Annotated in this window: 53 protein-coding genes and 1 pseudogene (2 of these 54 running past the window's edge); 23 read left to right on the forward strand and 31 right to left on the reverse strand. The window is 53.4% G+C overall.

Features of this window, described 5'->3' with window-relative positions; translation table 11 throughout:
* From hofC to nadC, 4 genes are all read right to left on the reverse strand, one after another.
* Positions 1-458, reverse strand: the beginning of a protein-coding gene (hofC, locus tag ACH0WD_RS10665) for a protein transport protein HofC (RefSeq protein ID WP_000114089.1). 745 nt of this gene lie to the left of the window's left edge; only the first 458 of its 1,203 coding nucleotides appear in the window; it begins with the start codon at positions 456-458; its stop codon lies off the left edge, out of view.
* Positions 448-1,833 (reverse strand): type II secretion system protein GspE, encoded by a 1,386-nt coding sequence (gene gspE, locus ACH0WD_RS10670; protein ID WP_000650612.1) that lies wholly within the window; start codon positions 1,831-1,833, stop codon positions 448-450. The genes hofC and gspE overlap by 11 nt, the downstream gene beginning before the upstream one ends.
* Before the next feature lie 9 nt (positions 1,834-1,842).
* Positions 1,843-2,280, reverse strand: coding sequence for a prepilin peptidase-dependent pilin (gene ppdD, locus ACH0WD_RS10675; protein ID WP_000414981.1), 438 nt, complete (start codon positions 2,278-2,280; stop codon positions 1,843-1,845).
* A gap of 221 nt (positions 2,281-2,501) precedes the next feature.
* On the reverse strand, positions 2,502-3,395 hold the full coding sequence (gene nadC, locus ACH0WD_RS10680) for a carboxylating nicotinate-nucleotide diphosphorylase (RefSeq protein WP_001135131.1): 894 nt from the start codon (positions 3,393-3,395) through the stop codon (positions 2,502-2,504).
* Positions 3,396-3,482: 87 nt separating this feature from the next.
* Here nadC and ampD point away from each other — a divergent pair, with 87 nt between their 5' ends.
* Positions 3,483-4,046, forward strand: coding sequence for a 1,6-anhydro-N-acetylmuramyl-L-alanine amidase AmpD (gene ampD, locus ACH0WD_RS10685; protein ID WP_000936326.1), 564 nt, complete (start codon positions 3,483-3,485; stop codon positions 4,044-4,046).
* A complete protein-coding gene (gene ampE / locus ACH0WD_RS10690; protein WP_000172044.1) occupies positions 4,043-4,897 on the forward strand; it encodes a beta-lactamase regulator AmpE in 855 nt (284 codons plus the stop codon). Before ampD ends, ampE begins: the two co-directional genes overlap by 4 nt.
* Before the next feature lie 91 nt (positions 4,898-4,988).
* On the opposite strand, the gene ACH0WD_RS10695 is transcribed toward ampE, so the two are convergent.
* From ACH0WD_RS10695 to aroP, 3 genes are all read right to left on the reverse strand, one after another.
* Positions 4,989-5,939: a family 43 glycosylhydrolase gene (locus ACH0WD_RS10695; protein WP_000024783.1), complete on the reverse strand. Its 951-nt coding sequence runs from the start codon at positions 5,937-5,939 to the stop codon at positions 4,989-4,991.
* Positions 5,939-7,345: a glycoside-pentoside-hexuronide (GPH):cation symporter gene (locus ACH0WD_RS10700; RefSeq protein WP_000357539.1), complete on the reverse strand. Its 1,407-nt coding sequence runs from the start codon at positions 7,343-7,345 to the stop codon at positions 5,939-5,941. Before ACH0WD_RS10700 ends, ACH0WD_RS10695 begins: the two co-directional genes overlap by 1 nt.
* A 163-nt stretch (positions 7,346-7,508) precedes the next feature.
* Positions 7,509-8,882, reverse strand: a complete 1,374-nt coding sequence (gene aroP, locus ACH0WD_RS10705; protein ID WP_000969487.1) for an aromatic amino acid transporter AroP — start codon at positions 8,880-8,882, stop codon at positions 7,509-7,511.
* 562 nt (positions 8,883-9,444) lie between these two features.
* Here aroP and pdhR point away from each other — a divergent pair.
* The 5 genes from pdhR (at position 9,445) to ACH0WD_RS10730 (ending at position 17,134) form a co-directional block, all read left to right on the forward strand.
* The gene (pdhR, locus tag ACH0WD_RS10710) at positions 9,445-10,209 is read left to right on the forward strand and encodes a pyruvate dehydrogenase complex transcriptional repressor PdhR (protein ID WP_000331771.1); all 765 of its coding nucleotides are present in this window, start codon (positions 9,445-9,447) and stop codon (positions 10,207-10,209) included.
* A gap of 159 nt (positions 10,210-10,368) precedes the next feature.
* Positions 10,369-13,032: a pyruvate dehydrogenase (acetyl-transferring), homodimeric type gene (gene aceE, locus ACH0WD_RS10715; protein WP_000003840.1), complete on the forward strand. Its 2,664-nt coding sequence runs from the start codon at positions 10,369-10,371 to the stop codon at positions 13,030-13,032.
* A 14-nt stretch (positions 13,033-13,046) separates the two neighbouring features.
* Positions 13,047-14,936, forward strand: coding sequence for a pyruvate dehydrogenase complex dihydrolipoyllysine-residue acetyltransferase (gene aceF / locus ACH0WD_RS10720; protein WP_000963591.1), 1,890 nt, complete (start codon positions 13,047-13,049; stop codon positions 14,934-14,936).
* Between the two features lie 200 nt (positions 14,937-15,136).
* Positions 15,137-16,561: a dihydrolipoyl dehydrogenase gene (lpdA, locus tag ACH0WD_RS10725; protein WP_001519338.1), complete on the forward strand. Its 1,425-nt coding sequence runs from the start codon at positions 15,137-15,139 to the stop codon at positions 16,559-16,561.
* A 288-nt stretch (positions 16,562-16,849) separates the two neighbouring features.
* Entirely contained in the window at positions 16,850-17,134 is a 285-nt protein-coding gene (locus ACH0WD_RS10730; protein ID WP_000765363.1) for an outer membrane protein, read from the forward strand.
* A 37-nt stretch (positions 17,135-17,171) separates the two neighbouring features.
* On the opposite strand, the gene ACH0WD_RS10735 is transcribed toward ACH0WD_RS10730, so the two are convergent.
* Together ACH0WD_RS10735 and ACH0WD_RS10740 are read right to left on the reverse strand one after the other, a co-directional pair.
* Positions 17,172-17,963, reverse strand: a complete 792-nt coding sequence (locus tag ACH0WD_RS10735; protein ID WP_000757452.1) for a DUF2950 family protein — start codon at positions 17,961-17,963, stop codon at positions 17,172-17,174.
* A 12-nt stretch (positions 17,964-17,975) separates the two neighbouring features.
* Positions 17,976-19,598 carry a DUF3300 domain-containing protein gene (locus tag ACH0WD_RS10740; protein WP_000174510.1) on the reverse strand — a complete coding sequence of 541 codons (1,623 nt, stop codon included), beginning with the start codon at positions 19,596-19,598 and terminating at the stop codon, positions 17,976-17,978.
* Positions 19,599-19,986: 388 nt separating this feature from the next.
* Between ACH0WD_RS10740 and acnB the strand changes: the two genes are divergently transcribed.
* Positions 19,987-22,584: a bifunctional aconitate hydratase 2/2-methylisocitrate dehydratase gene (acnB, locus tag ACH0WD_RS10745; RefSeq protein ID WP_000888947.1), complete on the forward strand. Its 2,598-nt coding sequence runs from the start codon at positions 19,987-19,989 to the stop codon at positions 22,582-22,584.
* Between the two features lie 31 nt (positions 22,585-22,615).
* Here acnB and ACH0WD_RS10750 read toward each other — a convergent pair whose 3' ends face one another.
* On the reverse strand, positions 22,616-23,587 hold the full coding sequence (locus ACH0WD_RS10750; protein WP_000220795.1) for a DUF4424 family protein: 972 nt from the start codon (positions 23,585-23,587) through the stop codon (positions 22,616-22,618).
* Positions 23,588-23,725: 138 nt separating this feature from the next.
* On the opposite strand from ACH0WD_RS10750, the gene ACH0WD_RS10755 reads away from it, so the two are divergent.
* Both ACH0WD_RS10755 and ACH0WD_RS10760 read left to right on the forward strand, forming a co-directional pair.
* Complete coding sequence (locus ACH0WD_RS10755; protein WP_223149434.1) at positions 23,726-24,748, forward strand: DUF4431 domain-containing protein; 1,023 nt, start codon at positions 23,726-23,728, stop codon at positions 24,746-24,748.
* The gene (locus tag ACH0WD_RS10760) at positions 24,749-25,090 is read left to right on the forward strand and encodes a hypothetical protein (protein ID WP_001230267.1); all 342 of its coding nucleotides are present in this window, start codon (positions 24,749-24,751) and stop codon (positions 25,088-25,090) included. It abuts the gene before it with no gap.
* A gap of 14 nt (positions 25,091-25,104) precedes the next feature.
* Here ACH0WD_RS10760 and ACH0WD_RS10765 read toward each other — a convergent pair whose 3' ends face one another.
* Entirely contained in the window at positions 25,105-26,037 is a 933-nt protein-coding gene (locus tag ACH0WD_RS10765; RefSeq protein ID WP_000716800.1) for a DUF4424 family protein, read from the reverse strand.
* 74 nt (positions 26,038-26,111) lie between these two features.
* On the opposite strand from ACH0WD_RS10765, the gene ACH0WD_RS10770 reads away from it, so the two are divergent.
* Positions 26,112-27,245: a DUF4431 domain-containing protein gene (locus tag ACH0WD_RS10770; RefSeq protein ID WP_001268541.1), complete on the forward strand. Its 1,134-nt coding sequence runs from the start codon at positions 26,112-26,114 to the stop codon at positions 27,243-27,245.
* Between the two features lie 88 nt (positions 27,246-27,333).
* A pseudogene (locus ACH0WD_RS10775) lies at positions 27,334-27,426 on the forward strand (hypothetical protein); the annotation flags it as partial.
* Positions 27,427-27,465: 39 nt separating this feature from the next.
* Here the strand turns inward: ACH0WD_RS10775 and ACH0WD_RS10780 are convergent.
* Positions 27,466-27,930 (reverse strand): membrane protein, encoded by a 465-nt coding sequence (locus ACH0WD_RS10780; RefSeq protein ID WP_000110435.1) that lies wholly within the window; start codon positions 27,928-27,930, stop codon positions 27,466-27,468.
* A gap of 409 nt (positions 27,931-28,339) precedes the next feature.
* Positions 28,340-28,663 carry a low molecular weight protein tyrosine phosphatase family protein gene (locus ACH0WD_RS10785; protein WP_001101536.1) on the reverse strand — a complete coding sequence of 108 codons (324 nt, stop codon included), beginning with the start codon at positions 28,661-28,663 and terminating at the stop codon, positions 28,340-28,342.
* 270 nt (positions 28,664-28,933) lie between these two features.
* On the opposite strand from ACH0WD_RS10785, the gene yacL reads away from it, so the two are divergent.
* The 5 genes from yacL (at position 28,934) to ACH0WD_RS10810 (ending at position 33,502) form a co-directional block, all read left to right on the forward strand.
* A complete protein-coding gene (yacL, locus tag ACH0WD_RS10790; RefSeq protein WP_000384308.1) occupies positions 28,934-29,296 on the forward strand; it encodes a protein YacL in 363 nt (120 codons plus the stop codon).
* Positions 29,297-29,530: 234 nt separating this feature from the next.
* Entirely contained in the window at positions 29,531-30,484 is a 954-nt protein-coding gene (locus ACH0WD_RS10795; protein ID WP_001022089.1) for a 2-keto-3-deoxygluconate permease 1, read from the forward strand.
* Positions 30,481-31,752 carry a D-threonate kinase gene (locus ACH0WD_RS10800; RefSeq protein WP_000783300.1) on the forward strand — a complete coding sequence of 424 codons (1,272 nt, stop codon included), beginning with the start codon at positions 30,481-30,483 and terminating at the stop codon, positions 31,750-31,752. Before ACH0WD_RS10795 ends, ACH0WD_RS10800 begins: the two co-directional genes overlap by 4 nt.
* The gene (locus ACH0WD_RS10805; protein WP_000448751.1) at positions 31,742-32,725 is read left to right on the forward strand and encodes a D-threonate 4-phosphate dehydrogenase; all 984 of its coding nucleotides are present in this window, start codon (positions 31,742-31,744) and stop codon (positions 32,723-32,725) included. The genes ACH0WD_RS10800 and ACH0WD_RS10805 overlap by 11 nt, the downstream gene beginning before the upstream one ends.
* Before the next feature lie 9 nt (positions 32,726-32,734).
* On the forward strand, positions 32,735-33,502 hold the full coding sequence (locus tag ACH0WD_RS10810) for a DeoR/GlpR family DNA-binding transcription regulator (RefSeq protein ID WP_000678254.1): 768 nt from the start codon (positions 32,735-32,737) through the stop codon (positions 33,500-33,502).
* 29 nt (positions 33,503-33,531) lie between these two features.
* Here the strand turns inward: ACH0WD_RS10810 and speD are convergent, their stop codons facing one another.
* The 3 genes from speD to ACH0WD_RS10825 form a co-directional block, all read right to left on the reverse strand.
* Positions 33,532-34,326: an adenosylmethionine decarboxylase gene (speD, locus tag ACH0WD_RS10815; protein ID WP_000734276.1), complete on the reverse strand. Its 795-nt coding sequence runs from the start codon at positions 34,324-34,326 to the stop codon at positions 33,532-33,534.
* Between the two features lie 20 nt (positions 34,327-34,346).
* The gene (gene speE, locus ACH0WD_RS10820; RefSeq protein WP_000829968.1) at positions 34,347-35,207 is read right to left on the reverse strand and encodes a polyamine aminopropyltransferase; all 861 of its coding nucleotides are present in this window, start codon (positions 35,205-35,207) and stop codon (positions 34,347-34,349) included.
* Positions 35,208-35,313: 106 nt separating this feature from the next.
* Positions 35,314-35,661 carry a YacC family pilotin-like protein gene (locus ACH0WD_RS10825; RefSeq protein ID WP_000846613.1) on the reverse strand — a complete coding sequence of 116 codons (348 nt, stop codon included), beginning with the start codon at positions 35,659-35,661 and terminating at the stop codon, positions 35,314-35,316.
* Between the two features lie 201 nt (positions 35,662-35,862).
* On the opposite strand from ACH0WD_RS10825, the gene cueO reads away from it, so the two are divergent.
* Positions 35,863-37,473 carry a multicopper oxidase CueO gene (cueO, locus tag ACH0WD_RS10830; protein ID WP_000946058.1) on the forward strand — a complete coding sequence of 537 codons (1,611 nt, stop codon included), beginning with the start codon at positions 35,863-35,865 and terminating at the stop codon, positions 37,471-37,473.
* Positions 37,474-37,550: 77 nt separating this feature from the next.
* Here cueO and ACH0WD_RS10835 read toward each other — a convergent pair whose 3' ends face one another.
* Complete coding sequence (locus ACH0WD_RS10835; protein ID WP_000829736.1) at positions 37,551-39,941, reverse strand: glucose/quinate/shikimate family membrane-bound PQQ-dependent dehydrogenase; 2,391 nt, start codon at positions 39,939-39,941, stop codon at positions 37,551-37,553.
* Positions 39,942-40,146: 205 nt separating this feature from the next.
* Here ACH0WD_RS10835 and hpt point away from each other — a divergent pair, with 205 nt between their 5' ends.
* The gene (hpt, locus tag ACH0WD_RS10840) at positions 40,147-40,683 is read left to right on the forward strand and encodes a hypoxanthine phosphoribosyltransferase (RefSeq protein WP_000683342.1); all 537 of its coding nucleotides are present in this window, start codon (positions 40,147-40,149) and stop codon (positions 40,681-40,683) included.
* Positions 40,684-40,740: 57 nt separating this feature from the next.
* Here the strand turns inward: hpt and can are convergent, their stop codons facing one another.
* Positions 40,741-41,403: a carbonate dehydratase gene (gene can, locus ACH0WD_RS10845; RefSeq protein WP_000651591.1), complete on the reverse strand. Its 663-nt coding sequence runs from the start codon at positions 41,401-41,403 to the stop codon at positions 40,741-40,743.
* A 108-nt stretch (positions 41,404-41,511) separates the two neighbouring features.
* Here can and ACH0WD_RS10850 point away from each other — a divergent pair, with 108 nt between their 5' ends.
* Both ACH0WD_RS10850 and ACH0WD_RS10855 read left to right on the forward strand, forming a co-directional pair.
* A complete protein-coding gene (locus ACH0WD_RS10850) occupies positions 41,512-42,438 on the forward strand; it encodes an ABC transporter ATP-binding protein (RefSeq protein ID WP_000150628.1) in 927 nt (308 codons plus the stop codon).
* Positions 42,435-43,205 carry an ABC transporter permease gene (locus tag ACH0WD_RS10855; protein ID WP_000983418.1) on the forward strand — a complete coding sequence of 257 codons (771 nt, stop codon included), beginning with the start codon at positions 42,435-42,437 and terminating at the stop codon, positions 43,203-43,205. Before ACH0WD_RS10850 ends, ACH0WD_RS10855 begins: the two co-directional genes overlap by 4 nt.
* 108 nt (positions 43,206-43,313) lie before the next feature.
* On the opposite strand, the gene ACH0WD_RS10860 is transcribed toward ACH0WD_RS10855, so the two are convergent.
* From ACH0WD_RS10860 to ACH0WD_RS10875, 4 genes are read right to left on the reverse strand one after another with little or no spacing between them, the layout of a single operon-like run.
* Positions 43,314-44,390, reverse strand: a complete 1,077-nt coding sequence (locus ACH0WD_RS10860; protein WP_000794031.1) for a fimbrial protein — start codon at positions 44,388-44,390, stop codon at positions 43,314-43,316.
* A gap of 8 nt (positions 44,391-44,398) precedes the next feature.
* On the reverse strand, positions 44,399-46,945 hold the full coding sequence (locus tag ACH0WD_RS10865; protein WP_001231769.1) for a fimbrial outer membrane usher protein: 2,547 nt from the start codon (positions 46,943-46,945) through the stop codon (positions 44,399-44,401).
* A 26-nt stretch (positions 46,946-46,971) separates the two neighbouring features.
* Entirely contained in the window at positions 46,972-47,655 is a 684-nt protein-coding gene (gene stiB, locus ACH0WD_RS10870) for a fimbrial biogenesis chaperone StiB (protein WP_001086402.1), read from the reverse strand.
* Positions 47,656-47,702: 47 nt separating this feature from the next.
* The gene (locus ACH0WD_RS10875) at positions 47,703-48,236 is read right to left on the reverse strand and encodes a fimbrial protein (protein WP_000779122.1); all 534 of its coding nucleotides are present in this window, start codon (positions 48,234-48,236) and stop codon (positions 47,703-47,705) included.
* A 369-nt stretch (positions 48,237-48,605) separates the two neighbouring features.
* Here ACH0WD_RS10875 and ACH0WD_RS10880 point away from each other — a divergent pair, with 369 nt between their 5' ends.
* Positions 48,606-49,046, forward strand: a complete 441-nt coding sequence (locus ACH0WD_RS10880; protein ID WP_000901958.1) for a PTS sugar transporter subunit IIA — start codon at positions 48,606-48,608, stop codon at positions 49,044-49,046.
* 61 nt (positions 49,047-49,107) lie between these two features.
* Positions 49,108-50,337 (forward strand): polysaccharide deacetylase family protein, encoded by a 1,230-nt coding sequence (locus ACH0WD_RS10885; protein WP_000245316.1) that lies wholly within the window; start codon positions 49,108-49,110, stop codon positions 50,335-50,337.
* 6 nt (positions 50,338-50,343) lie between these two features.
* Here the strand turns inward: ACH0WD_RS10885 and panD are convergent, their stop codons facing one another.
* The 9 genes from panD to thpR all read right to left on the reverse strand — a co-directional run.
* Positions 50,344-50,724 carry an aspartate 1-decarboxylase gene (panD, locus tag ACH0WD_RS10890; RefSeq protein WP_000621526.1) on the reverse strand — a complete coding sequence of 127 codons (381 nt, stop codon included), beginning with the start codon at positions 50,722-50,724 and terminating at the stop codon, positions 50,344-50,346.
* A 94-nt stretch (positions 50,725-50,818) separates the two neighbouring features.
* Positions 50,819-51,673 (reverse strand): pantoate--beta-alanine ligase, encoded by an 855-nt coding sequence (gene panC / locus ACH0WD_RS10895; RefSeq protein ID WP_000905349.1) that lies wholly within the window; start codon positions 51,671-51,673, stop codon positions 50,819-50,821.
* Positions 51,674-51,798: 125 nt separating this feature from the next.
* A complete protein-coding gene (gene panB / locus ACH0WD_RS10900; RefSeq protein WP_000805486.1) occupies positions 51,799-52,590 on the reverse strand; it encodes a 3-methyl-2-oxobutanoate hydroxymethyltransferase in 792 nt (263 codons plus the stop codon).
* Positions 52,591-52,710: 120 nt separating this feature from the next.
* Positions 52,711-53,190 (reverse strand): 2-amino-4-hydroxy-6-hydroxymethyldihydropteridine diphosphokinase, encoded by a 480-nt coding sequence (folK, locus tag ACH0WD_RS10905; protein ID WP_000150778.1) that lies wholly within the window; start codon positions 53,188-53,190, stop codon positions 52,711-52,713.
* Positions 53,187-54,584 (reverse strand): polynucleotide adenylyltransferase PcnB, encoded by a 1,398-nt coding sequence (pcnB, locus tag ACH0WD_RS10910; protein ID WP_125540466.1) that lies wholly within the window; start codon positions 54,582-54,584, stop codon positions 53,187-53,189. Before pcnB ends, folK begins: the two co-directional genes overlap by 4 nt.
* Positions 54,585-54,745: 161 nt before the next feature.
* Positions 54,746-55,642, reverse strand: a complete 897-nt coding sequence (gene gluQRS / locus ACH0WD_RS10915; RefSeq protein WP_001682576.1) for a tRNA glutamyl-Q(34) synthetase GluQRS — start codon at positions 55,640-55,642, stop codon at positions 54,746-54,748.
* A gap of 68 nt (positions 55,643-55,710) precedes the next feature.
* Positions 55,711-56,166 carry an RNA polymerase-binding protein DksA gene (dksA, locus tag ACH0WD_RS10920; protein ID WP_001155232.1) on the reverse strand — a complete coding sequence of 152 codons (456 nt, stop codon included), beginning with the start codon at positions 56,164-56,166 and terminating at the stop codon, positions 55,711-55,713.
* A gap of 176 nt (positions 56,167-56,342) precedes the next feature.
* Positions 56,343-57,047 carry a DNA/RNA nuclease SfsA gene (sfsA, locus tag ACH0WD_RS10925; RefSeq protein WP_000899410.1) on the reverse strand — a complete coding sequence of 235 codons (705 nt, stop codon included), beginning with the start codon at positions 57,045-57,047 and terminating at the stop codon, positions 56,343-56,345.
* Positions 57,048-57,063: 16 nt separating this feature from the next.
* On the reverse strand, positions 57,064-57,438 hold the 3' portion of the coding sequence (gene thpR, locus ACH0WD_RS10930; protein ID WP_001294178.1) for an RNA 2',3'-cyclic phosphodiesterase. It continues 156 nt past the right edge of the window; the window shows 375 of its 531 coding nt (coding positions 157-531); the start codon falls outside the window, past its right edge; its stop codon occupies positions 57,064-57,066.

A 57,438-nucleotide genomic window follows, 5' to 3' on the forward strand; every position in this document is an offset into this window, starting at 1 on the left:
CGTTGCGCTTTTTGCTGACGGGCCAGTTCAAAGCAGCATTCGGCCAGTTTGCCGGTCAGTTCTCCGGTGCGGATCATCGTCTGGTAGAGCGGCGGAAATACCTGCGGCCAGGAGACTAATGCGCTGGAAAAAGGGACGCCCTGTTCAAGCTCGTGAGCCAGCGTGCGCAACAGCGCTTGCCATTGTCGGTGTGGATGCTGTTTCGCAAGGAGTTCCAGCCCTTCAGAAAGCGTCAGCCCGGCATGAATGAGCGTGGCCAACTGATGAATAATTTCAGCGCTTTGCTCTTCTTTCCACAGTGCGGCGTTAACGCCCATGCGCTTGATGCGAAGCGGCATAATGCGCTGATGTTGCAGGGTGATGATCAGCGCCAGACGATTGTCCGCCCATACAACGTCTTGTTCCAGTTGACCTTTATCGTTAACTCCTTGCCAGCGCCAGAGCTGTTTAACGCTCATGGGGCATTCCCAGAACGCGCAGTATCTCTTCAAAGGACGTCATGCCTTGCTCAACGGCGTGACAGCCATTTTCAAAAAGCGTCCCTGTACCGGTCTGTTGGAGGTGGGCTTCCAGTGCTTGCGCCGATGCGCCGCTCGCAATTAACTGACGTAATGCCGGGGTAACGGTTAACACTTCGAATAACGCGGTTCGGCCATAAAAGCCGTGGTAGCAATGCTGACAGCCGCTTGCCTGCCAGCGCGGTAGCGCGCTGGGCCAAAGATTGGGCGATAGCACCACGGGATCGCTCAGACGCTGTTTGCAGTGCGGGCAAAGCTTCCTTACCAGGCGTTGCGCTACCACCAGCGTAAGCGCCGATGAGATCATCCAGCGTGCTACGCCCATTTGCTGCAAACGTATCAGGGTTTCGCTGGTGGAGTTCGTATGGAGCGTTGAAAGTACCAGATGGCCCGTTTGTGCCGCCTTAATGGCGATTTCTGCGGTGTCGCCGTCACGAATTTCACCTACCATGATGATGTCAGGGTCCTGGCGTAAAAGCGCGCGCAGCACATTTTGAAAGGTGAGCCCGGCGCGGGGATGGATCTGCGTCTGGTTAATCCCATCCAGTGGAATTTCTATCGGATCCTCAACGCTACAGAGGTTGATATCCGGCGTATTCCGGGTTTGTAGAGCGCTGTATAGCGTGACCGTTTTTCCGCTACCGGTGGGGCCAGTCACCAGTACCAGCCCCTGAGGTTGCTGTAGGGCTTGTCTAAAAGCGGTAAGTTGTGCCCCGTACATGCCCAGCGTGTCCAGATCCAGCGTTTGTTCAACCTGATGCAACAACCGTAAGACGACTTTTTCGCCTTCTTTACAGGGAAGCGTGGCGATACGAAAAGAGATGCTGTCGCCCGTCAGGTCAACGGTAAATTGCCCGTCCTGCGGCAGCCGATGTTCAGCGATGTCCAAATTTCCCAGGACTTTCAATCTGGCCGTCAGCGCAAGCCCCGTCTCTTTGGCGATGTCCTGCAGAATATGAAGAACGCCGTCGATGCGGAGTCTTATTCGGTAGCGGCTGGCGCCTGGTTCGAGATGGATATCAGAGGAGCGTTTCGCCATCGCCGAGCGTAATGTCTGATTGAGAAGCTGGGCCGCGGTTTCTCCACCTTTCGCGGCGTTTGTCGAGGGAGCCTGATCCGGCTTATGCCGATGATTTTCCATTTGCTGGCGAGTCCAGCACACAATATCAATCTGTTTTTGCGTGGCGAAATGCAGAGCGTCCAGTAACGCATGAGAGGGCGCGTCGACCACCGCAACAGTGATACTGTTGCTGGCGCTATTGATCAGTACAGCCTGATGACGTTGACACAAGGTGTTGAGCTGAGCGTCTTTCATCTTGTCTCCTTAGTTGGCGTCAAAACGGAAGACATCTTCACAAGCCTGTTGTAACGCGCTGTCGCTTTGAATATTGCAGTTACGCGCCCAGCCGGTAATGCCGTTAGCATTGTCCCAGGCGGGCGTCATGATGACGCTAAGCCCGCTCAGACTCTCCTGGCCGGTAAGCGTGATGACGCCTTTTTCCACGCTCATGCCCGAAACATAACGGGTGATGACGGGCGAGGGGATACCGTTGACGCCCGCATCGCATGTGTTCGTCCCACCATGTTCCAGAGCGCAGAGTTCGACGGCAGTACGGTAGGGGACAAACGTTTGCAACATATCCGTCAGCGCCGCTTTACGCAGATAGTTCTGGTAAGCCGGAATGCCAATGGCGCTTAAAATGGCGATGATGCCAATAACGACCATCAGTTCGATAAGCGTGAAACCGCGTTGTTTTTCCATTGTTCGCTCCTTGAGTTAGCTGGCGCTACTGTGGCAAACGAGGAAAGAGCGGGCGAGCGGCAAAAGGTAAAACGGGAAGGCGGATTCTGAAGATTTTCGCTGCGTTACATGACACGGCAACGTTATTGCGAGGCGCTACGAATATTTTACCGAATCACGACGCGGATCTACGGACAGGTGATTTATAGACCCGACGGCGCAGCGCCATCGGGTGGAGAGGATCAGCGAAAACGCATGGAGAGATCGAGCGCGCGTACGTGCTTGGTCAGCGCGCCAACGGAGATGAAATCCACCCCGGTTTCAGCAAATTCGCGTAAGGTTTCCGCGGTGACGTTGCCGGATACTTCCAGCCGCGCCTGGCCGTTGACGCGTTTCACCGCCTCGCGCATCTGGTCGGTGTTGAAATTATCCAGCATGATAATATCCGCGCCTGCTTTCAGCGCATCGTCCAGTTCATCCAGATTTTCGACCTCGACTTCTACCGGCACGTCCGGATGTAGCCAGAACGCTTTTTCCACCGCCTGACGAACCGAACCGGAGGCGATAATATGGTTTTCTTTAATCAGGAACGCGTCAGTGAGGCCCAGACGATGATTGGCGCCGCCGCCGCATAAAACCGCATATTTGAGCGCGGTGCGCAGACCCGGCAGCGTTTTACGCGTGTCGAGCAACTGGGTTTGGGTGCCAGCCAGCAGTCCAACGTAGCGGCGTACTTCACTGGCGACGCCGGAAAGGGTCTGGACAAAGTTTAGCGCCGTGCGCTCGCCGGTCAGCAATACGCGAGCCGGGCCGTTCAGTTCAAACACTGTTTGGTTGGCATGAATGGCGTCGCCGTCATCGACATGCCAGGTGAGGCGCACATCATCGCCCGCCAGTTGGATGAAGACCTCTTCAACCCAGCGCTTGCCGCAGAAAACGCCGTCTTCACGAGTGATCACCGTGGCATGGGCTTGCGTATCTGCCGGCAAAAGTTGCGCGGTGATATCGTTGCCAGCATCGACTTCTCCACCTAAATCTTCACGCAGCGCCTTAGCAACGGCGGCAGGGATATCGAGATTAATGCGTTCCAGTAGCGCGTCACGTCGGTCGTCTGGGTTATAACGGCGAGGCGGCATGATAAAACTCCAAATTGCTAACGAATCATAAGGTAGAAACATGCTACTCTGAAGCAGCTATAAGCACCACTCAAAAGGAGACTCTGCATGTTGCCAGATAAGGGTTGGTTGGTAGAGGCGCGACGCGTCCCTTCTCCGCATTATGATTGCCGTCCGGATGACGAAAAACCGTCCTTGCTGGTGGTGCATAATATTAGCCTGCCCCCCGGCGAGTTTGGCGGTCCGTGGATCGATGCATTATTCACCGGAACGATAGATCCAGACGCCCATCCTTTTTTTGCAGAAATCGCTCATCTTCGTGTTTCGGCCCATTGTCTGATTCGTCGCGACGGTGAAATCGTCCAGTATGTGCCTTTTGATAAGCGTGCGTGGCATGCGGGCGTATCAAACTATCAGGGGCGGGAACGTTGTAATGATTTCTCCATTGGTATTGAGCTGGAGGGGACGGATACGCTGGCTTATACCGATGCGCAGTATCAGCAGCTAGCCGCCGTGACGCGCACGCTTATCGCTTGCTATCCGGCGATCGCCGACAATATGACCGGACACTGCAACATTGCGCCTGACCGCAAAACGGACCCTGGCCCTGCCTTTGACTGGCCGCGCTTTCGCGCTTTGGTAGCCCTCTCGTCGCACAAGGAGATGACATGACGCTGTTTACGACATTACTGGTGCTGATTGTCGAGCGCCTGTTTAAGCTGGGCGAGCACTGGCAGCTCGATCATCGGCTGGAGGCGCTATTCCGTCGGATTACGCATTTTTCGATGTTGCGCACGATGGGAATGACGGCGATCGCGATGGTGGTGACTTTTCTACTGCTCCAGGCGCTAAAAGGGCTGCTATTTAACGTGCCGACGCTGGTGGTGTGGATTCTCCTGGGCGTGCTGTGTATCGGCGCGGGCAAAGTGCGAGTACATTATCACGCCTGGCTGAAAGCGGCGTCCCGTAACGAGCCGCATCCTTGCGAGGCGATGGCCAGCGAGCTTACGCTAATCCACGGCGTGCCGCCGGATTGTAATGAGCGTGAATTTTTGCGTGAGCTGCAAAATGCGTTGTTATGGATAAATTTCCGTTTTTACCTCGCACCGCTATTTTGGTTTATCGTTGGCGGTCCATGGGGGCCGGTAACGCTGGTGGGCTATGCGTTTTTACGGGCCTGGCAGACCTGGCTGGCGCGCTATCAGACGCCGCACCAACGTTTGCAATCCGGCATTGACGCTATTCTTCATGTGCTGGACTGGATTCCGGTACGTCTGGCGGGCGTAGTGTATGCATTACTGGGGCATGGCGAGAAAGCGTTGCCGGCCTGGTTTGCCTCGCTGGCGGATCTGCATACTTCGCAGTATCAGGTGCTCACACGTCTGGCGCAGTTCTCACTGGCGCGCGAACCGCATACTGACAAAGTAGAAACCCCCAAAGCGGCGGTGTCGATGGCGAAGAAGGCCTCGTTTGTGGTGGTGGTGATTATTGCGTTGCTCACCATTTATGGGGCATTAGTGTAGCGTTGTGCCGATGGCGCTAACGCTTATGCTGCCTACAATGGAAAAATCTGTAGGCCCGGTAAGCGTTAGCGCCACCGGGCAGTGCAACGGCTTAGATCGTATCGGCTGGCGGCACGCCAAAATCAGGCATCCCGTTTTCGTCCCAGCGCACCCGTTTCAGACGCGTATGGCGGTTGGGATCGTACAACGGATCGCCTTCAATTTCGGTGTAATTTCTCGCGTGGTACACCAGTACATCTTCACCTTCCGGCGTTTGCGTAAAGCTGTTGTGTCCCGGCCCATACTGGCGATTTTCATAGCTGGTGGTAAAGACCGGGCGCGGTGATTTATGCCAGTTGGCCGGATCGCGCGGATCGTCGTTTACGTTAATCCACAGTAATCCCATACAGTAGTTTTCATCGGTGGCGCTGGCCGAATAGCTGATAAACAGCTTGTCGCCATGCACCACGACGGCCGGACCTTCGTTAACCCAAAAACCCCGACACTCCCAGTCGTACTCTGGCTTACTGAGTCTTACCGGCTCGCCTTTAAGAGTCCACGGGTTTTCCAGTTCAGCCAGATAAATATTTGAGTTACCGGCAATATCCGGCGCTTTTTGCGCCCACAGATACCACTGCTTTCCCTGATGATAAAAAGTGGTGGCATCGAGGGCGAAGGTATCAAACGGTGTTTTAATCTGACCTTTCTCCGTCCACTTGCCGGTGAGTGGGTCGGCATCGGCGCACTCCAGGGCAAACATGCGGTGCTGGAACATTCCCAGCTTATCAAGCGCTTGAGTATGGGTAGCGGCAAAATAGATGTACCACTTGCCGTTGATGCGGTGCATTTCCGGTGCCCAGATGAGCTGGCTCATCGGGCCGCTTTCCGGTTTGCGCCAGACGACAACGGGGTCGGCGGCGCGCAACCCTTCCAGCGAATTAGCCCGGCGTATTTCCAGCCTGTCATATTCCGGTACGGAGGCAATAAAGTAGTAATCGCTGCCGTCGCGTAAAATAAACGGATCGGCACGTTGTTCAATAAACGGGTTTGGCCAGTTTGCCATCAGGCTTTCCTTACGCTTTCAGCGGCTTTGAGCTCCTGCAACTCACTCAATTCGCGGTAATTAGTGCGACGTTTTTCCAAATCGTCCTGGATTTTTTTCATCAGTTCACGGTCAACTTTCAGCAGACGTACCACGCCTGCGGTAATCAGATAGCCAACGCCGGGGATAACGGTAAACAACAGCATAATACCGTTCATCGCCGAGGCGCTTTGCGCTTTGGCGCTGGCGTCATAACCGTACCAGGAGAGCAAAAAGCCGACCATCGCCCCGGCAATCGCCAGACCTAGTTTCAGGAAGAACAGATTACCGGAGAAGCTAATACCGGTAATGCGTTTGCCGGTTTTCCATTCGCCGTAATCATCGACGTCCGCCATCAGCGACCAGTGCAACGGGGAAGGGATCTGATGCAGAATATTGAGCAGGAAGTAGAGCGCCACTATCATTACGGTAGCTTTCGGATCAAAGAAATAGAACGCGCAGGAGAAAATCGCCAGCGCGATATTGGTCCAGAAAAATACCTTCAATTTACACCAGCGATCGGTTAAGACTTTTGCCAGCATACTGCCGATCATCATACCGACCACGCCAAGGCTAATAAAAAGCGTAGCGAAATGGGTGCTTTGTCCCATCACCCAGGTGACGTAATACATGGTCGCCGCCATACGGATAAACCCCGGGCAGACGTTACATAAGGTCAATAGCAGAATGCGTACCCATTGATCGTTTTTCCACACGTCTTTGAAATCATTCTTCATATCATCGTGCGTCGGAACGGCAGGGCGAACGCGTTCGCGGACGCTGGCAAAGCAGAACAGAAACATACCCATGCCGATAATCGCCAGCACGGTCATCGCCAACTGATAGCCTTTGGCTTTGTCGCCGCCGCCAAACCAGTCCACCATCGGCAATAGCGTTAACGATAGCAACAGCGTCGCGATGCCGACTAACACGAAGCGATAAGCCTGACAGGCCACGCGCTCTTTTGGATCATTGGTGATCACGCCGCCCAGTGAGCAATAGGGAATATTGATGGCGGTGTAGGTCACAGAAAGCAGAAAATAGGTGACGAAAGCATAGACAACTTTGCTGTTATAGCCCCAGTCCGGCGTCGTGAACATCAGCACGCTGAACAGCGCGTAGGGAAATGCAATCCACAGTAGCCAGGGGCGGAAACGACCATACTTACTTTGGGTACGATCGGCAAGCGCGCCCATCACCGGATCGGTAACAGCATCGATAACACGTACTGAAAGGAGTAAAACACCGACTAACGCCGGGGCAAGACCAAAAATATCCGTATAAAAATAATTAACAAACAGCATGATAGCGCCAAAAATAATGTTACATCCGGCGTCGCCCATGCCATACCCGATTTTCTCTCTTACCGAAAGTCTGCCCTTATCCATTGAGACTTCTCCCCATCAGATGATGGCGGTAATTATTCGCCTGCGAGCTTTTTTTTGCGTAGCAGGATCACGCCGCTGATATGGATAAAATGGTTATACGTGGGAAACTGTGAGGCAGATAACACCCTCCCCGGACGGGGAGGGCGGAAAAGTAACGTCACGATCAGTGGGCTTTCACCGTTTTTGCCGTTTTTTCTTTACACAGGTAGCCGACGCCCAGGATGAGCAGCCATACCGGAATCAGCCACACGGAGATCGCCATACCTGGCGTCATCAGCATAATGATCAATACCGCCGCCATAAACAGCAGGCAGAGAACGTTGCCGAACGGATAAAACAGGGCCGGGAAGCGGGTTTTCACGCCCTGCTGCTGTTTCGCGCGACGGAACATCATATGGGCAAGGCTAATCATCGCCCAGTTAATGACCAGCGCGGAGACCACCAGCGCCATCAGCAGTCCGAATGCGGACTCTGGGGCCAGGTAGTTGAGCAGCACGCACAACGCCGTCACGACGGCGGAAACCAAAATGGAGCTCACCGGCACGCCGCGTTTGTCGACGTTCAGCAGCGCTTTCGGCGCATTTCCCTGCTGGGCCAGACCGAACAGCATACGGCTGTTGCAGTAAACGCAGCTGTTATAAACCGATAGCGCGGCGGTGAGAACCACGATATTCAGCGCATTGGCGACAAACGTATCGCCCAGCTCATGGAAGATAAGGACAAATGGGCTGGTATCGGCGGTGACGCGAGTCCATGGCAGCAGCGAAAGCAGAACCGCCAGCGAGCCGATATAAAAAATCAGGATGCGATAGATAACCTGATTAGTGGCTTTGGGGATGCTCTGTTCCGGGTTATCGGCTTCAGCGGCGGTGATCCCTACCAGCTCCAGTCCGCCGAACGAAAACATAATAATGGCCATCATCATCACCAGCCCGGTCCAGCCATGCGGCAGAAAGCCGCCCTGTTCCCACAGGTTGCGCACGGTGGCCTGCGGACCAGCGGTATCGCTGAAGAGTAACCACGCGCCGAACAGAATCATAGCGATGACGGCGATCACTTTAATAATGGCGAACCAAAACTCCATCTCACCGAACACTTTAACGTTGGTCAGGTTGATGGCGTTGATAATCACAAAGAAGGCTGCCGCAGAAGCCCAGGTGGGGATCTCCGGATACCAGAACTGGATATATTTACCCACTGCGGTCAGTTCCGCCATGGCAACTAATACGTACAGCACCCAGTAGTTCCAGCCGGAAGCGAATCCGGCAAAGCCGCCCCAGTATTTATAGGCGAAGTGGCTAAAAGAGCCGGCGACCGGTTCTTCAACCACCATCTCCCCCAGCTGGCGCATAATCAGAAAGGCAATAAAGCCTGCAATCGCATAGCCCAGGATAATTCCTGGCCCCGCCGACTGAATAACGGAGGCGCTTCCCAGGAACAAGCCTGTCCCTATCGCGCCGCCCAATGCGATAAGCTGAATATGGCGGTTTTTCAGGCCGCGCTTGAGCTGCTCGCCGTGCTGCTGACTGTCCATTATAAAACCTCGTGTATCGGGCGCGGTTTATTCATAACGCGCTTATTTTGAACGATGCAGTAGTGCGTGTGTAAGTTTGCAATTCCGCTTTTTGTATTGATTTATTTACAATCTCGTTTTTTAAAATGTCACTTCAACTCTTTCGTCTTGATCAGAATAATGGTATGTGGCCGCGAATGCACCTGCTTTGTGCAGGGGTGATGACGAGTTGCGTAAAAAGAAAGCACTTGTAAATACCTCCTTTTATTTTCCCTTACAGATGTTAATTTGTTTTTATTCATTATTTATGCATAAAAATGCATTTAATCTGCTGTTGAATCGGTTCAGATGAGATTTTTTATCGTTTCAAATACGTTAAATCTACCTCCTGGTGGGTAAATTTAACATTTGTGCACAGTTACAGTTTTGAAACATGATTTCTGTAAAATTGTTAAAATGTGCCTCCTTTACTGATTTCAATCAAAACCTGTATGGACAGAAGGTGAATACTTTGTTACTTTAGCGTCACAGACATGAAATTGGTAAGACCAATTGACTCCGGGCAAATGGCTTAAGACAGGAAATCATGGCCTACAGCAAAATCCGCCAACCAAAACTCTCCGATGTGATCGAGCAGCAGCTGGAGTTTTTAATCCTTGAGGGAACATTGCGTCCCGGAGAAAAACTCCCACCGGAACGTGAACTGGCAAAACAGTTCGACGTCTCCCGTCCCTCCTTGCGCGAGGCGATTCAACGTCTCGAAGCGAAGGGATTGTTGCTTCGTCGCCAGGGCGGCGGAACCTTCGTGCAGAGCAGCCTGTGGCAGAGCTTTAGCGACCCGCTGGTGGAACTGCTCTCCGATCACCCTGAATCCCAGTTTGACCTGCTCGAAACGCGCCATGCGCTGGAAGGCATTGCGGCTTATTACGCGGCGCTGCGCAGCACCGACGAAGATAAAGACCGTATTCGCGAGCTGCACCATGCCATTGAGCTGGCGCAAGAGTCCGGCGATCTGGATGCCGAGTCCGAAGCCGTGCTCCAGTATCAAATCGCCGTCACCGAAGCGGCGCACAACGTGGTATTGCTTCATCTGCTAAGGTGTATGGAGCCGATGCTGGCGCAAAACGTGCGGCAGAACTTCGAATTGCTGTATGCGCGTCGGGAGATGCTGCCGCTGGTGAGTACGCATCGCACCCGTATATTTGAAGCCATTATGGCCGGAAAACCAGAAGAAGCGCGTGAAGCGTCACACCGCCATCTGGCGTTTATCGAAGAGATTATGTTGGACAGAAGCCGTGAGGAGAGCCGTCGTGAACGCGCTTTACGCCGTCTGGAGCAGCGCAAGAATTAGTTTTTTCTGGCAGAACGTTAACCAGAAGATGTTGTGAATAACGCGCAAAAATGTGCGCGGCAACTAAACGCAGAACCTGTCTTATTAAGCTTTCTGACGAAAGTTTAATGGGACAGGTTCCAGATAACTCAACGTATTAGATAGATAAGGAATACCCCCATGTCAGAACGTTTCCCAAATGACGTGGATCCGATCGAAACTCGCGACTGGCTACAGGCGATCGAATCGGTCATCCGTGAAGAAGGTGTTGAGCGCGCTCAGTATCTGATTGACCAACTGCTTTCTGAAGCTCGTAAAGGCGGCGTGAAAGTCGCGGCAGGCGCAGGGGCCAGTAATTACATCAACACTATTGCCGTTGAAGACGAACCGGAATACCCGGGCAATCTGGAGCTGGAACGTCGCATTCGTTCTGCTATCCGCTGGAACGCCATCATGACCGTGCTGCGCGCGTCTAAAAAAGACCTTGAGTTGGGCGGCCACATGGCGTCCTTCCAGTCTTCCGCCACGATCTATGATGTCTGTTTCAACCATTTCTTCCGTGCGCGCAACGAACAGGATGGCGGCGACCTGGTTTACTTCCAGGGCCACATCTCTCCGGGCATCTACGCTCGCGCGTTCCTGGAAGGTCGTCTGACCCAGGAACAGATGGATAACTTCCGTCAGGAAGTTCACGGCAATGGCCTCTCTTCCTATCCGCACCCGAAACTGATGCCGGAATTCTGGCAGTTCCCGACCGTCTCTATGGGTCTGGGCCCAATCGGTGCTATCTACCAGGCGAAATTCCTGAAATATCTGGAACACCGCGGCCTGAAAGATACCTCTAAACAAACCGTTTACGCCTTCCTCGGCGACGGCGAGATGGATGAGCCGGAATCCAAAGGCGCGATCACCATCGCCACCCGTGAAAAACTGGACAACCTGGTCTTTGTTATCAACTGTAACCTGCAGCGTCTTGACGGCCCGGTCACCGGTAACGGCAAGATTGTTAACGAACTGGAAGGCATCTTTGCAGGTGCTGGCTGGAACGTTATCAAAGTCATGTGGGGCGGTCGTTGGGATGAACTGCTGCGTAAAGACACCAGCGGTAAGCTTATCCAGCTGATGAACGAAACCGTTGACGGCGACTACCAGACCTTCAAATCCAAAGACGGCGCTTACGTACGTGAGCACTTCTTCGGTAAATACCCGGAAACCGCCGCGCTGGTGGCTGACTGGACCGATGAGCAGATTTGGGCACTGAACCGCGGTGGTCACGATCCGAAGAAAGTCTACGCGGCACTGAAAAAAGCGCAGGAAACCAAAGGCAAAGCGACCGTAATCCTGGCCCATACCATTAAAGGTTACGGCATGGGTGACACCGCGGAAGGTAAAAACATCGCTCACCAGGTTAAGAAAATGAACATGGACGGCGTGCGTTACGTCCGCGATCGTTTCAACGTGCCGGTTGCCGATGCTGATCTCGAAAAACTGCCGTACATTACCTTCCCGGAAGGTTCTGAAGAACACAAATACCTGCATGAACGCCGTCAGGCGCTGCACGGCTACCTGCCAAGCCGTCAGCCGAACTTCACCGAGAAGTTAGAGCTGCCTCAACTTTCAGATTTCGGCGCGCTGCTGGAAGAGCAAAGCAAAGAGATTTCCACCACTATCGCTTTCGTGCGTGCTCTGAACGTGATGCTGAAGAACAAGTCGATCAAAGATCGCCTGGTGCCGATCATCGCCGACGAAGCGCGTACTTTCGGTATGGAAGGTCTGTTCCGTCAGATTGGTATCTACAGCCCGAACGGCCAGCAGTACACCCCGCAGGACCGTGAGCAGGTTGCTTACTACAAAGAAGACGAGAAAGGCCAGATTCTGCAGGAAGGTATCAACGAGCTGGGCGCAGGCGCATCCTGGCTGGCTGCGGCGACCTCTTACAGCACCAACGATCTGCCGATGATCCCGTTCTATATCTACTACTCCATGTTCGGGTTCCAGCGTATCGGCGACCTGTGCTGGCAGGCTGGCGACCAGCAGGCTCGCGGCTTCCTGATTGGCGGGACTTCCGGTCGTACTACGCTGAACGGCGAAGGTCTGCAGCACGAAGATGGTCACAGCCACATTCAGTCGCTGACTATCCCGAACTGTATCTCTTACGACCCGGCTTACGCCTATGAAGTGGCTGTCATCATGCATGATGGTCTGGAGCGTATGTACGGTGAGAAACAAGAGAACGTTTACTACTACATCACCACCCTGAACGAAAACTACCACATGCCGGCCATGCCAGCAGGTGCCGAGGAAGGTATCCGTAAAGGTATCTACAAACTCGAAACCCTCGAAGGTAGCAAAGGTAAAGTTCAGCTGCTGGGCTCCGGTTCTATCCTGCGTCATGTGCGTGAAGCGGCACAGATCCTGGCGAAAGACTACGGCGTAGGTTCTGACGTGTACAGCGTAACCTCCTTCACCGAACTGGCGCGTGATGGTCAGGATTGTGAGCGTTGGAACATGCTGCACCCGCTGGAAACCCCGCGCGTACCGTACATCGCTCAGGTGATGAACGACGCTCCGGCAGTAGCATCTACTGACTATATGAAACTGTTCGCCGAGCAGGTTCGTACTTACGTACCGGCTGACGACTATCGCGTACTGGGTACGGATGGCTTCGGTCGTTCCGACAGCCGTGAGAACCTGCGTCACCACTTCGAAGTTGATGCTTCTTATGTGGTTGTTGCAGCGCTGGGCGAACTGGCTAAACGTGGCGAAATCGACAAGAAAGTGGTAGCGGATGCGATTACCAAATTCAACATCGATGCAGATAAAGTTAACCCGCGTCTGGCGTAAGAGGTAAAAGAATAATGGCTATCGAAATCAAAGTACCGGACATCGGGACAGATGAAGTTGAAATCACCGAGATTCTGGTCAAAGTGGGCGACAAAGTGGAAGCTGAACAGTCGCTGATCACCGTAGAAGGCGACAAAGCCTCTATGGAAGTCCCATCTCCGCAGGCTGGCGTCGTGAAAGAGATTAAAGTCTCTGTCGGCGACAAAACCGAGACCGGTGCACTTATCATGATTTTCGATTCCGCCGACGGTGCAGCTGACGCTGCACCTGCTAAGGCAGAAGAGAAGAAAGAAGCGGCTCCGGCAGCAGCACCTGCTGCGGCAGCGGCGAAAGACGTTCACGTACCGGATATCGGCAGTGACGAAGTTGAAGTGACTGAAGTGATGGTGAAAGTGGGCGACACCGTTGAAGCTGAACAGTCGCTGATCACCGTCGAAGGCGACAAGGCCTCTATGGAAGTACCGGCGCCGTTCGCGGGCACCGTGAAAGAGATCAAAGTGAACACCGGTGATAAAGTGTCTACCGGCTCTCTGATTATGGTCTTCGAAGTGGCGGGCGCAGCGCCTGCCGCAGCACCAGCAAAAGCGGAAGCCGCTCCGGCTGCGGCTGCTCCAGCAGCAGCGACGGGCGTGAAAGACGTTAACGTACCGGATATCGGCGGCGACGAAGTTGAAGTCACCGAAGTGATGGTCAAAGTCGGCGATAAAGTTGCCGCTGAACAGTCGCTGATCACCGTCGAAGGCGACAAGGCCTCTATGGAAGTGCCTGCGCCGTTCGCGGGCACCGTGAAAGAAATCAAAATCAGCACCGGCGATAAAGTGAAAACCGGTTCTCTGATTATGGTCTTCGAAGTAGAAGGCGCAGCGCCTGCGGCCGCTCCGGCTAAACAGGAAGCGGCGGCACCGGCTCCGGCGGCGAAAGCTGAGAAGCCTGCTGCCCCTGCAGCCAAAGCCGAAGGCAAGTCTGAGTTCGCTGAAAACGACGCGTACGTTCACGCTACCCCGCTGATTCGCCGTCTGGCGCGCGAGTTTGGCGTCAACCTGGCGAAAGTGAAAGGCACCGGTCGTAAAGGCCGTATTCTGCGCGAAGACGTTCAGGCTTACGTGAAAGACGCTATCAAACGTGCAGAAGCGGCTCCGGCAGCAACTGGCGGCGGTATCCCGGGTATGCTGCCGTGGCCGAAAGTGGACTTCAGCAAGTTTGGTGAAGTTGAAGAAGTCGAACTGGGCCGTATCCAGAAAATCTCTGGCGCGAACCTGAGCCGTAACTGGGTGATGATCCCGCACGTTACGCACTTCGACAAAACCGATATCACCGATCTGGAAGCGTTCCGTAAACAGCAGAACGCCGAAGCTGAGAAGCGCAAACTGGACGTGAAATACACGCCAGTGGTCTTCATCATGAAAGCGGTTGCCGCTGCTCTGGAACAGATGCCGCGCTTCAACAGCTCTCTGTCCGAAGACGGTCAGCGTCTGACCCTGAAAAAATACATCAACATCGGCGTGGCGGTTGATACTCCGAATGGCCTGGTGGTTCCGGTCTTTAAAGACGTGAATAAGAAGAGCGTGACCGAGCTGTCTCGTGAACTGACCACCATCTCCAAAAAAGCGCGTGATGGTAAGCTGACCGCTGGCGAAATGCAGGGTGGTTGCTTCACTATCTCCAGCATCGGCGGTCTGGGAACTACCCACTTCGCGCCGATTGTTAACGCGCCGGAAGTGGCTATCCTCGGCGTTTCTAAGTCGGCGATGGAACCGGTGTGGAATGGGAAAGAGTTTGTGCCGCGTCTGATGATGCCTATCTCTCTTTCCTTCGACCACCGTGTGATCGATGGTGCTGATGGTGCGCGTTTCATTACCATTATCAACAATATGTTGTCTGACATTCGCCGTCTGGTGATGTAATGAAAAAGCCGGCCCGACGGCCGGCTTTTTTTTGATAATCTCATGGAGTTTGTGAGGTTATTAGCGAAAGCGATAATTCGTGATCCGTTTGTTGTTTCAAAATTGTTAACAATTTTGTAAGATACGGGCGGATAGAACGACCCGGTGGATGATGGGCGATCAAGTACCCCGGACCGCCGGATACAAATAAAGAGGTCATGATGAGTACTGAAATCAAAACTCAGGTCGTGGTACTTGGGGCGGGCCCGGCAGGCTATTCTGCCGCTTTCCGTTGCGCTGATTTAGGTCTGGAAACCGTAATTGTAGAACGCTACAACACCCTTGGCGGTGTTTGTCTGAACGTCGGCTGTATCCCTTCTAAAGCGCTGCTGCACGTAGCAAAAGTTATCGAAGAAGCCAAAGCGCTGGCTGAACACGGTATCGTCTTCGGCGAGCCGAAAACCGATATCGACAAGATTCGTACCTGGAAAGAAAAAGTGATCACGCAGCTGACCGGCGGTCTGGCGGGTATGGCCAAAGGCCGTAAGGTGAAAGTGGTCAACGGTCTGGGTAAATTCACCGGGGCGAACACCCTGGAAGTTGAAGGCGAAAACGGCAAAACCGTGATCAACTTCGACAACGCGATCATCGCGGCAGGTTCTCGTCCGATCCAATTACCGTTTATTCCGCATGAAGACCCGCGCGTATGGGATTCTACCGACGCTCTGGAACTGAAAGAAGTACCGAAGCGTATGCTGGTCATGGGTGGCGGTATCATCGGTCTGGAAATGGGTACCGTATACCACGCGCTGGGTTCAGAGATTGACGTGGTTGAAATGTTCGACCAGGTTATCCCGGCGGCTGATAAAGACATCGTTAAAGTCTTCACCAAGCGCATCAGCAAGAAATTCAACCTGATGCTGGAAACCAAAGTGACTGCCGTTGAAGCGAAAGAAGACGGTATCTACGTTTCGATGGAAGGCAAAAAAGCCCCGGCTGAAGCGCAGCGTTATGATGCGGTTCTGGTGGCGATTGGTCGTGTGCCGAACGGTAAAAACCTCGACGCGGGCAAAGCTGGCGTGGAAGTTGACGACCGTGGCTTTATCCGCGTCGACAAACAGCTGCGCACCAACGTGCCGCACATCTTCGCTATCGGCGATATCGTCGGTCAGCCGATGCTGGCGCATAAAGGCGTTCACGAAGGCCACGTTGCCGCTGAAGTTATCGCCGGGAAGAAACACTACTTCGATCCGAAAGTTATCCCGTCTATCGCGTACACCGAGCCAGAAGTGGCATGGGTTGGCCTGACCGAGAAAGAAGCGAAAGAAAAAGGCATCAGCTATGAAACCGCCACCTTCCCGTGGGCAGCTTCTGGCCGTGCTATCGCTTCTGACTGCGCAGACGGTATGACCAAACTGATTTTCGACAAAGAATCTCACCGCGTGATCGGCGGGGCGATTGTCGGCACCAACGGCGGCGAGCTGCTGGGTGAAATCGGTCTGGCGATCGAAATGGGCTGTGATGCGGAAGACATCGCGCTGACCATTCATGCGCACCCTACGTTGCACGAGTCCGTCGGTCTGGCTGCTGAAGTGTTCGAAGGTAGTATTACCGACCTGCCGAACCCGAAAGCGAAGAAGAAATAATCTTCTGTAGGTGGCAATGCGCCACCCGATACAAAAAAGCGGCTTTACAGCCGCTTTTTTTATGCATGGCAAATCAGATGTGTCAAATGATGGCGAAGGATAACGAAACCGCAAAATTTATCTTTTCCGCAGCAGTACGTTTTTCAAAGCTTATGCCGTCGGTAGTGCCTTTGTCTGTCATTTTCGACCAACTAATTGTTTCATAAGAAATACCTCTCCTTACTTTGTCATCACCCTGAAATTAGTAACGCCATAAAATAATAGCGAGCTAATCATGAGGTTTGATATATGAAACTTTTTCTGACAACAGCAGCGCTAACTGCGACGTTGATTTCCGGCATGGCATTTGCCAGCGATCCCGTCATCCCCTGGGCGACTAACAGCGGCGGTACGGAAAGCACGCATATTGCGGCAATGGGCGAGGATTTGAATGCGCAGCATCAGCAGATCACCCACACGCATGAAGGCGTATGGGCGGCCAATTCCGGCAGCATTCAGGCTGATGAAGCCGCGCTGACCAGCAACAAGCCGCCGGTACAAGGCCACCCGGAATTAATGCCGCATCAGGGCTAATGATTATGGCCTGGCGATAACGCCAGGCGCTTACGGGTTATTCGGCGACCTGCCACTGCGCGTCTGGCGCAAAACGCGTGATAGCCTGAACTTTACTCTCCGTCTCCTTGCCTAAATCCGCCTGATAAATACGATCGTCCTGGTTGACCATAAAACTCATCACCCCGGTTTCGCCGTAATGCATCGGCCAGGCCAGAAGTGCCGCGCCGTGACCGTCGTTATCGCTGATAATACGGAAATGGTAGCCGTGGTAACCCTCGTCTGGCGCTGCGGGGCTAAAGTTTGGGCCTAAGGGACTGGGGACGTCGCCTGCTTTGGTTGGCCAGTACAGGCCATCTTTTTGGCCTTCGCTACTGATTATCCTGTGCGCCCAGCGATGGTTTTGTAAGTAATAATCCTGCTGCGCATCAACGTAAGCATGCATGGCCTGTAAGGTAGAAAGTTCATTTCGCCCAATAGTACGGGTGAGGATCTCATTCCCGGCTGCCGCCATATCAAAGCGCCAGCCGCCAGTCTCTTTCACCATGGGCACCGGGAGCTGCCAGTCTTCTCGTCCGACATTCAGGTGCGCCGTATTGTCTTTTTGTACAATGCGATGGCCTTCGCGCCAGTCACGATTGAAGCGGGCCACGGCCTCGGGATCGGCACCTTCCGGCGGCAGAAATTGCCGCCAGTCATCGCCCAGTAGCGCGGTAAGCTGCGTTTCGTTTTTTCCGGCTACCGCCGCGGCGAAGGCGCTGGCGGCCGCTTCCGGGGAGGGGAACCGTTCCTGCGCGTAGCCCAGCAAGGGTAACGACAGTAACAGAGCGCTTAACATAACCTTTTTCATTATCTGCTCCGGTTAACGGCGATGAAATTCATGATGTTCAGAAAAATGTTCCCGCGCGGCGGCGCGTTGCTCGGTGTTTAAGTGACTGCCACGACGGCTTTCCAGGCCGCGTAGCTGTTGCGATTGCCATGACGGCGATCGACTGTCGTTCCCGCTAAACACATTGGCGTGCATATTCTGGCGAAATGCCTGACGCTGCTGCGGCGTAGAGGATTCAATACGCTGGCGGGCGGTGTCTCTCTGCTGTTGTGAAACAGGGTGCTGCTGGGCTTTAGCCTTCAGCTCGGAACGATGCTGCTGCGTGGTGGATTTATTCAGTGTCTGCTGCGCCGCCTCGCGACGACTGCTGTTTTGTGTTCCGTCATAGCCACGGTAATTATTACGCTGGGCAATTTGATTTAACTGCTGCGATGCCGCTTTGCGCTGTCTATCGCGGGATGTCTCGCCTGACAGGTTAGCGGGTGATGTATGGCTGCGCTGTTGGAATTGCGTCATGGCCGCCTGGCGCTGACTGTCGCGAGACACTGGCGCTTGCTGCGTTGTGCTTAACCCGCCGCTAACATTGGTGGGATGGAACCGTTGCGCAACGGTATTATTCGGATAGGGGACGCCATTGCGCCAGGCGGGATTATGCTGCCAGCCCATCGTTTGGCCCGGCAGATTTTGCCCGGATATCCGGTTGAAATTATTGACATTGATGTTGATATTATCGCCATTATGTTGATAACCGTTACCACCATGATGGTAATCATCATCATGATGGTCGTCGTCATGGTGGTGATGATCGTCGTCATCCCAGTCTATGCTGCTGAACAACGCATAGGTGGTGGCGACGCCCAGACTATAACCAAAACCTTTAACAAAACTATCGGCAAACTGCTGCCCCGGAGGGGGCGGTAAATACACCGGCGGATAAGCGGTATTGGGCCAGGCGCCATACACCGTCGCGGGGTTATAGTTCGGCACGTACACCACCTGCGGATTCGCGGGTTCAATTTTTATAACGGTCGACGGTGTCGCTGGCGTACTGGCGGATGTGGTGGTTGTCGTCGTGACGGCGGTAGAAGCGCTGGACTTCGGCACGCTGGTGACGGTTTGCTGTGGCGTGGATTTTAGCGAACCGGTTTGTTGAGCGAGCAGACGCAGCCTTTGCACCGCATCCATCACATCCTGTGGCTGGGCTAAGAACGCATCGCCCAGGTTTTGCACCCATTGCGGATTCTCGCCCATAAGCGCCATCAACTGGGGAAAGGCGATCAGCGATTTGACGCTGGGGTCCCACGGTTGGCTGGCCACCGCCTGAATAGCGGCATCGCCCTGCAGCGTAGGGTTATCGCGCGACCACTGGACGGCCTGAACTACGTTCGCCGGGTAGGTGGAGGCCATGAGCACCTGCGAAAGCAGGGCATCGGGATAAAGCGCGACAGGCGCGACCCATTGATCAATTTGCGCAGTGGTAAAGGTCGTTTTCGCGACAGGCGCGGGCACAGCGGTCTGCGTTGGCTCAGGGGCGGGAGCTGCCGCCTGCGCGGGCGCTTCGGGAGCGCGGCTTTTAACATACAGTACGCCCGAAGCGGCAAATAACCCGGCACTGCACACAAGGGCAATGAGATGGGGTTTAAAGGGCAACGTCATTTTATCTCTCCCGATTCCAGAGAATCGCTATGGTCATTATGCCTGCCGCCGACGGGGTGCAGTTTGGCGTGAGTATAAAGGGACGATAGTTTAATTTTTAGCTAATGTTGGGATCGGTAACGTTACGTGACGATCAAAGCACGAAATGAGGTAAGCATTTATGGCTGCAGCTCCCGTCTCAGTAGAGCATTAGACCATCCTTAACGATTCAGCCACTTTTTTATGTTGCTTTTTTGTAAACAGATTAACACTTAAAGAAAATCCTGTTATTGTGCCTTATGCGGTACCGGGCATTTACCCTACTAACTACTGTCTCACAGGAGCGTGAAGAGAATCGCCCATCAACAAAAGCGCCGCATTATGACAATGAGAGCGAGGAGATATCGTCGTGCTAGAAGAATACCGTAAGCACGTAGCTGAGCGTGCTGCCCAGGGGATTGTGCCAAAACCTTTAGACGCAACCCAAATGGCTGCGCTTGTCGAGCTGCTGAAGACCCCGCCTGTGGGCGAAGAAGAATTCCTGTTAGACCTGTTGATCAACCGCGTTCCTCCTGGCGTAGATGAAGCCGCTTATGTTAAAGCCGGTTTTCTCGCTGCTGTCGCGAAAGGCGACACCACCTCCCCGCTGGTCTCCCCAGAAAAAGCCATTGAACTGCTGGGCACCATGCAGGGTGGTTACAACATTCATCCGCTGATTGACGCGCTGGACGATGCGAAACTGGCGCCGATTGCGGCCAAAGCGCTGTCTCACACCCTGCTGATGTTCGATAACTTCTACGACGTAGAAGAGAAAGCCAAAGCGGGCAATGAATATGCCAAACAGGTGATGCAATCCTGGGCCGACGCCGAATGGTTCCTGAGCCGTCCGCCGCTGGCGGAAAAAATCACCGTCACCGTTTTCAAAGTGACCGGCGAAACGAATACCGACGATCTTTCTCCGGCGCCGGATGCGTGGTCGAGACCGGATATCCCGTTACATGCGCTGGCGATGCTGAAAAACGCCCGCGAAGGCATCGACCCGGATCAGCCGGGCAGCGTTGGCCCGATCAAGCAGATCGAAGCCCTGCAGAAAAAAGGATTCCCGCTGGCCTACGTGGGTGACGTGGTGGGCACCGGTTCTTCCCGTAAATCCGCGACCAACTCCGTGCTGTGGTTCATGGGCGATGACATCCCGAACGTGCCGAACAAGCGCGGCGGCGGCCTGTGCCTCGGTGGCAAAATTGCGCCTATCTTCTTTAACACTATGGAAGATGCGGGCGCGCTGCCTGTGGAAGTGGACGTATCCAGGCTGAATATGGGCGACGTGATTGATGTCTACCCGTACAAAGGCGAAGTGCGTAACCACGAAACCGGCGAGCTACTGGCAACCTTCGAACTGAAAACCGACGTGCTGATTGACGAAGTGCGTGCCGGTGGTCGTATTCCGCTGATTATCGGCCGTGGCCTGACCACCAAAGCGCGTGAAGCGCTGGGACTGCCGCACTCAGACGTTTTCCGTCAGGCAAAAGACGTGGCGGAAAGCAGCCGTGGCTTCTCGCTGGCGCAGAAAATGGTCGGTCGCGCCTGCGGCGTGAAAGGTATCCGTCCGGGCGCGTACTGCGAACCGAAAATGACCTCCGTCGGTTCTCAGGATACTACTGGCCCGATGACCCGCGATGAGCTGAAAGACCTGGCCTGTCTGGGATTCTCCGCCGATCTGGTCATGCAGTCTTTCTGCCACACTGCCGCGTATCCGAAGCCGGTTGACGTCACCACGCACCACACGCTGCCAGACTTCATTATGAACCGTGGCGGTGTCTCCCTGCGTCCGGGCGACGGCGTGATCCACTCCTGGCTGAACCGTATGCTGCTGCCGGATACCGTGGGGACCGGCGGTGACTCCCATACCCGTTTCCCGATTGGTATCTCTTTCCCGGCGGGCTCTGGCCTGGTGGCGTTTGCCGCCGCGACCGGCGTGATGCCGCTGGATATGCCGGAATCCGTGCTGGTGCGCTTCAAAGGCAAAATGCAGCCGGGCATCACCCTGCGCGATCTGGTCCATGCCATCCCGCTGTACGCCATCAAACAGGGCCTGCTGACCGTTGAGAAGAAAGGCAAGAAAAACATCTTCTCTGGCCGCATCCTGGAAATCGAAGGTCTGCCGGATCTGAAAGTGGAGCAGGCGTTTGAGCTGACCGATGCTTCTGCCGAGCGTTCCGCTGCGGGTTGTACCATCAAGTTGAACAAAGAGCCGATCGTTGAATACCTGACCTCCAACATCGTCCTGCTGAAGTGGATGATCGCCGAAGGCTACGGCGACCGTCGTACGCTGGAACGTCGTATCCAGGGTATGGAAAAATGGCTGGCGGACCCGCAGCTGCTGGAAGCCGATGCTGACGCGGAATACGCAGCGGTGATCGACATCGATCTGGCGGATATCAAAGAGCCAATCCTCTGTGCGCCGAACGATCCGGACGACGCGCGTCTGCTGTCTGACGTGCAGGGCGAGAAGATCGACGAAGTGTTCATCGGTTCCTGCATGACCAACATCGGCCACTTCCGCGCGGCTGGTAAGCTGCTGGATAGCCACAAAGGCCAGTTGCCAACCCGCCTGTGGGTAGCGCCGCCAACCCGTATGGACGCTGCGCAGCTGACCGAAGAAGGTTACTACAGCGTGTTTGGTAAGAGCGGCGCGCGTATCGAAATTCCGGGTTGTTCCCTGTGTATGGGTAACCAGGCGCGTGTGGCCGACGGCGCGACGGTGGTCTCTACCTCTACCCGTAACTTCCCGAACCGTTTAGGTACCGGTGCGAACGTCTTCCTGGCCTCTGCGGAGCTGGCGGCGGTGGCGGCGCTGATAGGCAAACTGCCAACGCCGGAAGAGTACCAGACCTATGTGGCGCAGGTAGATAAGACGGCGGTGGATACCTACCGTTATCTGAACTTCGACCAGCTCTCTCAGTACACTGAGAAAGCAGATGGGGTGATTTTCCAGACTGCGGTATAAAAGTGACTGGCCCGGATTTCCGGGCCAGTTTTTACCGCGAAGAATCGTAATAAAAATGGATATCCATGTTTTCATCGGGCTTGAAGTTTTTTTGTTTAAACTCCAGGGTTAACGGATCAATTTGTTTTAGCGGGTAATTAAAGCAGGGGACGACCACTTCAGTCTCATCCTTCTTATGAATGCGCAAGGTAAAGTCGCCAATGACACCCTCTTTCCAGTTAGCGCCAGTTTTCAGAATATAGCCCAGATAGCCCCAGCCGATATTCGCGCTACCGTCTTCGTTTTTATATTTTATTCCTGCATCCAGCTGTTTTAACGCCTTGCGAGTGGCGGCGGTCAGGCATTGATCGCCGAACTCATCACCAAGAAGACTGTCAAGGCTGTCAGGCACGCCGGTGGATTCACTGGGCGTGTATGAGTGGTGAATAACGATCTCCTTGCCCGCCGGAAAACGTTGTTGCCAGATAAAATATTGTTGAACGGCAATATTCAGATAGCCGTCATCAAACCACTCTGACGGTAATTGCTGTTTTCCCTCTTTATATCCTTCTTCAATAGAGGCTTTGCCCTCGCGATTGAGGACATGGCGTAGCTGTGGGATCGTCCAGCCGGTTTGCAGTAGTTTCGCCGTAATGTCTTCTTCACCTTTACCGCCTAAGTCATGGATGACTCGCCAGCGGGACTCGCTTTTAACCGGTTTACCGTCCACGCTGATCTTAAAGTTGGCAATACCTTCTGTGCGATCTCCCATATATCGTTGGGAAATAGCCGGCATCGGAAAGGCTACCGGAACGGTAATATCCTGCGCCGAATGATTAATAAATACATAATCGACATTGATACGATCGCTGGCAATCAACAATCGCTCTTTCGCCATGCTGATCTCATTTTGTTGCAGAAATTCAATGGAACCATTGGTTTCCCCGACCGCCGAGTCGTTTGCATAAGCATGGTAACTGGTAATAAAACACAGGAGTACGCTCAGCCATTTAAAATATGTCATACCGGTGCATTCCATGTCCGAAACATAATCATTATCATAATCCGGCGAGTGCCGTTTTTCGAGGGAAGAAAAATGCGGTATTATTTATTTTTATTATTAATAATTTGCCAAAATACATTTGCCGAAGAAATAAAACCATTGCCACAAGGTGATACCTGGCGCAAATATATTGCCCTGTCGCTGCGCGATGAAGAAGGGCTTGAGGATGGGCTGTTTAACCTGCGGCGGATTGAAGCAAACAGTAGCATTGCTTACGTTTGTGGCTTAATAAAAGACAAAAACGATAATTTTCTGACGGATGGGCAAAATCAATATCATCTTTATGACCGCGTGATGGCGATAGGTTATCGCTGGAGTTGGGGCAGCGTTGTGCGCTTTGATAAAACCATTGCTTCGCCGCAGGATGTTCACTGCCATTATGGTAAAAACGTACCGCTAACGTCTGCGCTCTTACGCGAGCAGGTCGCCGCGCAAGGGCGCAAAAATATTTGCCAGCCGGTAAAAGCCAGCGACCCGCTGCGAAGCGATATTCTGAACGGCCTGCGCGCCAGTTATATTGGCGACAGCAATAGCTTAACCCTTAACGGCCCGCTGCCGACGGTAAAATTTATCGTCGAAGACCTTTGCGCCACGGAAGATTATGCTTACTTTTTGGGTAAGGCGACGGGAGATAAAACGAGTTTTTTTATCCATGATGACGCCAATAATCGGCTTCGCGTCGTGTTGAAAAAATCCCCGGATGGCGTGTGGCGCCCGCAGCCGGAAAACAACCTGCTGACACAACAATCTAAAGTGAGCAGCGGGTACTATAGCGATGGCACGCTGCGAGAAACCGATTTAGCGCAACTGGCGCAGGCGTGCAGGGTGGAGGGAGACACCGTTAACCTCACCGGCACGCTTCGCCAGCAGGGGGACGGCGAGTCCGCTTACTGGACCCTGACCCCGGATAGCCCCCTTACCTGCGTGCGCGATGCCAATAAGCAGCAGCCTGGCTGGAACCAGACGATGCAACTGGTGCTAACCCCACAAGAGCGGGAATCGCTCAACAATTTGGTCGGTAAAAAAGTCAGCGTCGGCGGCGATATTTTTCTGGCGCTGAGCGCCTCGCATCATACGCCGCTGTTACTGGATAATATTTTTCGCTTAACGGAAATAAAGTGAATGAGAAAGCTATGGGTTATAGGAATGCTATTGATGCTATGCGGCAACGCTGATGCGGCGGCTAAATTACAGTATTTACACGTTACTAACGGTGGGATGATGGCATTTTACGATGACGGTAACGCAAAAATGTGCGCGCGCTGCGAACCGATGGTACAGAATCTCAAATCAATGAATAACAAGGCGCCTTATGCCCGTTGGAAACAAATGGGGGATGTCATAAAACTGAAGTCGCCAAATGGCGAGAGTGATTATGAATTTTACCAGCAGGGTGAAATTCTTTCTACCTGGTGGATTTTTAATTATAAGACGCTTCACGCGCTCGTGGATTTGAGTGAGTAAAGCGTTTTATGCCATCATTCGTACATGGACGATAAAGAATAAAACGTCACTGCCAGATTTTCCGCAGGCCGGAAATTTTTCTGCTTAAATTCCAGCGTAGTGGCGTTAATCCGCGTCAGCGGCGGCTGAAAGCAGGTGGTTATCGCATCGCCGTGAAGGCGCAGCGTAAACTCGCCGATGTCTCCCTCTTTCCACGCGGGATCACCGGTTAGCACCACATCCATCCGGTTTTGCCCCAAAGCGCCTGCCGGGCCTTGCTTCGTCATTAACTGATCCAGCGCCTGCTGTATTTGCTGGCGGTTTTCCGCTGTCGGGCAGGTGTTGTTATTGTCCAGCTCATCCGTTGACATTAGCGCGCTGAGTGACACGCTCGGGGTGTAAACCTGGTGGATCGTCACCGCTTTCCCCGCCGGAAAGGTCTGTTGCCAGATGAAGTTGCGCTGGATAGTAAACTGCGGCTGATTATCCTTAAACCATTCCGGCGGCAGCGCCGGGAGATCCGCCGGAGGCGAAAATTCACCATCGCTTAGCGCGGCGATCAGTTGCTCCACCGTCCAGCCAGCCTGCTGAAGTTTATCGGTGATCTCTTCCTGCGGAGCATTCAGTACTACGGTCCAGCGTGGTTGCGGGGTCACGATCTGACCATCGACGCGGATTTTAATGTTGCGGATGCCGGGGATGTAATCTTCACCGGCTTCGTCAACGTCGCTAAATGACAGCGGCGGCATGGGGAAAACGACAGGAACGGTAATATCCTGCGCGGTCGGATTCACAAACAAATAATCAGCATTAATCCGCTCGCGTTCAATTAACAGACGCTCTTTCGCTAGTTGAATATCGCTCTGTGCCAGTAAATGCAATGAACTATTCGCCACGGCCTCATTGGCTTGCGCCGGATAAGGCAATACTGCCAGCAATAACGGGAAACCGAACGCGATCTTTTTCATGAGCAAATGATTACTGATAATAACGCAAAGCGCTATTATGGCACCCTCAATGCAATTTTTCGACGGTCACGTTCATGCGTTATTTTTTATTGGTGTTGATGATGATTTGTTGCAATTTATATGCATCAGATATGTTCCCGCTGAAGCCTGATGAAAATCCACGCGGCGCTATTGCATTAACGCTACGCGAGGAGGTTGGGCTATTAAACGCCCGCTTCGATATCAAGCGGATTGAAATCAACGAGACGCGCGAACTGGCCTATTTTTGCGGCCTGCTAAAAGATACTGACGGTCAGTATATTAAAGATGAAGATGATAAATATTATCTCTTCGATCGTATTCTGCTGGACAGCGGTACCGAAGGGTGGGTGAGTACGGTTTACCTGGATGAAGAGTTTAGCGCGCCGGAGCAAGCAAAGTGCCACTTTGCCGGGAATGTTGACCTGAAGTCACAGGAATTATGCGCGCTGGTGAAACAGTACGGGCGCATCGCAGCTTGCCTGCCGGTAGAAAAAGGCGATCCGTTGCGCACGCAACTGCTTGACGCGGTACGTGAAAACTACGTTGGCGATCTTAATCGTAAAACAACGCTGAATAATACGCCTGTGCCATCCTTCGTGGTGACGCAGCTATGCGCGGCGCAAAAATATGCCTATTTTTGTGGCGAACCTGCCAATGCCGATGCTGATTGGTATAGTCAGGATAGTAAAAAGCTGGATGTGGTATTGCAGAAAGACGCTAATAACACATGGTGGTTGCCCGTTCCTCAATTTCAGGGCATTAGTCGCCAAAGCTCACTGGCCTGGTGTAACCACAGCACCGACATTTTGCCAGTCAAAACGGTTGAAGAAATGGCGAAAAAACGGCAACAGCGCTGCGTGCGGGAAGGCGATACCGTGTCATTGCGCGGAATACTGGCAGAGCAAAAAAGCGGCGCGCAGCGTTATTGGGTGGTTAAACTCGAAGAACCGTTAACCTGCGTCCAGGATGCCGACATGCGGACAGCCGACTGGAATGGGCAAGTGCAACTCTTGTTGAGCGATGAGATCATAGAAAGAGTTAAAGTACAGTACGGCGACGATTTGTTAAACCAAGAAATTGTTGTCACAGGTGATGTTTTACTGGCATTAAGTTCAGATCACCACACGCCACTGGTACTGGAGAATATTGTGGAACTCATGCCCGTGATGGAGGGGCCGGGCTGGTGATGTGAGACTCCCCATTTTTAATGACTGCGTTATTCCGGCGCATAATAAAAGGTCATCGACAGATCGTTTTCCGGCTTCTGCGGAGCTGGCGGCGGTGGATACCTACCGTTACCTGAACTTCGACCAGCTCTCTCAGTACACTGAGAAAGCAGATGGGGTGATTTTCCAGACTGCGGTGTAACAGAGACGGGCCCGGATTTCCGGGCCCGAATGGCGCTTCTTATTTATTATTACGCTTCACTTCCCGTAGCCCCGGCAAATACGTAATTACCCCGCCCATTATTGCCCCGGCTACAATCGCTGGAATAAGCATAATCAATACTTCACCATATATTAATGGCAGTATGCTTATGTCAAAACCATATCGCGCAAAATTAAACAACGTCGTGATCAGACCACCTGCAATGGCGCAAAGGATCATCCTGTTAATTATTTTTTGATATAATTTCAGGGGTATCAGCGCGCAGGCGACACCGGTTAACCATGCGGGGAGGAGACTGTATATCCAGCCGGTAATAATCACTAATTCTGGTATTGTTCTGCAGAAATAGAACAAAAATGAGTCTGGTCCGCCAATAATGGCGGGTAAAAAGTTTATGATACCTATCGCGATGGCTGCGCCTATTAACGGCCCAAACAGAATAAACCAACCGCTATGATAAATTATTCGTCGAAATACAGACATAATGTATCCTTCCTGAATTTTCCTTCAACCGTCTGACAAAAAATACAACTCACTACGGCTTCTCTGCTGATATCGCCCATTGCTGGAGCTCAGTTGAAAAGCGCTTATCAAGTAGCCAACAATTTCATGACAACGACCCGGATGATAAGGAAGCGTCTGAAAGACTAGCAGGCGTCGGCGTGGGCAGGGTATTGATGATTTCTGAAAAAACGCCAGAGGGACACCGGGCTGGTAATGCTATAACTGGATGAGGGGCAGCCATTTTTAATGCCTGCGCTCTTCCGGCACATAATAAAAGTTCATCTAAACGGCGCGCTGCCTGATGTGAAATTTGTCGTCGAGTTTTCGCTTAACGAAGATTAAGTGAATGTAAGCGTGATGGATGATGGACATTTCCTTGCGGCAACGCCTATATCCCCAGCACTTCCGGCACCAGCTCTTCCAGTTGCCTGACCAGTTCAGGGTCCATATAGCGGTAGTCATCGGGGATATCGAGTACGTGCAGGGGCTTATTTTCAATAATACGACGATATTCAGCCATCAACCGATCTTTATGTTTCTGCTCCATAACGCAGATAACGTCAGCCCACTGAAGTAACCCGCACGACACGCTTTTTTTGGCGTTGCGGCTGGTGCCGGCGGAACGGACGCTAAGGCCGGGATAGCGGCGGAACACCTGCTCCGCCGTGGGGCTGCGCCATTGATTACGGCTGCATATGAAAAGCACATTCATTAAATAAATACTCTTCCAGATCGCGCTTCGCTAACGGCGAGTTTGTGAGCCGTGGAGACTCAATACCCCACGGTGCGGCACGTAGCACTTTGTCGGAGCGCGTGTAGATATATTGAAGCGCTAGAGTGACTTTCTGTATGAATAATAAACCGTTTTGGCATTTTTATTTTATCTTTTGTGCGCCCCGCTGTTTTTCTTTCACCGTGCTGCGATAATTACCTCAAGGCGCAATGCGGTATTGGCGCATTGCCAGGGCAGAGGAAAACAATTATGGATTACGAATTTCTGCGCGACGTTACCGGAGGGGTAAAAGTACGAATGTCGATGGGCCACGAGGTGGTCGGTCACTGGTTTAATGAAGAGGTTAAAGACAATCTCTCGCTACTGGATGAAGTAGAACAAGCCGCGCGTACGGTCAAAGGCAGCGAACGCTCCTGGCAACGAGCAGGGCATGAATACACGATCTGGATGGACGGCGAAGAGGTGATGATTCGCGCCAATCAGCTGGATTTTTCCGGCGATGAGATGGAAGAGGGGATGAGTTATTACGATGAAGAGAGTTTATCCCTGTGCGGCATGGAGGATTTTCTGCGGGTCGTCGCCGCGTATCGGGAATTCGTCAGTAAAGCCTGACCCTCTCTTCGTTATTGTCCCGCAACGCCAGTCGATGGACAGTTGGGGGCGGTAGTGGAAACGAAATCACCACACATTCCAGCCGGGAGTATCCCGGCTTTTTTATTGCAGAATGATTTTTTGATTTTTATTAATCATTTTAAAACTGTGATCTGACGCGTTTGTGATCTTAATTTGATTGAATATAATCGTTATGATTTTATTCAATCACAACAAGCAACAGGCGGTAAGACCATGAACATCAAAAAAGCAATAGAGCGCGTACCCGGCGGCATGATGGTCGTACCGCTCGTTATTGGCGCAGTCATTAACACCTTCGCCCCGCAGGCGCTTGAGATTGGCGGTTTTACCACCGCCTTATTTAAAAACGGCGCGGCGCCGCTGATTGGCGCTTTTCTGCTGTGTATGGGAGCCGGTATCAGTGTGAAAGCCGCGCCCCAGGCGTTATTGCAGGGCGGGACGATTACGCTCACTAAGTTGCTTGTCGCCATCGGCATTGGCCTGGGCGTGGAGCATCTTTTCGGCGCGGAGGGTATTTTTGGCCTGAGCGGCGTGGCGATTATCGCGGCGATGAGCAATTCGAATGGCGGACTTTATGCTGCGCTGGTAGGCGAATTCGGCAATGAGCGCGACGTCGGCGCTATCTCTATTTTGTCTCTTAATGATGGCCCTTTCTTTACGATGATTGCGCTGGGCGCGGCAGGGATGGCGAACATTCCCATTATGGCGCTGGTGGCGGTGCTGGTTCCGCTAGTTGTCGGCATGATCCTCGGCAATCTTGATCCTCATATGCGCGATTTTTTGACCAAAGGCGGCCCGCTGCTCATTCCTTTCTTTGCTTTTGCGCTGGGGGCGGGCATCAACCTGGAAATGTTACTGCAAGGCGGACTTGCCGGAATTCTGCTCGGCGTGCTGACAACGTTCGTTGGCGGTTTCTTTAATATTCGCGCAGATCGTCTGGTTGGCGGAACTGGCATTGCCGGGGCGGCGGCCTCCAGTACCGCGGGTAATGCCGTTGCGACGCCGCTGGCTATTGCGCAGGCCGACCCTTCGCTCGCCGAGGTGGCCGCTGCTGCAGCTCCGCTGATTGCCGCCTCGGTGATCACCACGGCAATCCTGACGCCAGTGTTGACCTCCTGGGTTGCGAAAAAACAGGCGCGTCAGGCTTCTTTGGAGAAAAACGCATGAAAATGATGGTTATCGCCGATGATTTTACCGGATCGAATGATACCGGCGTCCAGTTGGCGAAGAAGGGGGCGAGAACGGAAGTCATGTTGAGCGCGTCGCAAAAACCGTCCCGCCGCGCCGATGTGTTAGTCATTAACACCGAAAGCCGGGCGATGCCCGCAGATCAGGCGGCATCTGCCGTTTATGCCGCGCTTTCCCCGTGGTGTGAGACATCGCCAGCGCCGCTGGTGTACAAAAAAATCGACTCCACATTTCGCGGCAATATCGGCGCCGAAGTGACGGCGGCCATGCGCGCCAGTCAGCGAAAACTGGCCGTTATCGCCGCCGCGATCCCTGCGGCCGGACGCACGACGCTTGAAGGAAAATGTCTGGTTAATGGCGTCCCGCTACTGGAAACAGAATTTGCCAGCGATCCGAAAACGCCCATTGTCTCTTCCCGCATTGCCGAGATAGTGGCGTTGCAAAGTGAGATCCCTGTGTATGAAGTCTTTTTGCAGGATGTCCGACGCGGTGGGTTAAGCGCCTTACTTACGGCTTATGCGGCTGAGGGCGAAGGGATTATCGTCGTGGATGCGGTGGAAGAGCGGGATCTGACGTTGATTGCGCAAGCGGCGTGCGAACAACCGTCGATGCCGCTGCTCGTCGGCGCAGCTGGTCTGGCGAATGCGTTGCCGGTTGAACTTTTTATGCAAGACCGGCAGCGGCTGCCGGTGCTGGTGGTGGCCGGTTCGATGAGCGAAGCCACGCGACGTCAGGTGGATAATGCGCTGTGCCGGGGACGTGCGGAGGTCGTGGATATTGATGCCGCGCGCATGGTGTCGGATAGCGCGGAACAGGAAATCGCGTCTGTCGTAGAGCAGGCCTGCGCGCTGTTAAGTCAGCATCGACATACGATATTACGCACCAGCCGTCGCGCAGAAGATCGACAGTTAATCGACGCGCTGTGCGAAAAATTCGCGATGAGCCGTCAGCAATTGGGCGAGCGACTGAGCCAGCGGCTTGGCGTCGTCACGTTAAACATTATCGAGCAGGCGCGGATTGGCGGGCTGTTTCTGACCGGCGGCGATATCGCTACCGCCGTCGCCGGCGCGCTTGGCGCTGAAGGTTATCGCATTCAAAGTGAGGTGGCGCCCTGTATTCCCTGTGGAACGTTTGTAAACAGCGAAATTGACGATCTGCCGGTCATTACCAAAGCGGGCGGATTCGGTTCAGACAGTACGTTGTGTGACGCGCTTTATTATATTGAGGAGATGTATTGTGGAGACTAAAACCGTTGCCATTACCATGGGCGATCCAGCGGGCATTGGGCCGGAAATTATTGTTAAAGCGCTAAGCGAAGACGGTCTCAACGGCGCGCCGCTGGTGGTTATTGGATGCCTCGCAACGTTGAAACGTTTACAGGCGAAGGGCATCACGCCGAACGTCGAGTTACGGGCCATTGAACGGGTCGCCGAAGCGCGTTTTGCGCCCGGCACCATTCATGTGATTGATGAGCCGCTGGCGCAGCCGGAGGCGCTGGAGGCCGGGAAAGTTCAGGCGCAGGCGGGGGATTTAGCGTATCGCTGCGTGAAGCGCGCCACCGAGTTAGCGTTACGGGGCGACGTACAGGCTATCGCTACCGCGCCGCTGAATAAAGAGGCGCTGCACCTGGCGGGGCACAACTATCCGGGCCATACCGAGCTGCTCGCGACCCTGACCCATAGCCGCGATTACGCGATGGTACTTTACACCGATAAACTAAAAGTGATTCACGTTTCAACGCATATCGCGCTGCGTAAATTCCTTGATACGTTAAGTACCACGCGTGTCGAAACGGTGATTGGCATTGCTGATACTTTCCTCAAGCGTGTGGGTTACGTTAAACCGCGTATCGCCGTGGCAGGCGTGAATCCTCATGCGGGCGAGAATGGCCTGTTTGGCGATGAAGAGACGCGTATCCTGACGCCAGCCATTACCGATGCCCGTGCAAAAGGTATGGACGTTTATGGGCCGTGCCCGCCGGATACTGTATTTCTCCAGGCTTATGAGGGGCAGTATGATATGGTGGTGGCGATGTATCATGACCAGGGACATATCCCGTTGAAATTGCTTGGCTTTTATGATGGCGTGAATATCACCGCGGGGCTGCCGTTTATTCGGACCTCTGCCGATCATGGCACCGCATTTGATATCGCCTGGACGGGAAAAGCAAAATCTGAGAGCATGGCCGTATCGATCAAACTGGCAATGCAACTGGCATAATTCCCTGTTATGAAAGGACAACACCGTCTGGATCTCATTGTGGCGTATCTGAAAAACCATACGCTGGTTACGGTAGAACAGCTGGTTGAGGCGGTTGACGCATCGCCAGCCACTATCCGTCGCGATTTGATCAAGCTGGATGAGCAGGGCGTGATCAGCCGTAGTCATGGCGGCGTGGCGCTGCGGCGTTTTGAACCCGCCCAGCCCACCACCAATGAAAAACAACTGCGATCGCCCGCTGAAAAACGGGCGATCGCACGCGTTGCCGCATCGCTGGTCAATGCTGGCGATGCCGTCGTGCTGGATGCCGGTACGACAATGATGGAACTGGCGAAATGCTTAACCCATCTTCCGCTGCGGGTCATCACCGTCGATCTGCATATTGCGCTGTTTTTAGCTGAGTTCCGGCAAATTGAAGTGACGATTGTCGGCGGTCGTATCGATGACAGCAGTCAGTCCTGTATCGGTGAGCATGGGCGTAAGCTGTTGCGCAGCGTTTATCCGAACATCGCGTTTATGAGCTGTAATTCATGGGGGGTAAAAACGGGCGTGACGACCCCAACGGAAGATAAGGCCGGGCTTAAACAGGAGATTATTGCTAATGCGCAGCGCAAAGTGTTGCTGGCGGACAGCAGTAAGTATGGCGCGCATTCGCTCTTTAATGTGGTGCCGCTTGAGCGCTTTAATGACGTGATTACCGACGTCAATCTGCCGCCGTCAGCGCAGGTTGAACTGAAAGGGCGCGCTTTTGCACTAACGCTGGTGCAGCCGGAGTGACAGCGCCGTCAGGCGCTGCCAGTGGTGAATCAGACCGCAGAAATATTGCGGCCGTAGTAAATCTCGCGCATCTCTTTCCACAGCGCGGCAGTGATCTCCTGGCGTTCGGTTTCAGTGAGATCTTCCGGTTTGGTGTGAAACATGTAGTGCTTAAGATCGAACTCTTTAAGCAGCATCTTGGTATGGAAAATATTTTCCTGATACACGTTTACATCCACCATGTCATACAGCGACTTCATATCTTCCGACATAAAATTCTGAATAGAATTAATCTCATGATCGATAAAGTGCTTCATACCGTTGACGTCGCGCGTAAAGCCGCGCACGCGGTAATCGATGGTGACAATATCGGACTCTAGCTGGTGGATCAGGTAATTGAGCGCTTTTAGCGGTGAAATCACCCCGCAGGTTGACACTTCGATGTCGGCGCGAAAGGTGCATAGCCCGCCTTCCGGATGGCTTTCCGGATAGGTATGCACGCAGATATGGCTCTTATCGAGGTGCGCCACCACGGTTTCCGGCAGCGGGCCGGGATGTTCGGTTTGATCGATAAGTTTCGGGTCGATCGGTTCTTCGCTCACCAGAATCGTGACGCTGGCGCCCTGGGGTTCATAATCCTGACGGGCGATGTTCAGGATGTTCGCGCCGATAATGGAGCATGTCTCCGACAGGATCTCGGTCAGTCGGTTGGCGTTATAGAGTTCATCGATATAGGCGATATAGCCATCGCGCTCTTCTGCGGTTTTGGCGTAGCAGATATCGTAAATACAAAAACTCAGGCTTTTCGTCAGATTGTTAAAGCCATGCAGTTTCAGCTTTTTCAATTTTTATCACCTCCTTAACGTCACTGTGCGGACAGTGCGTCATGTAGATATTGCGGTAGCGCAAATGCAGCGGCATGAATAGCCGGGTTGTAATAGCGACATTTGAGGCCGGCGGCATGAAAACGCGCCTGAATAATTTCGCTCGACAGGTGACGAAGAGCGTCGTTGTCCGTCGCCCAGGCGAAGGTCATAATGCCGCCGTAATAGGTCGGAATCGCCGCCTGGTAGAAGCCGACATCGCTGAAGTAATGACTCAGCTTGCGGTGGCTGTCGAGCGCTTCATCCTGTTGCAGGAAGCACACGCCGTTCTGGGCGACAAAAATGCCGCCCGGATTCAGGCAACGCTTACAGCCTTCATAAAAGGCGGAGGTAAACAGGCTTTCGCCGGGGCCTATCGGATCGGTACAGTCGGAAATGATCACATCAAAGGTCTGATGGGTCTGATTGACGAAATTCACGCCGTCGTCGATTACCAACGTAAAGCGCGGATCGTCGTAGCTGCCGGCATTGTGGTTGGGTAAATACTGGCGGCAAAACGAGACTACGCCAGCGTCGATCTCCACCATGGTGATGGTTTCGACATTTTTATGCCGGGTAACTTCACGTAGCATTGCGCCGTCGCCGCCGCCGATAATCAGAACGTGTTTCGCATGACCGTGCGCCAGCAGCGGGACGTGGGTCATCATTTCATGATAAATAAACTCGTCGCGTTCGGTGGTCTGTACCACGCCGTCCAGCGCCATCACGCGGCCAAAAGCGGCGTTTTCAAAGATGATTAAATCCTGGTGATCGGTTTTTTCATGATACAGAACGTTGTCTACGGCAAAGTACTGACCAAACTGGTCGTGTAGCGTTTCATGCCACATCGTATTTTCGGCCATTGGCTGATACCTCCATTGTTAACACCCGTAAAAAAAGGGCGCAACATCATAGCTAACAATGACCGTGGATGCACGGTCATTATTTCAGCAATAGGATCGCGGAGGATTATTTAACGTAGGCTAACAGGCTCAGAGAATCGCGGGCCAGAGCTTTGCATTTTTTAGCGACCGGAATACCGATGCCGCTAAGATCGCGGTAGCTGTCTTCGCCCAACGATTTCATATCGAAGGTGTCGTAGTTACTCAGGTCCCACTGATTTTGCTGGGCAAAAAAGACCAGCGCACGGCGAATCTGACTGTTGGGTAAATTTTGGTAACCACAGTCATTTTTCAGAAAAACGAAAACCGCCGTTAAATCGGCCATATCTTCAGCTTCGGATTCAGTAAGCGCATAGCTATTTGCGCATAAGGCCATCAGGCTGCCAAACAACACGGGTCTGAAAAACGTCTTCATTGCTTCTACCACGGCATCAGGGAAAGTCAACGTTAGCATACTGAGAACGTAGCGACGACTTTTATTATCAGGATTGGTCGCGGCGTTTTCATTCTTATTGTATTGCTGTCAGGAATGGTAAAGACGTGTTGCTGGCTTGACCTTCCCGTTAGGGCAGGGTCTAAGCTTAGACACCCGCCTGTTCATTATAAGGAAATGATTATGTTACGCCGTGATTTCTTAAAATATTCAGTGGCGCTGGGGGTTGCATCAGCGCTGCCGCTGTGGAGCCGCGCCGCTTTTGCCGCCGAACGTCCCGCGTTGCCTATTCCTGACCTGTTAACGGCAGATGCGAGCAACCGTATGCAGTTAATTGTTAAAGCCGGACAGTCGACATTCGCTGGTAAGAACGCGACAACCTGGGGCTACAACGGTAATTTGCTGGGGCCAGCGGTACAGCTTCACAAGGGAAAAAGCGTGACCGTTGATATCCATAACCAACTGGCCGAAGACACGACGCTTCACTGGCATGGTCTGGAGATTCCGGGCATCGTCGACGGCGGTCCGCAGGGGATTATTCCCGCAGGCGGAACCCGCACGGTGACGTTTACGCCGCAGCAACGCGCCGCGACCTGCTGGATTCATCCGCACAAACACGGCAAAACCGGGCGCCAGGTGGCGATGGGCCTTGCCGGACTGGTGCTGATTGAAGATGACGAGATTCGCAAATTGCGCCTGCCGAAACAGTGGGGCATCGACGATGTGCCGGTGATCATTCAGGACAAACGCTTCTCCGCCGATGGCCAGATTGATTATCAACTGGATATTATGACCGCCGCCGTCGGCTGGTTTGGCGATACGCTGCTGACCAATGGCGCTATCTATCCGCAGCATTCCGCGCCGAAAGGCTGGCTACGTCTGCGCTTGTTGAATGGCTGTAATGCGCGCTCGCTGAATATCGCCGCCAGCGATAATCGCCCGCTTTATGTGATCGCCAGCGACGGCGGCCTGCTGGCGGAGCCGGTGAAAGTCACCGAACTGCCGTTATTAATGGGCGAGCGTTTTGAAGTGCTGGTGGATATCAGCGACGGGAAAGCCTTTGACTTGGTGACCCTGCCGGTCAGCCAGATGGGAATGGCGATCGCTCCGTTTGATAAACCGCATCCGGTGATGCGTATCCAGCCGCTGCGGATTACCGCCTCCGGTACGCTGCCGGATACGTTGACGACGATGCCGGCGCTGCCGTCGCTGGAAGGGCTGACGGTGCGCAACCTGAAACTGTCGATGGACCCACGCCTTGATATGATGGGGATGCAAATGCTGATGAAGAAATATGGCGCTCAGGCGATGAGCGGCATGGATCATGACAGCATGAACGCGCATATGCAGGGCGGCAATATGGGGCATGGCGAGATGGATCATGGCAACATGGATCACAGCGGAATGAATCATGGCGCGATGGGCAATATGAATCACGGCGGAAAATTCGACTTCCATAACGCTAACTTTATCAACGGCCAGGTCTTCGATATGAACAAACCGATGTTCGCGGCGCAAAAAGGCCGACATGAACGTTGGGTGATTTCCGGCGTGGGCGACATGATGCTGCATCCTTTCCATATTCACGGCACGCAGTTCCGTATTCTGTCAGAGAACGGCAAAGCGCCAGCGGCGCACAGAACGGGCTGGAAGGATACGGTACGCGTTGAGGGCGGTATCAGTGAAGTGCTGGTCAAGTTCGATCACGACGCGCCGAAGGAACATGCCTATATGGCGCACTGTCATCTGTTAGAACATGAAGATACGGGAATGATGTTAGGATTTACGGTCTGACCGATGTCTGTGACGCAGGCCGGGTAAGGCGAAGCCGCCACCCGGCATAATGCCCGGCATACGCCGGGCATTAATGGTTATTTCGCGTCGTCAGGCAAAGCATAGGCCACGATATAGTCGCCCATCTTCGTACCAAACGAACCGTGGCCTCCGGCAGAAACGACCACGTACTGCTTACCGTTTACCTCATAGGTCATCGGCGTTGCCTGGCCTCCGGCGGGTAAACGTCCCTGCCACAGTTTTTCCCCGTTGCTCATGTTATAAGCGCGCAGGTAGTTGTCGGCGGTCGCGGCGATAAACAGCACGTTACCGGCGGTTGAGATTGGCCCGCCGAGCATGGGCATCCCCATGTTGAACGGCACCGGAACCGGCATCGGGAACGGCATACTGTCGCGCGGCGTCCCTATACGTTTCTTCCACACGATTTCATTGGTCTTCAGATCCAACGCGGAAATATAGCCCCAGGCCGGTTGTTTACACGGCAGGCCAAACGGCGAAAGGAACGGATTCAGCGTGACGCCGAACGGTACGCCGTACTGTGGCTGAATACCCGCTTCTGTTCCGGTACCTTTCGCGTCTTTCGGCGGTTCCATTGGATTGCCAGGGCCGCGTGGGATCAGTTTCGAGACAAACGGCAGCGCCATCGGGTTAGCGATAGCGACCTGACGGTCTGGATCGACGGAAATACCGCCCCATTCAAACATCCCCAGGTTGCCAGGGAATACCAATGTCCCCTGCTCGGACGGCGGGGTGAAGATACCTTCATAGCGCAACTGGTGGAACATAACGCGGCACACCAGTTGGTCGAACATGGTCGCGCCCCACATATCCGCGCCGGAGAGATCTTTTTTCGGGCGGAAGGTTAAATCAGAGAACGGCTGAGTTTTGGCGACGTAATCGCCTTTTGCCGCGCCCTGTGGGACCGGTTTTTCCGGAGCGGGCACGACCAGCTCGCCATTACGTCTGTCGAGCACAAAGATATTACCGGTTTTCGCTGGCGCATAGATAACCGGAACGGTAGTACCGTCAACGGTAATATCTGCCAGCGTCGGCTGTGCCGGCAGGTCCATATCCCACAGATCGTGATGGACGGTCTGATAACTCCAGGCCAGTTTCCCGGTGGTGGCATTCAGCGCCAGGATGGAGCTGGCATAACGTTCCTGCTCCGGCGTGCGGTTACCGCCCCAGATATCCGGCGTGGTCACGCCCATCGGCAGATAGACCAGATCCAGTTTCGCATCATAGGCGGCAGGCGCCCAGGAGTTCGGCGAGTTAAAGGTAAAAGCGTGCTCATCGGCTGGAATCGCGTTCGGATCTTTCGCCCCCGGATCGAAGGCCCACAGTAGTTTACCGGTATTAACGTCAAAACCACGGATAACGCCGGACGTTTCGCGGGTAGAGAAGTTATCCGTGACCGAACCGGCAATGACAATCGTTTTATCGGTGATAATCGGCGGCGACGTCGGTTCATACAGTCCCGGCGTGGTGTCCGGCATATTGGTTTGCAGATTCAGGACGCCTTTGTTGGCGAAGGTTTCACACAGCTTGCCGGTTTCGGCATTCACCGCGAAAAGGCGACCGTCATTGACCGGAAGGATAATGCGGCGCGGACAGTCGGCGATGACCTCCGACGAGGCGGTATCCGCTTTGGCCTCATGATAAGAGACGCCGCGGCAGGTCACATGCTGGAAAGACGAATCGGTCTTCAACTGAGGATCAAAATGCCACTTCTCTTTACCGCTGGCGGCGTCCAGCGCGAACAGACGCTGGTGAGCTGTACACAGATAAAGCGTATCGCCGACCTTAATCGGGGTCACTTCGTTGGTGATTTCGCCCGGATCGTTGGGTTGTTTCAGATCGCCGGTGCGGAAGACCCACGCTTCTTTCAGTTGGTGAACGTTATCCGCAGTGATCTGTTTCAGCGGCGAATAGCGTTGGCCTTCCTGATTACGTCCATAGGCCGGCCAGTCTTCGTCGGCGATCGACGAGCTTGTTGCGGCGGGCGTGGCGTCGGCGCGAAGCGTACCGTTGATCTCCTGCGGGTCGTTGAAGCCAGCCCAGGTCAGAATGCCGCCGCTAATCAGCAGCGCCACGACCAGCGCTGCCACTGCGCCGCTGGAAGGAACCACCAGCCGATGCCAGACAAACGGTAATATTAGCCAGATGCCGAAAAACACCAGAATATCGCTACGCGGCGTGAGCGCCCAGAAGTCGAACCCGACTTCCCACACGCCCCAAATCATTGTCGCCAGCAGCAGGGCGGCATACAGCCACAGCGCGGCACGTTTACTGCGCCATAGCAATCCGGCGACAACCAGCATCACGAGGCCTGCGATGGGGTAGTACCAGGAACCGCCAATAGCAACCAGCCAGACACCTCCGATAAGAAGATACAGCCCACAAAGTGCTGCAAAGAGGGCCGTCAGCGTCACGAGTAATCGTGGCGATCGTGCGTTATTTTCTGCCATAAAAAGACACCATCCCAAATTGTTAATTTTTTAGTAGCAATTAAGTATAGGAATTAACATGTGTGATCGTAATCACAAAATGAGCTTTCTTATCAAATGCCGCGAATGAATACGTTTGCTGTTATACTGCGTGCCTTGCGCGTCAATGCGGCGTTATTAGTCACCGGCATTGAGTGATTTGTTTTTAAATCATATGGTTATAAATATGAAACATACTGTTGAAGTCATGATCCCCGAAGCGGAGATCAAAGCACGTATTGCCGAGCTGGGTCGTCAGATTACCGAACGTTATAAAGACAGCGGCAGTGAAATGGTGCTGGTAGGTCTGTTGCGTGGCTCATTTATGTTTATGGCGGACCTGTGCCGTGAAGTTCAGGTTCCTCATGAAGTCGATTTTATGACCGCCTCCAGTTATGGTAGCGGTATGTCCACCACCCGCGACGTGAAAATCCTCAAAGATCTGGATGAGGATATCCGTGGTAAAGACGTGCTGATTGTCGAAGACATTATTGATTCCGGTAATACGCTGTCGAAGGTCCGTGAAATCCTGGGCCTGCGCGAGCCGAAATCGCTGGCGATTTGTACGCTGCTGGATAAACCGTCTCGTCGCGAAGTGGACGTGCCGGTTGAGTTCGTTGGCTTTTCGATTCCGGACGAATTTGTAGTCGGTTACGGTATCGACTACGCTCAGCGTTATCGCCATCTACCGTATGTTGGTAAAGTGGTGCTGCTGGACGAGTAAGCGCAGAAATGCCGGATGGCGTCGCTAAAGCGACTTATCCGGCCTATAGCTAATGGCTTATTGGTGGGGAATGTATTTCAGACTTAGGGCGGAAATACCCTTATGATAGCCGTTCTCCAGCGTTTCTCTGTTGGTGGCGGTGACGTCAAGATCGCGCAGCAGGCCATCATTGATACTGTACGCCCAGCCGTGAATGGTCACATTCTGACCGCGTTTCCACGCTGACTGCATAATGGTGGAATGCCCCAGGTTATAGACCTGTTCCATGACGTTCAATTCATAGAGCGCGTCCAGACGTTGCTCTTCGGGCATTTTTCCCAACAGCGAGCTATGTTTAAGCCAGATGTCGCGGATATGCAGCAGCCAGTTATTAATCAAGCCCAGCTCAGGGTTTTCTACCGCAGCCTTGATACCGCCGCAACCGGAGTGGCCGCAAATGATAATATGCTCAACTTCCAGAACATCTACCGCATACTGAACCACGGAGAGACAGTTCAGATCGGTGTGAATAACCAGGTTAGCCACATTACGGTGAACAAACAATTCGCCCGGTTCAAGCCCGGTTAAACGCTCTGCGGGAACGCGGCTGTCGGAACATCCAATCCATAGAAAGCGCGGTTTTTGCGCTTGCGCCAGTTTCTCAAAAAATCCGGGGTCCTCTTCCACCAGCATTTTTGACCATAGTGCATTGTTGCTGATGAGTGTATCTATGTCTTTCATGGAAGTTAACGACCTGTAACCAAATAAGTGCGTTGGGCTAATATAGGGCAACTCCGTAGTTATTTAAACCATATATAAAGTGTAAGAACGTAAAGTAAGTGAGAATTTATGACCATTGCGCTGGAACTTCAACAACTTAAAAAAACCTATCCCGGCGGCGTTCAGGCGCTGCGCGGCATAGATTTGCAGGTCGAAGCGGGGGATTTTTACGCGCTTCTGGGGCCAAATGGAGCAGGGAAATCGACCACCATCGGTATTATCAGCTCATTGGTTAATAAAACGTCCGGGCGCGTTAACGTTTTTGGTTACGACCTGGAAAAAGACGTGGTTAACGCCAAGCGACAGCTTGGACTGGTGCCACAGGAGTTTAACTTTAACCCGTTTGAAACGGTGCAACAGATCGTAGTGAATCAGGCCGGTTATTACGGCGTGGAGCATAAAGAGGCGGTTTTACGTAGCGAAAAGTATTTAAAACAGCTCGATCTGTGGGAAAAACGTAGTGAACGCGCGCGGATGCTCTCTGGTGGGATGAAACGCCGCCTGATGATCGCCCGCGCATTGATGCATGAACCTAAGCTATTGATTCTCGACGAGCCGACGGCGGGCGTCGATATCGAATTGCGTCGCTCGATGTGGGGATTCCTGAAAGACTTAAACGCCAAAGGCACCACCATTATTCTCACCACCCACTATCTGGAAGAGGCGGAAATGCTGTGCCGCAATATCGGTATTATTCAGCACGGCGAGCTGGTGGAAAATACCTCCATGAAAAATCTGCTTTCAAAGCTGAAATCGGAGACGTTTATTCTGGATTTAGCGCCAAAAAGCCCGCTACCTAAGCTTACGGGTTATCAATATCGTCTGGTGGATACCTCGACTCTGGAGGTGGAAGTGTTACGCGAGCAGGGGGTTAACAGCGTCTTTAGCCAACTGAGCGAGCAGGGGGTTCAGGTATTAAGTATGCGTAATAAAGCCAACCGTCTGGAAGAACTGTTTGTGTCGCTGGTGCATGAAAAACAAGGAGATCGCGCATGATGCAGCTTTACTGGGTTGCCCTTAAAAGCATCTGGGCGAAAGAGATCCACCGCTTTATGCGGATCTGGGTGCAAACGCTGGTGCCGCCCGTCATCACCATGACGCTCTATTTTATTATTTTCGGCAACCTGATTGGTTCGCGCATCGGCGAAATGCATGGTTTTAGCTATATGCAATTTATTGTGCCGGGCCTGATTATGATGGCGGTCATTACTAACTCCTACGCGAATGTCGCGTCGTCATTTTTTAGCGCCAAGTTTCAGCGCAATATTGAGGAACTGCTGGTCGCGCCGGTACCAACGCATGTGATCATCGCCGGATTTGTCGGCGGCGGCGTAGCGCGCGGGCTGTGCGTGGGGATTCTGGTGACGGCGATTTCGCTCTTTTTCGTGCCTTTCCAGGTGCATTCCTGGGTATTTGTTGCGCTAACGCTGATTCTGACCGCGATTCTGTTCTCGCTGGCCGGACTGCTGAACGCCGTGTTTGCGAAAACCTTTGACGATATCAGCCTGATCCCGACCTTTGTGCTGACGCCGCTGACCTACCTCGGCGGGGTATTTTACTCGCTGACGCTGCTGCCGCCGTTCTGGCAAGGGCTGTCGCACCTGAACCCGATCGTCTACATGATCAGCGGCTTCCGCTACGGCTTCCTGGGTATCCATGATGTACCGCTGGTGACGACGTTTGGCGTACTGGTGATCTTTATCGCCGCTTTCTACCTGCTGTGTTGGTCGCTGATCCAGCGTGGGCGCGGGTTGCGCAGTTAAGCGTTGACAGGGGCGTTGGGTTGCACCTCGCTTCATCCCACCTACGGGCCCGTAATATCAATGGGTTACGGGTCGGTAGGTGAGGCTTGCTGAAACCCAACGCTTCTCTCAGCGAATCTGAATCTCCAGCGTGGCGGTAGCCTGGTATTCTCCGGTGTGGGGAACATGTCCGGTGGTATTGACCGGCGCGGCGGTGAACTCGGTGCTGCCTTTACCGTCTGTGTAATCTTCAATCGGCAATTCGGCGCTACCGCCGGGAACGATGGTCTTATCGTATTTATCGGAAATCCGTATCCCTAAATTCTCATTGTCGGTTTTCAGGTATTCCGGGTTGTGCGGATCGGTTTCTCCGTTCAATGACATTGACAGGTTGGTGCCGTCCGCCACGTTGCTACAGGTAAAGTTTACCTGAGTGGTGACGTGCGAGTTCTGCGGACTGTCGCCGAGATTACGAATATCTTTGCCCTCAATATCCGGCAGCCTGACCTCGATAACCTGCCCGGCGTTGATGGAACAGGACTGCGGCACGGTAATAGTTCCGGACATGGTGACGTGCGCGACAGGGGGAACGGCGGGGGGAATATTATCTCCGCTGCTGCCCGGCATTTTTGATAAATAGAGATTCATGATCGTTGTTTGCGGGATCGAGATTTCACCGACCAAAGGATGAGTAATATAAATCCTTACCGTGCCTTTATTGCCCGCCGTCATTGATTTCATTTCTGCATCGCCACAGCCGCCTGCGGAACTATCCTCATTGCTGATTGAGGAAAACGGGACAGGAATATTCTGGTTCAACTTCCCGGCTACATACGCTTCGGTGCCAATTTCCAGTTTGCCTGCCACGAGGACATAGTAATCCATATGTCCGTAGTATCGCGTCTCGCTGTGCGTGCCTTTCTGCGTCAGATCGCCGGTGGTCGCGGTGAAATAGTTGTACCCGCGATAATCACTGTTATCGCAGTCGCATTTAGCCGAATATTCTCCGCCAGCTGACCAGTGCTCTTCAACGATGGTTCCCGTCTGGTTCCCATCCGTATCGGTAATGGTTTGATTAAAACTAAAAGGAAAATTATGCGTGCCGTTGGTGGGTTGACACCAGCCGCTTCCGTTGCCCATCGTTCCTTCTGCCAGCGCATGGCCTGAAAATAGCGCCAGCGCCAGCAGCATCCATAAATTCTTCATTGTGTTCCTCACTGGCAGACGGCGTTCGCCATCACGATGCCGTTCATATTTTTGCTGATATCAAGGCGGTAATCCGCGCGGCAAGAGGCGCTTCCCCAGTTCACCAGCAGCAGGCCCTCTTCCGGCAGGCCGCTGAGGAAGACCTGGCCTTTATCGCCGACGATACTGGCCAGGTTCGCATCCTGCCCATCGACGCTTGCCGTCGCGCCAAAGGGCACGGGCTCGCCATTGCTGCGCGTCAGCGTTAACAGCACGCGATAGCCCTTATGCGTGTCATACGACGCGCGCACCACCGCATTACGCGTCGGATAGACGGTCTGGTTGTTGAGCGGAATATCCACGTTGTCAGCAAACGTGCTGCTGTCGAGCGAGATATCGTAGCGATAATACGGCGTGACGTTGGGGATCACCGTATAACCCCGGAAGTCGGTGGCGACGCCGGTCTGGTTTTCAACCGAAACGCCGCTGGCGCCGGGCGCTTTAATTAAAATCGCCGCGCCGGTAATCGGCTGGCTCAGGGTAATACCGTTTTCGTGCGCCAGAATGCCGCCGCTGATGCCGTAGCTGACCTGTTGGCTATCTGGCGACTGATTGTAACCGGCGTTGAGGTTGGCATAAGTGCCTTTATAGCTGGCGTTTACCCCGCCGGAATCACCGTCTTGTGTGCTGTGGCTTTGCTGTAACGACCAGTTCAGGTTTCTGTCACGCAGCGCGGTGCCGCTAAGGGTGGTGCTGTTCACCGTGGCATCGTGCTTACGCGTGTTCAGCATATAGCTGGCGTATAGCCTGGAATCGAACACCGTAAACGGAACGTGCAGCGACAACGTGAACAGCCGATCGTTCTGGTTATAACGATCGTCGTCGTTGTCATCATCGTCATTGTCCGATCGGTACTGGTAGGTGTTTTTGTTATAGCTGTAGCTCAGCGAATAGCTCACCGGACCCCAGCTATTGTTGTAACTGGCGCTCAGAGACTCCATCTGCTGCGCGCTGTGCCAGTAATCTTCTTTGACCCAACTTAGCGTTAAGGAACCGAGCGTATCGCTAATTTGCTGGTTGACCGAGGCTTCGAAACGATTATGGCGCTTGCCGTAGTTATCATAAAAATCGTCGTCCGGGTTGATCACCTCGCTCAGCGAATTGTAGTTTTCGCTGGCGTAACGATAGCCGGCCAGCGAAAACGTGGTGCCCGTACTGACGACGCCCTTGCTGTAGCGGACGCGCCAGGATTGCCCGATTTCTTTGCGGCCATCGTCAAATTTGGCGTGCGACCAGATGCCGTCCAGGGAAATGGCCCCCAGCATCTGCATATTTTGCCCGACGCCGAAGGCGACGGACTGGTATTTATCGCCGGCAATCTGGCTGCCGCCGTACAGGGTGATGCCCCACGGCAGGCCGTACAGCAGGGTTGCCTGGCCGAAGTCGTCCAGCGTGTGGTTGTTATAATCGCGGTATTTACCCACGGTCACGCTGTATTTTGCCCGTCCGGTGCGCTGCAGAATCGGCAGCGAAGAGTAGGGCACGATAAAATGCTGTTCGCTGCCGTCGGCTTCTTTTACCGTTACGTCATAGTCGCCGTTGCTGCCGGTGGGAAACATATCGTTGATTTCAAATTCGCCCGGCGAAACGGCGGTTTGATAGGCGATATAGCCGTTTTGCCGCACGATAACCTGCGCGTTTGAGCGGGCGATGCCGCGAATCGTCGGGGCGTAACCACGCTGGCTGTTGGGCTGCATTTGATCGTCAGAGGTAAGCTGGAGGCCGCGAAAAGGTACGCTGTCGAACACGTCGGATGGCGTATTGCTGTCTCCGGCGGTGAACTGGCTTTTCAGCGCGATAATGTCGCGCTGTAAATAGTTATAAACGCTGTTCCAGCTACCGCTCTCGCCGTTATTTGAACTCCAGTTACTGTAGTTGCGAAAACGCCACGGCCCGAGGTTAAAACCCGGCTGGAGAGCGAGATACTTCGATTCCGCATCGTCGGAATCCTCGCTGGAACCGTACTCTTTATAGCCGCTGAAACTGTAGTTCAGCATTAGCGCGGTAATCCCCTCCTGCCACTTTTCCGGCGGCACGTAGCCGCGCGCGTTGTTGGCGATGTAGAGTTGCGGGATGCTTACTGATAATGTCTGTTGCTGAAAATCAAACCGCTGGCTGGCGCCGGGGATAACGCTGAGATCGACGCAGCCTTTTTCACTCTCCAGGGTTGGAAAAAGGTCGGTTTTGACGCTGTTATCTTTTAGTTCCTGGAGCCGTAAACAGCCCTGTAATGCCTGTTGACCGTCACTGAGCGTCGTGAGTTGAAAATCAACGTTTCGCGCGCCGATTTCTGTTTTATTGATATTGATAGTGACGTAATAGGTGCCAGGCAGCTGGCTTTTGTCGTTATCAAATGTCGACAGATCGACGCTTGTGCGACTCGCCTGCCCATGGTTTTCAATAAATGCCGGATTGAAATAGTCGCGCGCCCATGCAACGTGTGCGAACGTGCTGCCCAGCGCGATACACACAGCGCAGCGCGATAAATAAAATACCCGGTGTTGCCTTTTGCGCATCGGCACTCTCATCCCTGTCACTCTTCTCAAGGCGTTTGTTTATGTTCGGGGCCAATACCGCCAAAATCGTTGATGATAGACCAGACAATCGGGCCGCTGGCGGCGGCAGGCAGCGTATACTGCGCGTTGCCGAAAGGCGCCACATAGCGCGGGGCTTTCACTTTTTGACTGCCAACGGAAAGGGTGGCGAAGTTCATATAATAGGGCGTGGGGTTCTTCACGGTGAGCGTGCGACCCTGACGCGACCACGTTAACCGATCGGCAACCTCTTCTGGTTTTTGGGTTAACGCTTTTGGCCGGTAAATCAGCTTAAATTCCGCTTTAACGGCCAGCATGAGTGTGTTGTGTTTATTGTCCGGATTGCTGCTGGGAATCGATTTAATATCCAGCCAGTACAGCGACTCGCGATCTTCCGGCAAATTGCCGCCGGTACGGATAATTCGTAGTACGTTCTTTTGCCCGCCATTAAGGCGAAAAAGCGGCGGGGTGACCATAAACGGCGCATCGCCGCTCGCCCCTGTTTCGCTGATCGATTGCGCCCAGGACTGAATTAAATAGGGAACGTTGTCGTTATTGCTTATCGATATGGACGCATCTTTGGCATCGCCGTGAAAAATAACCCGCGTTGTGCCGATGTTTATCCCTGCGGCATGCGCCAGCGAACCGCACAACAGGCAACAAAGCAACCCTGCTTTAGCCAATGAATTCATTGATGACCTCAATAAACAAAGGGGCCAGCCGACGCTGGCCGCCAGGATCAGTTATATTGCAGATAGAATGTTGCGGTTGCATCGACCGTTCCCGACTTAACGGGAACCGCGGTGGAGATATAGCGGGCGGTGAAAGGCATTGAGAGTTCCGTCACCCCCTCTGTGAGCGCGACTGCGGCAGACCATGCCTGAAGATCGTTAAAGGTCATAGGGGTGCTAGATTTATCAAGAATTTGCACGCCAATATTCTCAGCATCATCCTCATTTTTCAGGATGGTCGCATCGGTTCCGTCGAGTGTGCCTTCAAAGCGCGCCTGTACACTGCTGTAGACGTTTGCGTCGCAGTTTTCGAGTTCGATGGTGAAGTCTTTATCCCCTGCCGTCTGCCCTGCGGCAGTAAAAAGAGAGGCAAATTCGTCCTGTAATGTCACCTCTACTGAATCCGTTTTTACCGTACAGGCGTTTTGCTTAATGAGGCCGGTGATATGTACGGTGCCGTCTTTGGCGGTGTCGGCCAGCGCGGCGGGGGAGAGGGTGATGGCAGCCAGTGCCACAGTGAGTGTTTTTAAGGTGAGTTTCATTATCTTTGATCCTTTAAGTTATTATAAATATTGACATAGTAACAATATCTATAGTGTGGGAAGTTATTGTTCTTTTTATTGCCGAATGAGTAAATATAATGTCCGATGATTTTTGCGGCGCGAAGAAAAATTCAGAATACATAAATATGAAATATTTATAATATATATTTAATCAATTATTTTGGTGAGTGTTTGTTTAATTGAATCGCCGTGATTACCCTTTAATGGGCCAGATTCTATGAAGGCTGTTAACAATTTTAAAAATAATGCAAATTTTTTTGAATAAAAAATGATCGTGGTCATAGTGTATTGTCGGCCAAAAAAACATGCTGACATCATGCAGGATTGGAGCTCAATGGAGGAGAAGTTATGCTGGGATGGGTCATTTCCTGTCATGACGATCGGGCGCAGGAAATGCTCGAAGGTCTTGAAAAGAAATATGGGCCGTTGGCGCAGTGTCGGGCGGTCAATTTCTGGCGTGGGTTAAGCGTAAATATGCTCAGCCGCATGATGTGTGACGCCCTCCATGCCACCGACTCCGGTGAAGGCGTGATATTTTTAACCGACATTTCCGGCGCGGCGCCTTATCGTGTCGCGTCGCTGATGAGCCATAAACATTCTCAATGTGAAGTTATTTCCGGTGTCAGTTATTCATTGATGGAGGAAATGATTCCCTGGCGAGAGTCAATGAGCAGTTCAGCATTTCGCGACCAGATTGTCGCGCTTGGCGCGCCGGATGTCACCAGTCTCTGGCATCAGCAGCAGAAAAATCCGCCTTTTGTATTGCTGCATGATTCGTATGAGTTTTGATCAATACCATTGACGACGCTTTTGCTACAATGACGGCGTTTTTTCGCCTCGGTTATGATATATGGTTATGCGCGTTGTTCTTATCTTGCTGTTTTTTTTCGCCGGTAATGTGTTGGCTGCCTTGCCCGCTCGTTATATGCAAACGACGAAAGATGCCGCCATCTGGTCGCAGATTGGCGACAAAATGGTGACCGTAGGGAATATCCGCGCCGGACAAATTCTTTCCGTAACGCCTGTTGCGGCTGATTATTATGCCTTTAAATTCGGCTTCGGTGTGGGGTTTATCGATAAAGGCCATCTGGAATCCGTGCAGGGAAAACAAAAAGTGGAAGATGGCCTGGGCGATCTTAACAAGCCGCTCAGCAATCAGAATCTGGTGACCTGGAAGGACACGCCGGTGTATAACGCGCCGGACATCAGTAGCGCCCCGTTTGGCGTATTGGTGGATAATTTGCGTTACCCCATTATTAGCAAGCTGCAAGGCCGGCTACACCAAACCTGGTATCAGATCCGTATTGGCGACAGGCTGGCTTATGTCAGCGCCATGGATGCGCAGGAAGACAACGGCATTCCGATTTTGACCTATCATCACATCTTACGTGATGAAGAGAATACTCGTTTTCGCCATACGTCCACCACGACTTCGGTTCGGGCATTCAGCAACCAAATGACCTGGCTTCGCGATCGCGGCTATGCCACGTTGACGATGTACCAACTGGAGGATTACATCCATAACCGCGCGAATTTCCCGGCGCGCGCGGTGGTTATCACCTTTGACGATGGCCTTAAATCGGTGAGTCGCTATGCGTATCCGGTATTAAAGCAGTACGGTATGAAAGCGACGGCATTTATTATCTCATCGCGTATTAAGCGCCATCCGCAAACATGGAATCCCAGATCGCTGCAATTTATGAGCGTGTCCGAATTGCGCAAGATAAGCGACGTTTTTGATTTTCAGTCGCATACCCACTTTTTACATCGGGTAGACGGGCATCGTCGCCCGATTTTATATAGCCGCAGCTACCATAATATTCTGTTTGATTTTGAACGCTCGCGGCGGGCGCTCGCACAGTTTACTCCGCACGTATTTTATCTTTCTTATCCCTTTGGCGGTTATAACGCGACCGCGATCAAAGCAGCAAAAGACGCCGGTTTCCATCTGGCGGTCACCACGGTGAGAGGGAAGGTGAAGCCGGGAGATAATCCGATGCTGCTCAAAAGGCTGTATATTCTGCGCACGGATTCTCTGGAAACCATGTCGCGGCTGATCAGCAACCAGCCGCAAGGATAAGGACTATCAGGCAACCTGTACCGGAATAGCTTTCGCGGTGCGCTTCATCTCGTTGTCGCCTTCAAAATAGGCCACTTTCGGACGCCATGTACGCGCTTCTTCATCAGACATGGTGACGAAGCTGGCGATAATCACAATGTCGCCAACTTCAGCGCAGTGCGCCGCCGCACCGTTCACCGAGATGATTCTGGAGCCGCGTTCAGCCGCAATCGCATAGGTTGAGAAACGTTTCCCATTGGTCACGTTCCAGATATCAATCGCTTCGTTTTCCAGAATACCGGAGGCATCAAGGAAATCCTGGTCAATGGCACAGGAACCTTCGTAGTGCAGGTCCGCCTGCGTGACTTTTACGCGGTGGAGCTTGCCTTGCAGCATGGTGCGAATCATAACTTCTTTACCCTGTCGTTTACCTTGGCTAAGCAGGCGCTTGTGGCCTGCTTTGGAAATTCTCAGGCAGTATTGCCCGATTTTTAACCCCTGTCTACTGGGCTAATGTAACGCTTTGATTATCGATCAGACGCGCCTGACCCAGCCAGGCGGCGGCCAGAATCACTGCGCGTTTGCTGGTTTCCGTCAGCTCCTGCAGCGTGTCGGCATCACGGATTTGAATGTCGTCGGCACGGAAGCCTTTTTCATTCAGTTCCTGTTCGGCAATGGCAATAATCTCTTGCAGCTCACGGTTACCCGCAATCAGTTTTTCAGCGATGCTATTCATCACGTTGTGTAGACCCGGCGCAATTTTGCGCTGCTCTGCGGTCAGATAGCCGTTACGTGAGCTGAGCGCCAGACCGTCTTTGGCGCGAATAATCGGCACGCCGACGATCTCAATGTCATAACTCATATCCGCCACCATTTTGCGGATCAGCGCCAGTTGCTGGAAATCCTTCTCGCCAAAGCAGGCGATATCCGGCTGGATCAGGTTGAACAGCTTGCTGACGATGGTCGAGACGCCGCGGAAATGACCCGGACGGCTGGCGCCTTCCAGCATGGTAGAGAGGCCGGGAACATCAACGTACGTCTGGCCTTCCAGCCCCTGTGGGTAGATTTCCTCAACGGCTGGCGCAAAGACATAATCGACTTTGCGTTTGTTCAGCTTTTCACAATCTTCCTGCAGCGTGCGCGGATAACGCACCAGATCGTCCGGCCGGTCAAACTGCATCGGGTTGACGAAAATGCTGACGATCACCACATCAGCCCGGGCTTTTGCCTCATCGACCAGCTTCATATGGCCGTCGTGCAGGTTGCCCATGGTGGGAACCAGTGCGACGCGTTTACCTTCCTGACGCAGACGACGAATATGCTGGCGCAGCAGCGGCAGGGTTTCAATGATTAGCACAACAAAACTCCTTGAGTTGCTTGATGATCCTGCCCGATGGCGCTGCGCTTATCAGGCCTACATCCGTTGAGGATCGGTAGGCTGGATAAAACGCGTCGCGTCGTCATCCGGCACGGTCAGAAAAATTAGTGAAAGCTGTGTTCTTCGCCCGGATAAACGCCGGACTCCACTTCAGCCATATACTGCCGTACGGCGGCGCGCATGTCGCCCGCCTCGGCAAGGAAATTTTTCGCGAATTTGGGAATATGGCCGCCGGTGATGCCAAACGCATCGTGCATCACCAGGATCTGACCGTCGGTGACGTTGCCCGCGCCGATGCCGATCACCGGAATCGACAGCGCTTCCGTGACGCGCTTCGCCAGCTCAACCGGCACGCACTCCAGCACCAGCAGTTGAGCGCCAGCCGCTTCTAAAGCCAGCGCGTCATCCAGCAGCATTTGTCCGGCGTCGCCGCGGCCCTGAATTTTATAGCCGCCGAAGATATTCACCGACTGGGGCGTTAGCCCCAGATGACCACAAACCGGTACGGCGCGTTCGGTGAGCATTTTCACCGTATCAACCAGCCAGGCGCCGCCTTCAATTTTGACCATATTGGCCCCCGCACGCATCACGATAGCCGCGTTTTCACATGCCTGTTCCGGGGTGGCGTAAGCCATAAACGGCAGGTCGGAGAGCAATAGACAGTTGGGCGCGCCACGTCGCACGGCACGAGTGTGGTAAGCGATATCTTCCACGGTGACAGGCAGAGTGGAGTCATGCCCCTGAATCGTCATGCCCAGCGAGTCGCCAACCAGCATCACATTGATACCTTCGTCGGCAAATAACTTAGCGAAGCTGTAGTCGTAGGCGGTAATTGTCGCGAAGCGTTTTTTCTCTTGCTTGCATTTCTGCAGCAGTGAAATAGTGGTGGGTTTCATAACGTTTCCTGATGGTAAAAGTTATATTTCCCGGCATTCTAACAGTCATATTCAGGGGGGCAATTGATTTAAGCAATCGTTTGGCGCTAAAGCAGTAAACGCTAAAGGGGAGGCGATATTTTACCAGTGGGCGGGTTTTGCAGCACCAAGATGGGTGAGATGCTGATGCAGGCTGATACCATCCGGAAAGATCAGCTCAGGAGCGATTTCGAATAACGGCCACAGCATAAAACCGCGGTTTTTCATGTCGTAGTGCGGTACGGTCAGACGGTCGGTGTTAATGACTTCATCGCCAAACAGCATAATGTCGAGGTCCAGCGTGCGCGGCCCCCAGCGTTCGGCTTTGCGCACCCGGCCCTGTTGCAGCTCAATGCGCTGGGTATGGTTAAGCAATTCTTCGGGGGCGAGGGCGGTATCCAGCGCCACCGCGGCGTTCAGGTAATCGGGCTGATCCTGTGGGCCAAGCGGCGGCGTGCGGTAAAACGAAGACACCGTGACGATACGGCTATCGGGAATGTCGGCGATAGCCTTCAGGGCGGCATTGACCTGCTCCAGCGGAGAGGCCAGATTACTGCCAAGCGCGATATACGCGATCGTCATACGGTGCCCTCGCGGCGCGGCGCGCGTTTGCGCGGACGTGAACGGCGGCGGCGTGGAGCAGGATCGTCGTCCAGCTCGTTGAGCATCCCTTTTTGTTCCGGCGGCGCGGAAGCCTGAAACTCGGCCCACCACTGCGCCAGACGTTGCAGTTCAGTATTATTTTCCACCTGAGCGCGCAGCTCCAGTAAATCAAACGCGGCGCGGAATTTGGGATGTTCCATCAGTTTCCAGGCGCGTTTGCCCTGGCGTCGCGACATCCGTAACTGAAGCTGCCAAATATCACGGGTAAGTGTGGTCAGGCGTTTCGGGATCGCCAGTGAACGGCAGGCTTCATCCAGCACGTCATTCATGGCCAGCGCGAAAGCATCGTAATAGGCAAGGCCGCTCTCCTGAGCGATTTTTTGCGCCATCTCCAGCAGCGGATACCAGAACATGGCGGCAAACAAAAATGCCGGGTTAACGCGCATCTCGTTACGGATGCGGTTATCCGTATTCTTCAACACCTGCGCAATGATGCGTTCCATTGCGCTGTCGCCGTTTTCGGTGAAATAACGCGTAATGGTAGGAAACAACGGCTGGAAGAGGTGGTATTCCCGCAGTTGTTGATAGGTTTCGTAACCGTTCCCCGCCTGCAACAGCTTCAGCGACTCTTCGAACAGGCGCGCGGGAGGAATGTCGTTTAGCAAGGTTGCCAGACGCGGGATTGGCTCAGCCGTTTCAGGGCTGATACGCATATTGAGCTTCGCAGCGAAACGCACGGCGCGCAGCATTCGAACCGGATCTTCGCGGTAGCGCGTTTCCGGATTGCCGATCAGGCGAATCACGCCTTCTTGCAGATCCTGCATTCCGCCGACGTAATCGCGCACGGTAAAATCCGCTACGCTGTAGTAAAGGCTGTTGATGGTGAAATCGCGGCGCTGGGCATCTTCTTCGATAGAGCCGAAGATATTATCGCGCAGCAGCATACCGTTTTGCCCACGCTGGGAGGTCGTACGGTCGCTTTCACTGCCTTCATGATGACCACGAAACGTTGCCACTTCGATAATTTCCGGGCCAAACATCACGTGAGCCAGGCGGAAACGACGCCCCACCAGACGGCAATTGCGGAATAATTTCCGTACCTGATCCGGTGTTGCGTTGGTGGTCACGTCGAAATCCTTCGGCTTTTTGCCGAGCAGGAGATCGCGGACGCCGCCGCCGACCAGGTAGGCTTCATAGCCCGCTTTGTTCAGCCTGTACAGTACCTTGAGGGCATTTTCACTGATATCTTTGCGGGAGATAGCGTGCTGTTCACGCGGGATAATCGTCATATGTGGACGGGCGACGGCTTGTTCTGCCTCGCTCTCCTCGCGGCTTAACACCTTACGGCAAAAATTAGCGACTCGGGTAAAAATAGCGCACCTCGGTAGTGTCATACATTAATAAGATCAACTTACTCTATGTCTTTCGCATTACGGCAGACGGGCGTAAGAGAGCAACGCGACCTGGGCTGTAAGCATCATTAACGCCGCAGCAATGCGAAAGACGATGAGCAAAAATAGCGGCTAATCATAGCTCAGCGAGACGCATTTGAGAATGCCGGATTTACATTAGCCGATGTGGGTACGGCTGTAAGCCTCCAGTGCGTCACCGCAAAGCGCAGCAACTCCTCAACAGACATCTCCTGCCACGCTACGACGTCGCGTTGGCCTAAAAAGCGCAATGCCTGGACCAGTACCGGGCGCGGATCGCCTGTCGCAAGCGCAGGGGCATGATTTTGCTTGGAAAGTTTAGCGCCTTGTTCGTTGAGCGCCAGCGGAAGGTGCACGTAACCAGGCGCACGCCAGCCAAACTGTTTATACAGAGAAAGTTGTCGGACAGTGGGTTCGATTAAATCTGCGCCGCGGACGATCTCCGTCACCCCCTGAAAATGATCGTCGACCACCACGGCCAGATTATAAGCAAACAGTCCGTCGCGGCGGTGGATAATAAAATCTTCGCTCGCCAGCTGTGGGTCAGCCTGGATGTCGCCGCGCAAGGCATCATGGAAACGCATCACCGGATGCTGCTGTTTAATTCTGACGGCGGCATTCTCCGGCCCGTGGCATAACGTCCGGCAATGGCCGTCGTAAATACCGCCCAGACGTTGAATGCGCGAGCGGGGGCAAGTGCAGTAGTAGCTCAGTCCCTGCTCGTGAAGCCAGGCCAGCGCCTCGCGATAAGCCTCATGACGCTGTGATTGCCATAAGACCTCGCCATCCCAGTGCAGGCCGTAATGTTCCAGCTGGCGCAGAATGGTCGCTGCGGCACCGGGAACTTCACGTGGGGGGTCGATATCCTCTATGCGAACGCGCCAAATTCCGCGTTGCGCACGGGCTTGTAGATAGCTGCCGAGGGCGGCGATTAACGAGCCGAAATGCAGTTCGCCGGATGGCGACGGCGCGAAACGGCCAATATAGTGTGAGTCAGTCATGCTGCGGGCAATAAAGAATAAGGCGGGAAAACTCCCGCCTGTCATAAATAGGGTAGAAACGAACGGGATTAACCCGCCATCTGTTTTTCGCGAATTTCAGCCAGCGTTTTGCAGTCGATGCACAGATCGGCTGTTGGACGCGCTTCCAGGCGGCGGATACCAATCTCCACCCCGCAGGACTCGCAATAACCGAAGTCTTCATCTTCCACTTTCTTCAGCGTCTTCTCGATCTTTTTGATCAGTTTGCGCTCACGGTCACGATTACGTAACTCCAGGCTAAACTCCTCTTCCTGCGCGGCGCGATCGACCGGATCGGGGAAGTTGGCGGCTTCGTCCTGCATGTGCGTCACAGTGCGATCGACTTCATCCCGGAGTTGATTACGCCATGCTTCAAGAATACGCTTGAAGTGCGATAGCTGGGCTTCGTTCATATACTCTTCGCCCGGTTTCTCCTGGTACGGCTCCACCCCAGCGATGGCGAGAATACTCAGGGACGATGTTTTACGGTTTTGCCCTTCTTGCATGTTGCTTCTCCTTAACACGCACTATCGATCCCCATGTTCGGGGGAAAATCAGGTCGCTATAAATAGCAGATGCTTTTCCGGATAGCAATTATCTAAACGTAACACTTGACAACCCTGTGAGGAAAAGCGTATTTACGCACGCGGCCAGAATACTTAATAATCAGGCTGTTATTCCACTACAACGTTATGGGTACTGGTTCGTTCAGTTCCATTTTTTGGGCTGAAAGTTCTGCTTTATAAGCTAAAACTTCCACGCCTTTATTCTGAGCCTCGCTCAATAGCTGCGCGTATTTTATATCGATATGACGTGCGGGTGAAAAACGTGTAATGGCGGAGTGCAGCACCGCGAACACCACCACCGCGCGATGACCTGCCGCCGCAACGCCCATCAACTCCCGAAGATGTTTTTGCCCTCGTTCGGTGATGGCGTCGGGAAAATAACCGTTTTCTTTTTCCGCTAACGTGACCGATTTCACTTCAATATAGCAGTCCGGGCGGAAATCTGCCTGTAACATAAAATCTATACGGCTGCGCTCGGCGCCATATTTGACTTCACTTTTCAGAATATTGTACCCCTCCAGCGCCGGCAGGCGATTCTCCTGAATCGCTTCTTTCGTTAGCTGGTTCGCCCGCAGCGTATTCACGCAAATGAATGCGCCGAATTGCGTTTCAGTCAATTCCCAGGTATGCGGATATTTGCGTTTAGTATTTTCTGATGTCGAATACCAGACGGTATCGCCAGGCGTGGCGCAGCCGGTCATCGCGCCGGTATTAGGACAGTGCAGCGTAAGCGTCGTACCGTCAGGGGTGATCACATCGGCTAAAAAACGTTTATAGCGCTGAATCAGCGTAGCGCGTTGTAAAGGGGGGGAGAATAGCATCGACATTCCTTCATTATTATTCGCCCAGCGTCCAGCGCTGCAGCTCGGCATAGCGGGTACGGCCTTGCCCATACGAAGAGGCGTAAAGCGCAAACGACGTGACCGGAAATGACCAGCAAAAGCCCGGCGGCGGGATAGCCACCGTATGGCTGGCATCGCGCAGCAGCGTAATATGCGGGTGAAAAGGCTGCGGGCTTTGGTAACAACCGCTGCGGGCGGCCTGCGCGCGCAGCATATTAGCCAACTGCAACAACCCGCGCGGCGGCTGGCGCATCCCCAGCCACACCACGCGCGAACGCAGCCACTGACCGGCGTCATCCAGATGTAGCGTAAAGCCCGGCTGGCGAATTCGTCCGGCCAGTTGCGCAAGCGCGCGCTGCTTATCGCTACT

The organism is Salmonella sp. 2020_1395, from assembly GCF_043848115.1.
Lineage (GTDB): Bacteria > Pseudomonadota > Gammaproteobacteria > Enterobacterales > Enterobacteriaceae > Salmonella > Salmonella enterica.

What these genes read in the sequence shown, in the direction of transcription:
- pdhR (WP_000331771.1), top strand. Translation starts at nt 9,445, where the DNA reads ATGGCCTACAGCAAAATCCGCCAACCAAAACTCTCCGATGTGATCGAG.
- ACH0WD_RS10750 (WP_000220795.1), bottom strand. Translation starts at nt 23,587, where the DNA reads ATGACATATTTTAAATGGCTGAGCGTACTCCTGTGTTTTATTACCAGT.
- ppdD (WP_000414981.1), bottom strand. Translation starts at nt 2,280, where the DNA reads ATGGAAAAACAACGCGGTTTCACGCTTATCGAACTGATGGTCGTTATT.
- folK (WP_000150778.1), bottom strand. Translation starts at nt 53,190, where the DNA reads ATGACGATCGCGTATATCGCGCTTGGCAGTAATCTGGCCTCTCCGCTG.
- cueO (WP_000946058.1), top strand. Translation starts at nt 35,863, where the DNA reads ATGTTACGCCGTGATTTCTTAAAATATTCAGTGGCGCTGGGGGTTGCA.
- ampD (WP_000936326.1), top strand. Translation starts at nt 3,483, where the DNA reads ATGTTGCCAGATAAGGGTTGGTTGGTAGAGGCGCGACGCGTCCCTTCT.
- ACH0WD_RS10810 (WP_000678254.1), top strand. Translation starts at nt 32,735, where the DNA reads ATGAAAGGACAACACCGTCTGGATCTCATTGTGGCGTATCTGAAAAAC.
- ACH0WD_RS10850 (WP_000150628.1), top strand. Translation starts at nt 41,512, where the DNA reads ATGACCATTGCGCTGGAACTTCAACAACTTAAAAAAACCTATCCCGGC.
- ACH0WD_RS10865 (WP_001231769.1), bottom strand. Translation starts at nt 46,945, where the DNA reads ATGCGCAAAAGGCAACACCGGGTATTTTATTTATCGCGCTGCGCTGTG.
- ACH0WD_RS10875 (WP_000779122.1), bottom strand. Translation starts at nt 48,236, where the DNA reads ATGAAACTCACCTTAAAAACACTCACTGTGGCACTGGCTGCCATCACC.
- ACH0WD_RS10795 (WP_001022089.1), top strand. Translation starts at nt 29,531, where the DNA reads ATGAACATCAAAAAAGCAATAGAGCGCGTACCCGGCGGCATGATGGTC.
- ACH0WD_RS10765 (WP_000716800.1), bottom strand. Translation starts at nt 26,037, where the DNA reads ATGAAAAAGATCGCGTTCGGTTTCCCGTTATTGCTGGCAGTATTGCCT.
- ACH0WD_RS10785 (WP_001101536.1), bottom strand. Translation starts at nt 28,663, where the DNA reads ATGAATGTGCTTTTCATATGCAGCCGTAATCAATGGCGCAGCCCCACG.
- sfsA (WP_000899410.1), bottom strand. Translation starts at nt 57,047, where the DNA reads ATGCTATTCTCCCCCCCTTTACAACGCGCTACGCTGATTCAGCGCTAT.
- hpt (WP_000683342.1), top strand. Translation starts at nt 40,147, where the DNA reads ATGAAACATACTGTTGAAGTCATGATCCCCGAAGCGGAGATCAAAGCA.
- aceE (WP_000003840.1), top strand. Translation starts at nt 10,369, where the DNA reads ATGTCAGAACGTTTCCCAAATGACGTGGATCCGATCGAAACTCGCGAC.
- can (WP_000651591.1), bottom strand. Translation starts at nt 41,403, where the DNA reads ATGAAAGACATAGATACACTCATCAGCAACAATGCACTATGGTCAAAA.
- stiB (WP_001086402.1), bottom strand. Translation starts at nt 47,655, where the DNA reads ATGAATTCATTGGCTAAAGCAGGGTTGCTTTGTTGCCTGTTGTGCGGT.
- ACH0WD_RS10780 (WP_000110435.1), bottom strand. Translation starts at nt 27,930, where the DNA reads ATGTCTGTATTTCGACGAATAATTTATCATAGCGGTTGGTTTATTCTG.
- dksA (WP_001155232.1), bottom strand. Translation starts at nt 56,166, where the DNA reads ATGCAAGAAGGGCAAAACCGTAAAACATCGTCCCTGAGTATTCTCGCC.
- ACH0WD_RS10740 (WP_000174510.1), bottom strand. Translation starts at nt 19,598, where the DNA reads ATGACGTTGCCCTTTAAACCCCATCTCATTGCCCTTGTGTGCAGTGCC.
- ACH0WD_RS10700 (WP_000357539.1), bottom strand. Translation starts at nt 7,345, where the DNA reads ATGGATAAGGGCAGACTTTCGGTAAGAGAGAAAATCGGGTATGGCATG.
- ACH0WD_RS10880 (WP_000901958.1), top strand. Translation starts at nt 48,606, where the DNA reads ATGCTGGGATGGGTCATTTCCTGTCATGACGATCGGGCGCAGGAAATG.
- speE (WP_000829968.1), bottom strand. Translation starts at nt 35,207, where the DNA reads ATGGCCGAAAATACGATGTGGCATGAAACGCTACACGACCAGTTTGGT.
- nadC (WP_001135131.1), bottom strand. Translation starts at nt 3,395, where the DNA reads ATGCCGCCTCGCCGTTATAACCCAGACGACCGACGTGACGCGCTACTG.
- lpdA (WP_001519338.1), top strand. Translation starts at nt 15,137, where the DNA reads ATGAGTACTGAAATCAAAACTCAGGTCGTGGTACTTGGGGCGGGCCCG.
- ACH0WD_RS10800 (WP_000783300.1), top strand. Translation starts at nt 30,481, where the DNA reads ATGAAAATGATGGTTATCGCCGATGATTTTACCGGATCGAATGATACC.
- ampE (WP_000172044.1), top strand. Translation starts at nt 4,043, where the DNA reads ATGACGCTGTTTACGACATTACTGGTGCTGATTGTCGAGCGCCTGTTT.
- yacL (WP_000384308.1), top strand. Translation starts at nt 28,934, where the DNA reads ATGGATTACGAATTTCTGCGCGACGTTACCGGAGGGGTAAAAGTACGA.
- ACH0WD_RS10835 (WP_000829736.1), bottom strand. Translation starts at nt 39,941, where the DNA reads ATGGCAGAAAATAACGCACGATCGCCACGATTACTCGTGACGCTGACG.
- gluQRS (WP_001682576.1), bottom strand. Translation starts at nt 55,642, where the DNA reads ATGACTGACTCACACTATATTGGCCGTTTCGCGCCGTCGCCATCCGGC.
- ACH0WD_RS10885 (WP_000245316.1), top strand. Translation starts at nt 49,108, where the DNA reads ATGGTTATGCGCGTTGTTCTTATCTTGCTGTTTTTTTTCGCCGGTAAT.
- aceF (WP_000963591.1), top strand. Translation starts at nt 13,047, where the DNA reads ATGGCTATCGAAATCAAAGTACCGGACATCGGGACAGATGAAGTTGAA.
- ACH0WD_RS10730 (WP_000765363.1), top strand. Translation starts at nt 16,850, where the DNA reads ATGAAACTTTTTCTGACAACAGCAGCGCTAACTGCGACGTTGATTTCC.
- panD (WP_000621526.1), bottom strand. Translation starts at nt 50,724, where the DNA reads ATGATTCGCACCATGCTGCAAGGCAAGCTCCACCGCGTAAAAGTCACG.
- ACH0WD_RS10860 (WP_000794031.1), bottom strand. Translation starts at nt 44,390, where the DNA reads ATGAAGAATTTATGGATGCTGCTGGCGCTGGCGCTATTTTCAGGCCAT.
- ACH0WD_RS10855 (WP_000983418.1), top strand. Translation starts at nt 42,435, where the DNA reads ATGATGCAGCTTTACTGGGTTGCCCTTAAAAGCATCTGGGCGAAAGAG.
- ACH0WD_RS10825 (WP_000846613.1), bottom strand. Translation starts at nt 35,661, where the DNA reads ATGAAGACGTTTTTCAGACCCGTGTTGTTTGGCAGCCTGATGGCCTTA.
- ACH0WD_RS10760 (WP_001230267.1), top strand. Translation starts at nt 24,749, where the DNA reads ATGAGAAAGCTATGGGTTATAGGAATGCTATTGATGCTATGCGGCAAC.
- gspE (WP_000650612.1), bottom strand. Translation starts at nt 1,833, where the DNA reads ATGAAAGACGCTCAGCTCAACACCTTGTGTCAACGTCATCAGGCTGTA.
- ACH0WD_RS10735 (WP_000757452.1), bottom strand. Translation starts at nt 17,963, where the DNA reads ATGAAAAAGGTTATGTTAAGCGCTCTGTTACTGTCGTTACCCTTGCTG.
- ACH0WD_RS10695 (WP_000024783.1), bottom strand. Translation starts at nt 5,939, where the DNA reads ATGGCAAACTGGCCAAACCCGTTTATTGAACAACGTGCCGATCCGTTT.
- panB (WP_000805486.1), bottom strand. Translation starts at nt 52,590, where the DNA reads ATGAAACCCACCACTATTTCACTGCTGCAGAAATGCAAGCAAGAGAAA.
- ACH0WD_RS10770 (WP_001268541.1), top strand. Translation starts at nt 26,112, where the DNA reads ATGCGTTATTTTTTATTGGTGTTGATGATGATTTGTTGCAATTTATAT.